The sequence below is a fragment of the Pseudoalteromonas aliena SW19 genome, from assembly GCF_014905615.1.
Classification (GTDB): Bacteria; Pseudomonadota; Gammaproteobacteria; order Enterobacterales; family Alteromonadaceae; genus Pseudoalteromonas; species Pseudoalteromonas aliena.
The window spans coordinates 57,672-115,342 of the sequence record NZ_AQGU01000022.1 but is presented as its reverse complement, the minus strand read 5'-3'; the positions used below and the strand labels follow the sequence as shown (position 1 = coordinate 115,342).

56 protein-coding genes, 5 tRNA genes and 1 riboswitch (2 of these 62 cut by a window edge) are annotated in these 57,671 nt (G+C 39.7%); of the genes, 45 read left to right on the top strand and 16 right to left on the bottom strand.

What is annotated here, in order from left to right:
- Positions 1 to 1,487: the 5' portion of a DNA helicase RecQ gene (gene recQ, locus PALI_RS02740; protein WP_193154856.1), read on the bottom strand. It extends 337 nt beyond the left edge of the window; 1,487 of the gene's 1,824 nt are visible here — the first part of the coding sequence; its start codon is at positions 1,485 to 1,487; its stop codon lies beyond the left edge, outside the window.
- A 733-nt stretch (positions 1,488 to 2,220) separates the two neighbouring features.
- On the opposite strand from recQ, the gene PALI_RS02735 reads away from it, so the two are divergent.
- Positions 2,221 to 2,676: a thioesterase family protein gene (locus PALI_RS02735; protein ID WP_193154855.1), complete on the top strand. Its 456-nt coding sequence runs from the start codon at positions 2,221 to 2,223 to the stop codon at positions 2,674 to 2,676.
- A 51-nt stretch (positions 2,677 to 2,727) separates the two neighbouring features.
- A complete protein-coding gene (gene rarD, locus PALI_RS02730; protein WP_193154853.1) occupies positions 2,728 to 3,648 on the top strand; it encodes an EamA family transporter RarD in 921 nt (306 codons plus the stop codon).
- Here rarD and PALI_RS02725 read toward each other — a convergent pair.
- Both PALI_RS02725 and PALI_RS02720 read right to left on the bottom strand, forming a co-directional pair.
- Positions 3,645 to 4,880 carry a response regulator gene (locus PALI_RS02725; RefSeq protein ID WP_193154851.1) on the bottom strand — a complete coding sequence of 412 codons (1,236 nt, stop codon included), beginning with the start codon at positions 4,878 to 4,880 and terminating at the stop codon, positions 3,645 to 3,647. The two genes, rarD and PALI_RS02725, sit on opposite strands and share 4 nt — an antisense overlap.
- Positions 4,881 to 4,966: 86 nt before the next feature.
- A complete protein-coding gene (locus tag PALI_RS02720) occupies positions 4,967 to 5,341 on the bottom strand; it encodes a DUF413 domain-containing protein (protein ID WP_193154849.1) in 375 nt (124 codons plus the stop codon).
- Positions 5,342 to 5,432: 91 nt separating this feature from the next.
- Between PALI_RS02720 and PALI_RS02715 the strand changes: the two genes are divergently transcribed.
- From PALI_RS02715 to ung, 8 genes are all read left to right on the top strand, one after another.
- Complete coding sequence (locus PALI_RS02715) at positions 5,433 to 6,296, top strand: LysR family transcriptional regulator (RefSeq protein ID WP_193154847.1); 864 nt, start codon at positions 5,433 to 5,435, stop codon at positions 6,294 to 6,296.
- Positions 6,297 to 6,471: 175 nt separating this feature from the next.
- Entirely contained in the window at positions 6,472 to 7,404 is a 933-nt protein-coding gene (locus tag PALI_RS02710) for a porin (RefSeq protein WP_193154845.1), read from the top strand.
- 46 nt (positions 7,405 to 7,450) lie between these two features.
- Positions 7,451 to 7,590, top strand: a riboswitch (cobalamin riboswitch).
- Between the two features lie 247 nt (positions 7,591 to 7,837).
- The gene (locus PALI_RS02705) at positions 7,838 to 8,650 is read left to right on the top strand and encodes an ABC transporter ATP-binding protein (protein ID WP_193154843.1); all 813 of its coding nucleotides are present in this window, start codon (positions 7,838 to 7,840) and stop codon (positions 8,648 to 8,650) included.
- 1 nt (position 8,651) lies between these two features.
- Positions 8,652 to 9,656, top strand: a complete 1,005-nt coding sequence (locus tag PALI_RS02700) for a FecCD family ABC transporter permease (protein ID WP_193154841.1) — start codon at positions 8,652 to 8,654, stop codon at positions 9,654 to 9,656.
- A gap of 4 nt (positions 9,657 to 9,660) precedes the next feature.
- Entirely contained in the window at positions 9,661 to 11,145 is a 1,485-nt protein-coding gene (locus tag PALI_RS02695; protein WP_193154839.1) for a cobyric acid synthase, read from the top strand.
- Entirely contained in the window at positions 11,138 to 11,737 is a 600-nt protein-coding gene (cobO, locus tag PALI_RS02690) for a cob(I)yrinic acid a,c-diamide adenosyltransferase (protein ID WP_193154837.1), read from the top strand. The genes PALI_RS02695 and cobO overlap by 8 nt, the downstream gene beginning before the upstream one ends.
- Positions 11,737 to 12,597, top strand: a complete 861-nt coding sequence (locus PALI_RS02685) for a cobalamin-binding protein (protein ID WP_193154835.1) — start codon at positions 11,737 to 11,739, stop codon at positions 12,595 to 12,597. Before cobO ends, PALI_RS02685 begins: the two co-directional genes overlap by 1 nt.
- Complete coding sequence (gene ung, locus PALI_RS02680; RefSeq protein WP_193154833.1) at positions 12,594 to 13,256, top strand: uracil-DNA glycosylase; 663 nt, start codon at positions 12,594 to 12,596, stop codon at positions 13,254 to 13,256. The genes PALI_RS02685 and ung overlap by 4 nt, the downstream gene beginning before the upstream one ends.
- 88 nt (positions 13,257 to 13,344) lie before the next feature.
- Here the strand turns inward: ung and PALI_RS02675 are convergent, their stop codons facing one another.
- Both PALI_RS02675 and tal read right to left on the bottom strand, forming a co-directional pair.
- Positions 13,345 to 13,533: a DUF3545 family protein gene (locus PALI_RS02675; protein ID WP_002961395.1), complete on the bottom strand. Its 189-nt coding sequence runs from the start codon at positions 13,531 to 13,533 to the stop codon at positions 13,345 to 13,347.
- A gap of 191 nt (positions 13,534 to 13,724) precedes the next feature.
- Positions 13,725 to 14,675 (bottom strand): transaldolase, encoded by a 951-nt coding sequence (gene tal, locus PALI_RS02670; RefSeq protein WP_193154830.1) that lies wholly within the window; start codon positions 14,673 to 14,675, stop codon positions 13,725 to 13,727.
- A 222-nt stretch (positions 14,676 to 14,897) separates the two neighbouring features.
- Between tal and yaaA the strand changes: the two genes are divergently transcribed.
- The 3 genes from yaaA (at position 14,898) to PALI_RS02655 (ending at position 18,876) form a co-directional block, all read left to right on the top strand.
- The gene (gene yaaA, locus PALI_RS02665) at positions 14,898 to 15,677 is read left to right on the top strand and encodes a peroxide stress protein YaaA (protein ID WP_193154828.1); all 780 of its coding nucleotides are present in this window, start codon (positions 14,898 to 14,900) and stop codon (positions 15,675 to 15,677) included.
- 116 nt (positions 15,678 to 15,793) lie between these two features.
- A complete protein-coding gene (locus tag PALI_RS02660) occupies positions 15,794 to 16,750 on the top strand; it encodes a mechanosensitive ion channel family protein (protein ID WP_193154826.1) in 957 nt (318 codons plus the stop codon).
- Positions 16,751 to 16,905: 155 nt separating this feature from the next.
- A complete protein-coding gene (locus PALI_RS02655; RefSeq protein ID WP_193154823.1) occupies positions 16,906 to 18,876 on the top strand; it encodes a methyl-accepting chemotaxis protein in 1,971 nt (656 codons plus the stop codon).
- A 245-nt stretch (positions 18,877 to 19,121) separates the two neighbouring features.
- On the opposite strand, the gene PALI_RS02650 is transcribed toward PALI_RS02655, so the two are convergent.
- Both PALI_RS02650 and srmB read right to left on the bottom strand, forming a co-directional pair.
- A complete protein-coding gene (locus tag PALI_RS02650; RefSeq protein ID WP_193154822.1) occupies positions 19,122 to 19,442 on the bottom strand; it encodes a BON domain-containing protein in 321 nt (106 codons plus the stop codon).
- Between the two features lie 273 nt (positions 19,443 to 19,715).
- Positions 19,716 to 20,942 carry an ATP-dependent RNA helicase SrmB gene (gene srmB, locus PALI_RS02645; RefSeq protein ID WP_077536996.1) on the bottom strand — a complete coding sequence of 409 codons (1,227 nt, stop codon included), beginning with the start codon at positions 20,940 to 20,942 and terminating at the stop codon, positions 19,716 to 19,718.
- A gap of 76 nt (positions 20,943 to 21,018) precedes the next feature.
- On the opposite strand from srmB, the gene PALI_RS02640 reads away from it, so the two are divergent.
- The 3 genes from PALI_RS02640 (at position 21,019) to PALI_RS02630 (ending at position 24,454) form a co-directional block, all read left to right on the top strand.
- Positions 21,019 to 21,717, top strand: a complete 699-nt coding sequence (locus PALI_RS02640; RefSeq protein ID WP_193154820.1) for a tRNA1(Val) (adenine(37)-N6)-methyltransferase — start codon at positions 21,019 to 21,021, stop codon at positions 21,715 to 21,717.
- Positions 21,718 to 21,856: 139 nt separating this feature from the next.
- Positions 21,857 to 23,866 carry an alpha-amylase gene (locus tag PALI_RS02635; protein WP_193154818.1) on the top strand — a complete coding sequence of 670 codons (2,010 nt, stop codon included), beginning with the start codon at positions 21,857 to 21,859 and terminating at the stop codon, positions 23,864 to 23,866.
- Between the two features lie 141 nt (positions 23,867 to 24,007).
- Complete coding sequence (locus PALI_RS02630; protein WP_193154816.1) at positions 24,008 to 24,454, top strand: DUF2147 domain-containing protein; 447 nt, start codon at positions 24,008 to 24,010, stop codon at positions 24,452 to 24,454.
- 39 nt (positions 24,455 to 24,493) lie between these two features.
- Here the strand turns inward: PALI_RS02630 and fldB are convergent, their stop codons facing one another.
- Positions 24,494 to 25,015 (bottom strand): flavodoxin FldB, encoded by a 522-nt coding sequence (fldB, locus tag PALI_RS02625; protein ID WP_193155038.1) that lies wholly within the window; start codon positions 25,013 to 25,015, stop codon positions 24,494 to 24,496.
- Positions 25,016 to 25,109: 94 nt separating this feature from the next.
- Here fldB and xerD point away from each other — a divergent pair, with 94 nt between their 5' ends.
- From xerD to PALI_RS02545, 16 genes are all read left to right on the top strand, one after another.
- Positions 25,110 to 26,036: a site-specific tyrosine recombinase XerD gene (gene xerD / locus PALI_RS02620; protein WP_077537000.1), complete on the top strand. Its 927-nt coding sequence runs from the start codon at positions 25,110 to 25,112 to the stop codon at positions 26,034 to 26,036.
- Positions 26,037 to 26,096: 60 nt separating this feature from the next.
- The gene (gene dsbC, locus PALI_RS02615; protein WP_182703099.1) at positions 26,097 to 26,825 is read left to right on the top strand and encodes a bifunctional protein-disulfide isomerase/oxidoreductase DsbC; all 729 of its coding nucleotides are present in this window, start codon (positions 26,097 to 26,099) and stop codon (positions 26,823 to 26,825) included.
- 78 nt (positions 26,826 to 26,903) lie between these two features.
- Positions 26,904 to 28,625 (top strand): single-stranded-DNA-specific exonuclease RecJ, encoded by a 1,722-nt coding sequence (recJ, locus tag PALI_RS02610; RefSeq protein WP_193154814.1) that lies wholly within the window; start codon positions 26,904 to 26,906, stop codon positions 28,623 to 28,625.
- Between the two features lie 132 nt (positions 28,626 to 28,757).
- Positions 28,758 to 29,856 (top strand): peptide chain release factor 2 gene (prfB, locus tag PALI_RS02605; RefSeq protein WP_182703097.1). Its coding sequence is split into 2 segments (ribosomal slippage): positions 28,758 to 28,832 and positions 28,834 to 29,856, totalling 1,098 coding nucleotides; the frame shifts between segments, so codons are not numbered across the junction.
- Positions 29,857 to 29,882: 26 nt separating this feature from the next.
- Complete coding sequence (lysS, locus tag PALI_RS02600; RefSeq protein ID WP_138584984.1) at positions 29,883 to 31,418, top strand: lysine--tRNA ligase; 1,536 nt, start codon at positions 29,883 to 29,885, stop codon at positions 31,416 to 31,418.
- 272 nt (positions 31,419 to 31,690) lie between these two features.
- Positions 31,691 to 31,882, top strand: coding sequence for a hypothetical protein (locus PALI_RS02595; protein WP_138584985.1), 192 nt, complete (start codon positions 31,691 to 31,693; stop codon positions 31,880 to 31,882).
- Positions 31,883 to 32,001: 119 nt separating this feature from the next.
- Positions 32,002 to 32,094, top strand: a tRNA-Ser gene (locus PALI_RS02590).
- A gap of 38 nt (positions 32,095 to 32,132) precedes the next feature.
- Positions 32,133 to 32,209: transfer RNA gene (locus PALI_RS02585), tRNA-Arg, on the top strand.
- A gap of 179 nt (positions 32,210 to 32,388) precedes the next feature.
- Positions 32,389 to 32,465: transfer RNA gene (locus PALI_RS02580), tRNA-Arg, on the top strand.
- Positions 32,466 to 32,516: 51 nt separating this feature from the next.
- Positions 32,517 to 32,593: transfer RNA gene (locus PALI_RS02575), tRNA-Arg, on the top strand.
- Positions 32,594 to 32,708: 115 nt separating this feature from the next.
- Positions 32,709 to 32,785 (top strand) — tRNA-Arg (locus PALI_RS02570).
- 688 nt (positions 32,786 to 33,473) lie between these two features.
- Entirely contained in the window at positions 33,474 to 34,649 is a 1,176-nt protein-coding gene (locus PALI_RS02565; protein WP_193154812.1) for an exo-beta-N-acetylmuramidase NamZ family protein, read from the top strand.
- A 9-nt stretch (positions 34,650 to 34,658) separates the two neighbouring features.
- Complete coding sequence (gene pbp4b, locus PALI_RS02560) at positions 34,659 to 36,317, top strand: penicillin binding protein PBP4B (protein ID WP_193154810.1); 1,659 nt, start codon at positions 34,659 to 34,661, stop codon at positions 36,315 to 36,317.
- Positions 36,318 to 36,508: 191 nt separating this feature from the next.
- Positions 36,509 to 37,885, top strand: a complete 1,377-nt coding sequence (locus PALI_RS02555; RefSeq protein WP_193154809.1) for a Na+/H+ antiporter NhaC family protein — start codon at positions 36,509 to 36,511, stop codon at positions 37,883 to 37,885.
- Positions 37,886 to 37,995: 110 nt separating this feature from the next.
- A complete protein-coding gene (locus PALI_RS02550; RefSeq protein WP_193154807.1) occupies positions 37,996 to 38,862 on the top strand; it encodes a hypothetical protein in 867 nt (288 codons plus the stop codon).
- A gap of 178 nt (positions 38,863 to 39,040) precedes the next feature.
- Positions 39,041 to 39,748, top strand: coding sequence for a hypothetical protein (locus PALI_RS02545; protein WP_193154805.1), 708 nt, complete (start codon positions 39,041 to 39,043; stop codon positions 39,746 to 39,748).
- A 118-nt stretch (positions 39,749 to 39,866) separates the two neighbouring features.
- Here PALI_RS02545 and PALI_RS02540 read toward each other — a convergent pair whose 3' ends face one another.
- Positions 39,867 to 40,604, bottom strand: coding sequence for a helix-turn-helix domain-containing protein (locus PALI_RS02540; RefSeq protein WP_193154804.1), 738 nt, complete (start codon positions 40,602 to 40,604; stop codon positions 39,867 to 39,869).
- Positions 40,594 to 41,043: a carboxymuconolactone decarboxylase family protein gene (locus PALI_RS02535; protein WP_193154803.1), complete on the bottom strand. Its 450-nt coding sequence runs from the start codon at positions 41,041 to 41,043 to the stop codon at positions 40,594 to 40,596. The genes PALI_RS02540 and PALI_RS02535 overlap by 11 nt, the downstream gene beginning before the upstream one ends.
- A gap of 768 nt (positions 41,044 to 41,811) precedes the next feature.
- Between PALI_RS02535 and PALI_RS02530 the strand changes: the two genes are divergently transcribed.
- The 4 genes from PALI_RS02530 to PALI_RS02515 all read left to right on the top strand — a co-directional run bounded on the left by PALI_RS02530 (position 41,812) and on the right by PALI_RS02515 (position 45,679).
- Positions 41,812 to 42,339, top strand: coding sequence for a TrkA C-terminal domain-containing protein (locus PALI_RS02530; RefSeq protein WP_319025369.1), 528 nt, complete (start codon positions 41,812 to 41,814; stop codon positions 42,337 to 42,339).
- Positions 42,340 to 42,794: 455 nt separating this feature from the next.
- Entirely contained in the window at positions 42,795 to 43,688 is an 894-nt protein-coding gene (locus PALI_RS02525; protein WP_193154802.1) for a sce7726 family protein, read from the top strand.
- Between the two features lie 27 nt (positions 43,689 to 43,715).
- A complete protein-coding gene (locus tag PALI_RS02520) occupies positions 43,716 to 44,648 on the top strand; it encodes a sce7725 family protein (RefSeq protein WP_193154801.1) in 933 nt (310 codons plus the stop codon).
- Between the two features lie 17 nt (positions 44,649 to 44,665).
- Entirely contained in the window at positions 44,666 to 45,679 is a 1,014-nt protein-coding gene (locus PALI_RS02515) for an RES family NAD+ phosphorylase (protein ID WP_193154799.1), read from the top strand.
- A 118-nt stretch (positions 45,680 to 45,797) separates the two neighbouring features.
- On the opposite strand, the gene PALI_RS02510 is transcribed toward PALI_RS02515, so the two are convergent.
- Genes PALI_RS02510 through PALI_RS02500 form a run of 3 tightly spaced genes read right to left on the bottom strand, consistent with a single transcriptional unit; the run spans position 45,798 to position 47,624 of the window.
- The gene (locus tag PALI_RS02510; RefSeq protein ID WP_193154797.1) at positions 45,798 to 46,409 is read right to left on the bottom strand and encodes a hypothetical protein; all 612 of its coding nucleotides are present in this window, start codon (positions 46,407 to 46,409) and stop codon (positions 45,798 to 45,800) included.
- Positions 46,396 to 46,974 carry a sigma-70 family RNA polymerase sigma factor gene (locus tag PALI_RS02505; RefSeq protein WP_226894481.1) on the bottom strand — a complete coding sequence of 193 codons (579 nt, stop codon included), beginning with the start codon at positions 46,972 to 46,974 and terminating at the stop codon, positions 46,396 to 46,398. The genes PALI_RS02510 and PALI_RS02505 overlap by 14 nt, the downstream gene beginning before the upstream one ends.
- Before the next feature lie 14 nt (positions 46,975 to 46,988).
- Positions 46,989 to 47,624: an energy transducer TonB gene (locus PALI_RS02500; RefSeq protein WP_193154795.1), complete on the bottom strand. Its 636-nt coding sequence runs from the start codon at positions 47,622 to 47,624 to the stop codon at positions 46,989 to 46,991.
- A 156-nt stretch (positions 47,625 to 47,780) separates the two neighbouring features.
- Between PALI_RS02500 and PALI_RS02495 the strand changes: the two genes are divergently transcribed.
- From PALI_RS02495 to PALI_RS02485, 3 genes are all read left to right on the top strand, one after another.
- Positions 47,781 to 48,287: a DUF3087 domain-containing protein gene (locus PALI_RS02495; RefSeq protein WP_165727236.1), complete on the top strand. Its 507-nt coding sequence runs from the start codon at positions 47,781 to 47,783 to the stop codon at positions 48,285 to 48,287.
- Positions 48,288 to 48,306: 19 nt separating this feature from the next.
- Positions 48,307 to 48,756: a low molecular weight protein-tyrosine-phosphatase gene (locus PALI_RS02490; RefSeq protein WP_193154794.1), complete on the top strand. Its 450-nt coding sequence runs from the start codon at positions 48,307 to 48,309 to the stop codon at positions 48,754 to 48,756.
- 99 nt (positions 48,757 to 48,855) lie between these two features.
- Positions 48,856 to 49,368, top strand: coding sequence for a hypothetical protein (locus PALI_RS02485; RefSeq protein WP_193154793.1), 513 nt, complete (start codon positions 48,856 to 48,858; stop codon positions 49,366 to 49,368).
- Between the two features lie 56 nt (positions 49,369 to 49,424).
- Here the strand turns inward: PALI_RS02485 and PALI_RS02480 are convergent, their stop codons facing one another.
- Entirely contained in the window at positions 49,425 to 50,522 is a 1,098-nt protein-coding gene (locus PALI_RS02480; RefSeq protein ID WP_077537016.1) for an energy transducer TonB, read from the bottom strand.
- A 249-nt stretch (positions 50,523 to 50,771) separates the two neighbouring features.
- On the opposite strand from PALI_RS02480, the gene PALI_RS02475 reads away from it, so the two are divergent.
- From PALI_RS02475 to csrA, 6 genes are all read left to right on the top strand, one after another.
- Positions 50,772 to 51,395 carry a GTP cyclohydrolase II gene (locus PALI_RS02475; RefSeq protein WP_193154792.1) on the top strand — a complete coding sequence of 208 codons (624 nt, stop codon included), beginning with the start codon at positions 50,772 to 50,774 and terminating at the stop codon, positions 51,393 to 51,395.
- A gap of 81 nt (positions 51,396 to 51,476) precedes the next feature.
- Positions 51,477 to 52,265: a BPSS1780 family membrane protein gene (locus PALI_RS02470; protein WP_193154791.1), complete on the top strand. Its 789-nt coding sequence runs from the start codon at positions 51,477 to 51,479 to the stop codon at positions 52,263 to 52,265.
- Positions 52,265 to 52,717 (top strand): regulatory protein RecX, encoded by a 453-nt coding sequence (locus PALI_RS02465; protein ID WP_077537019.1) that lies wholly within the window; start codon positions 52,265 to 52,267, stop codon positions 52,715 to 52,717. Before PALI_RS02470 ends, PALI_RS02465 begins: the two co-directional genes overlap by 1 nt.
- Before the next feature lie 19 nt (positions 52,718 to 52,736).
- Positions 52,737 to 55,337 (top strand): alanine--tRNA ligase, encoded by a 2,601-nt coding sequence (gene alaS, locus PALI_RS02460; protein WP_193154790.1) that lies wholly within the window; start codon positions 52,737 to 52,739, stop codon positions 55,335 to 55,337.
- A 6-nt stretch (positions 55,338 to 55,343) separates the two neighbouring features.
- Positions 55,344 to 56,561, top strand: coding sequence for an aspartate kinase (locus tag PALI_RS02455; protein WP_138584158.1), 1,218 nt, complete (start codon positions 55,344 to 55,346; stop codon positions 56,559 to 56,561).
- A gap of 91 nt (positions 56,562 to 56,652) precedes the next feature.
- A complete protein-coding gene (csrA, locus tag PALI_RS02450) occupies positions 56,653 to 56,844 on the top strand; it encodes a carbon storage regulator CsrA (RefSeq protein ID WP_004587515.1) in 192 nt (63 codons plus the stop codon).
- Between the two features lie 51 nt (positions 56,845 to 56,895).
- Here the strand turns inward: csrA and PALI_RS02445 are convergent, their stop codons facing one another.
- The gene (locus PALI_RS02445; protein ID WP_077537022.1) at positions 56,896 to 57,363 is read right to left on the bottom strand and encodes a YcxB family protein; all 468 of its coding nucleotides are present in this window, start codon (positions 57,361 to 57,363) and stop codon (positions 56,896 to 56,898) included.
- 133 nt (positions 57,364 to 57,496) lie between these two features.
- Positions 57,497 to 57,671, bottom strand: partial view of a hypothetical protein gene (locus tag PALI_RS02440; protein ID WP_138584160.1) — the 3' portion only. The gene runs 17 nt beyond the window's last position; the window shows 175 of its 192 coding nt (coding positions 18–192); its start codon lies off the right edge, out of view — the gene reads right to left on this strand; it ends in the stop codon at positions 57,497 to 57,499.

Here is a 57,671-nt window from a genome sequence, read left to right as displayed (position 1 = left end):
AAACGAAGTGATGCACCTTGCGTTATATCTTGGCTAAGCAAGCCTTGATGAATTAGCTGACGTAAAATACTGAGCCAAAACTCACTGCTTTTATCCTTACCTATGCCATAGGTACTTAGCTCGTGATGGTTGTTATCGCGTATACGGCTAGTATTTGCGCCGCGCAGTAGTTCAACAATGTAACCAAGACCAAAGCGTTGATCGGCTCTATATACACAGGATAGGGCTTGTTGGGCTACCAAGGTACCATCAAAGCTTTTTGGCGGATTTAAGCAAATATCGCAGTTACCACAAGGTTCGCGTTGGTATTCACTAAAGTAATTGAGCAAAATCTGGCGACGACATGTTTGTGCTTCAGCAAAACTTGCCATTGCATTGAAGCGCTGCTCTTCTACGCGACGACGTTGTTCGTCGTCTATATCTTCAAAAAAACGCCTAACACGGCCAATGTCGGCCGGATCAAAGTACATAATAGCCTCTGCAGCAAGGCCATCTCGCCCAGCACGTCCAGTCTCTTGATAATACGACTCTATACTTTTTGGAATATCGTAATGCAACACAAAACGTACGTTAGGTTTATTAATACCCATACCAAAGGCAACGGTTGCCACCACAATTTGAATATCGTCACGGGCAAAGCCAGTTTGTACAAATTGGCGTTGCTCGTTACTCATACCAGCGTGATAGGCGGCGGCATTTAGCCCTGCATCGGCCAGCTTTTCAGCAATATCATCTACACGTTTTCGGCTAGTGCAATAAATAATTCCGCTTTGGCTTTTTTGTTCTTTTAAGTAGCGCAGCAGTTGCACCATAGGTTTAAATTTTTCTTCTATGGTGTAACGAATATTAGGGCGATCAAAGCTGCCAGTGTGAATATACGGCTGTTGTAACTTTAATTGTGCAACAATATCGAAACGGGTGGCTTTATCTGCTGTGGCAGTGAGCGCCATCATGGGTACATGTGCAAAACGCTGTTTTAGTTCGTTTAAACGAAAGTAGTGTGGTCTGAAATCGTGGCCCCAATGTGATACACAATGGGCTTCATCTATAGCAAACAAACTTACATTTAAATGTGATAAACGCTCTAAAAAATCGCGCTGCAATACTTTTTCAGGTGCTACGTATAAGAGTTTAATTAACCCCTGATGAAGTTGTTGATACACCAACTGCTGCTCTTCACGTGCTAAGCTGTTATTAACGTACGCAGCTTTTACACCAAGTGCTTGTAGTTGAGTGACCTGATCTTGCATTAGTGATATGAGCGGAGATATAACAATGGTTACGCCTTCAAGCACTAAAGCCGGAATTTGATAACATACCGATTTACCACCGCCAGTAGGCAGTAATACAAGCGAATCTTGCCCATTTAGAGCCGCATCGATAACTGCTTTTTGACCGTCACGAAATTCGCTGTAGCCAAACACTTGTTTGAGGACAGTTTCAGGTTTGCGCACTAGTGTGCTTGAAGATAGTGTTGATGTATTCATTGGCGGGTATTTTAGTGGTTTTTTAGTGAGATGTCTTTAGCTGAATTACTTAACCTTACCCCTATTGTAAGTAAATTTAACTCTGCTAGGGTCTGTTGATCTTTGTGGATTGAAATTTGTTCAGACTAGGGGCTATTTAATCGCGGCGCGAGGTTTGTAACCTAGTGGGCTAAGTAAAAACCGAGCAACAAAGAGTAAATAGCCCCTAGGAAGAACCCTTTGGGCAGCGCCTGTTTGTCATTAATGCTACGTTATCGCCCATTTATGGGGAATAACCACACTACATAGGCTCTGCCTTGCCTAAATACCAAACAGACTGCTGTAAATTTAACCTTGAAAGATCAACAGCCCCTAGGGCGTGTTGATCTTTGTGGATTGAAATTTGTTCAATCTAGGGGCGATTAAATCGCGGCGCGAAGTTTGTAACCTAGCGGGCTAAGTAAAAACCGAGCAACAAAGAGTTAATCGTCCCTAGAAAGAACCCAAAGGGCAGCGCATGTTTGGTATTTATGCTGCGTTATCGCCTATTTATGGGGAATACCACACTACATAGGCTCTGCCTTGCCTAAAAACCAAACATACTGCTGCAAATTCACCCACCAAAGATCAACACGCCCTAGTGTTGAAATAGCTTTTTAATATCAGGCTTATTTAAAATGACTTAACGAGAGCCTCGTAGTTTTGCTTAAGTTATGCTTTACTCATCGTACCAGTTTAAGCATAGAGAATAATAATGAATAAAGAAATGTTAATTGAACAAGTAGGGGCATTGTTTGTAAACGCGATGCCGTTCAATCAATTTTTAAAAATCTCGATTGAATCATTAAGCCCAGAGCAGGCCAAAATTACATTTCCTTGGCAGGATGTATTAATCGGCAACCCAGCCCAAAAAATATTACACGGTGGTGTTATCTCTGCTGTGCTCGATAACGTTGGAGGGATGCTCGCTGCCGCCAGTGTAATTGATAAGCTCACTGATTTTGATATACAAAGCGTGCAACAAAAATTAGCAACGCTTGGCACCATCGATATGCGCACCGATTATTTACGCCCAGGTAAGGGGGAGGTATTTACTGCGAGCGCCACACTTATTCGTTCTGGTAACAAGGTGTGTGTATGTCGTATGGAATTACATAATGAACAAGCGATTCAAATCGCTTTTGGTACAGGCACGTATTTAGTTGGATAAAACAGCAATGGCAAGTAGACTAGCGACCTTTTAAATCACTAAGTGTTTATTATGTCGATTGATACTGAACAGCGTAAAGGTGCTATTTTTGCTTGTCTTGCTTTTTTTATGTGGGGTCTTGCGCCAATATATTTTAAGTTGCTTCAGCATGTTTCTGCGTTTGAAATTTTAATGCATCGAGTTGTTTGGTCGGTTGCATTTTTAGTATTAGTAGTGAGCGTTTTAAGATATTGGGATAAAGTTAAGCGCATTGTTGTGCAACCTAAGCTTTTGTTTATGCTTGTTATTACTTCCGCATTACTTGGGTTTAATTGGGGGCTATTTATATGGGCTATAAATAACAACCACATGCTTGATGCAAGTTTAGGCTATTACATTAATCCTCTTTTAAATGTTCTGTTGGGTATGCTTTTTTTAGGTGAGCGCCTGCGTAAATTTCAAGGTGTTGCTGTAGCGCTTGCGTTTACGGGGGTGTTATTGCAATTAATTAGTTTTGGCTCGTTTCCTGTGGTGGCTTTTTCGTTGGCGATATCGTTTGCACTTTATGGTTTGTTACGTAAAAAACTACCGGTTGAAGCCCTACCTGGCATATTGCTAGAAGCAATTATTTTGCTACCAGTCGCCCTCATTTACTGGTGGTTAATGGCACCTTCTGCTACATCAAACTTATCTGCAAACGATTGGTACACTAGTGTATTACTTATTAGTGCAGGTATAGTAACAACACTGCCGCTACTTTGCTTTACCGGCGCAGCAAAACGCTTGCAATATACTACCTTGGGCTTTTTCCAGTATATTGGGCCAAGCCTCATGTTTATTTTAGCTGTAGTGTTTTATGGTGAAGTATTTGACGCTGAAAGATTAATTACATTTGCATGTATTTGGAGCGCGTTAGCTATTTTTAGTTGGGATTCATATCATCAGTCACGCAAACGAAAAAAAGCGGCTATTACAGCCGCAGAAGTGGTTTAGCTAACCACTCTATTTCGTCCAGACTCTTTGGCGTCGTATAGTTTTAAGTCGGCCTGTTTTAATAATTCATCGATTTGATAAACAGGTCCAATTGAAAAGCCAATAGAGAGCGTAAACTTAATTTTAGCTTTGCTAAACTCTTGGCTGTTTGTTTCGATAAAATACCTAAAGCCTTCTAATCTTTTAAGCGCTTCTTGCTTATCGGTATCGGCAAAATAAACAGCAAACTCTTCGCCACCCAAGCGTGCCACTAAATACTTTTTAAAGTATTTGCTAAAACAAATAGATAAACCTTTTAACACTTCGTCGCCAATATCATGGCCATAGGTATCGTTGATTGCTTTAAAGTGATCAATATCCAGCATCGCTAATGCGCCATTGCCTTCATCAAGTTCAATTTTTTTAAGGGACTTTCTTGCCTCTTCAAAAAAGTAACGACGGTTAGGTAATTTAGTAAGGTAGTCAGTATTAGCTTGCTTTTTTATGGTTGCTATAAGCGTTAACATATCGACGTTTTGGCTAAGCCTGCAATAAAACTCTTCACTATTGAAAGGTTTATGTAAGTAATCATTTGCGCCATTTTTTAAAAACAGCGTCGATAAATCAGATGAATCAGCGCCTGAGATACCAATTATTGCTTTCTCATCATTGTTATATAAACGGCGTATTTCGGTACATAACTCATCACCATTCATATTTGGCATTTCATTATCAGTAATAATAACAGAGATATCAGGGGCTGCCTCAAGCATGGCAAGTGCTTCTTTTCCATCTTCAGCTTGTAATGTTTGGTATTTATGACGTGTCAGTAGGCTACAAATATAATGTCGTGTAGGTGCAGAGTCATCAACAACTAGCACTTTTATATCTTCGTTTCGAGGGAGTCTTAATAATTGTTTTTCGAGATACTGATAAGCTTGTTTATTCTCTTTAATGATGTAATCAATTATTGGGTATTTTTCTACTGTTTCACGGGTTTTTTTGTCGATATTACCCGTCATAACAATTGTAGGAATTTCGGCCTGTACAGTACAGGGTACTGCTTCACCTGACGGGGCGTCGGGTAAAATATAATCGACAACAGCACAAAAGTAGTTATTCTTACTTATAAGTTCTTTTGTCTGTGCCAATGATTCTGCTATATCAACCTCATACCCAGCCTTAAGCGCGATGTGCTTTTGCACTCGCGCGATTGTTGGCGTATCTTCAACTATCAGTAATTTTCGCGTCACGTAACAACCTTGTTTATATTTTGCAAAATTATTTGCTTATATAAGTTGTAACTGCTAAAACGCAAAAAAGCAAATAACTTAGGTACTTACAGGCTATCAGATTCAGAGTAATAGTCTTGGCTAATAGGCACTGGGTTTGATATTTTTGAGCGACCAAATAATGTATGGAATTTAGTTTTACAAGTCGTTAGCTTTAAGTATTTAACCCAAGTGCGCTCGACTGGATTGGTTGGTTCTTGTGAGCCAGTTACCACGGCTAAAAACTGTTTTTGGTGTTCATTTTGCGGTTCAATTGTCTTGCTGTATAAACCTTTTAAAATAACGCCGTGTTGCTCTAAGATACTGGCTTCTAATAAGGTGAAGTTTCCGCTGCGGCTAAAGCCTCGTGGAAAATTCTGATCATCATAAAATTGACGTTGGCTAACAAATGCTTGGCGTAGTAATGAAATGTTATTGCTCATAGCTTTATCCTCATACCCTATTAATTAGCTGGAGTATGATGCAAGTTTGGCAATTTATTAAACAAATTATTTTTATCGTGAGGATAAAAAATTGGATATCGATTTATTAAAAACATTTGTTGAAGTCGTGCGCACACGCCACTTCGGTAAAGCGGCCGAAAACCTTTACATTACGCAGTCTGCAGTAAGTTTTAGAATTCGTCAATTAGAGCAAGGGCTTGGTGTTAATTTATTTATACGCCAGCGTAATAATATTCAACTCACAGCACCGGGTGAGCGTTTATTGCCGCATGCGCAAATGATTATTACGGGTATGCAACGTGCTAAAGTTGATGTTGCACTTGCTGATAACATGCACAAACAAATTAGCTTAGCTGGAACGCCTAATATTTGGGATGCATTCTTACAATTCGGTATTACTAACATTGTATCGGCCATGCCGGGCGTGTCGTTGGTCGCTGAAGTTAAAGCACAACAAGAAAGTACTCGTTTATTGCTAGAGCGTACGCTCGATTTAGCTATTTTATTTGATCCCCCTAAAGTAGATGAGCTTGTTGTTGAGCGTATTTGTGAACTGCCAATCATTCCCGTGAGTGGGTACGATACTGCAACTAACGAGAACTTTTTTGACAACCAATATGTGTATGTTGATTGGGGGACTACTTTCTCACTTTGGCATGCTCGTCAATTCACTGGTAAAACACCGCCTTACTTTAGAACTAGCACAGGGCGTATTGCACTTGATTTAATATTGCAATGTGGCGGTAGTGCATTTATACCTAAAGTATTAGTAGAAGGGCATTTAGAAACTGGTGAGTTATTTCATGTAAAAGATGTAGAAAATACGTCAAGGGATGTATTTATTGCCTATCATAGAGATAACGAACAGAAAGAGTTAATAGAAACCTTAGTTAGCTTGTTAACGCAAATGACGCCAAGCCTGTCGTTAAAATAGGTAAGTAGGTGCGGTCGTTTATTTGATTTTCATGTTGTTTTGGTTTCATATTTAATGCATTTTTATTAATTAAAAAAGACATTAATATTTCCATTGTAATATTAGTGTCATTTAGCGGTGACAAAATGCAGCTGTTTTAAAAAATTAGTCTTTTGTGATTATCCAAGGAAATAACATGAAATTTGTAAAATCGAGCTTATGCTTAGCACTATTAAGTGGTTTATCTTTTAATGCAATCGCGGATGTCGACGTGTACGGTAAAGCGAACGTAACGGTACAGTCATCTGATGATGGTGAAGGGTCTTTTACTGAGATTAAAAGTAATGCATCTCGTTTTGGCTTAAAGGGTTCTGAAAAAATAAATGACGGCTTAGAAGCTGTTTATAAGTTTGAATTTCAAGTAGATGTGTCTGATGCTGATTCAAAAGGCGATAATGACGATAACATTTCTGCGCGTAACCAATACGTTGGCTTAAAAGGTGCGTTCGGTCAAGTTGTAATTGGACGTAATGATACTGCACTTAAACAATCTCAAGGTAAGTTAGATTTATTTAATGACCTTGAAGGCGATATTAAAAATGTATTTAAAGGTGAAAATCGTTTAGGTGATTCAGTTAGCTATTCATCAAACTCATACGAAGGTTTTAAAGTACTTGCTACTTTTATTGCCGAAGATGACGTGGATGCAGATAATGGTTATTCAATGGCTGTTACTTACGGTGATGTTGCACTTAAAAAGAGTGCAGTATATGCATCTATTGCGGCTGATAGTGAAGTAAATGGCTACGATGTAGTACGTGCGTCAATTCAAGGTAAAATTGAAGGCTTTAAATTGGGCGCAATGTACCAAACACAAGAAAAAGTAGACGGTAGCGCAGAAGCTGATGGTTATTTAGTAAATGCGGCTTACAGCATGGGTAGCAATACTTTTAAAGTGCAATATCAAGCTATGGATTTTGACGACAGTAATGATAAGTCAGCAATTTCAGTGGGCATTGATCACAAATTAAATAAAAACATTAAAGTATTTGGTTTTTACTCAAGCTTCGATATGGACAACAATGTTGACCAAGATTACCTAGGCTTGGGTATGGAATACAAGTTTTAACGATTAGTTAAAACACTCCCTTTTTAACCGCACTCTTTTAAGTGCGGTTTTTTTTGCTTTAAATTATTTACTTAGCCGCCCATAATAGACATTCATTTGGAATGAGGTGAGAGACCTCGACTGTTCCCGCAACTGTAATTAGCGCAAAGCTTTAAGTCAGATACAAATGGTATAATACCAATTTTATTAAAAACATGATCTTTCTAGCAAATTAAGTAACTTACTCACTGCGTTAAAAATTATTCATATAGAACAAGTATATGTCATAATTTTTACCTTGTTATTGTGCTATTTCTTTGTCGCTATAATAAATCACTAATTTAGTGCAATTGGTACGAATTCTTTTAACGAGCGGGTTTACTCATTTTTTCTTGTAGTGCATTAGTATTTTTATCGCATTTTTAGTGAGTTTAACCCCGTCTAGGACTGACTATTGCACACTCAAACGCCATTAAATACACCATTACTAAACGTTAAAAACGTATCATGGGATATTGGTAATAAAACGATCCTTAAAAAAATAAACCTTAAAATAACCACAGGTAAATTTGTTGGTTTGATTGGTCCCAATGGCGCAGGAAAATCGAGCTTATTGCGTTGTTTATATCGTTTTAATAAACCAACTGAAGGTGTTATAGAATTTAACAACACCGATATTTGGCAGCTAAAAAGTGATGAGTACGCAAAAAAAGTAGCGGTTGTTTTACAAGAAACCCCGTCGCAATTTAACTTAAGCGTATTTGACGTTATTACGCTTGGGCTAACGCCTCATAAATCGCTATTTAGCTCAATAACTAACATTGATAAACAAAAAATCATCCAAGCTATTAACACCGTAGGGTTGGCAGATCATAGTGATCAAAGCTTTGAATCACTTTCAGGTGGTGAAAAGCAAAGGGCGCTTATTGCCCGCGCCATAGTCCAGCAACCTCAATTGTTAATAATGGACGAGCCTACCAGCCATTTGGATGTTAAATATCAAATACAGGTAATGGAGCTGGCTAAATCGTTGGGTGTTACGGTATTTGCATCGTTTCATGATCTCAATTTAGCTTCTGCAATGTGCGATGAACTAGTGGTTATTAAAAACGGTGAAATTACGCATTCAGGCACGCCTACAGAGGTATTAACCGAAAATATGCTCGGTGAGGTTTTTGGTGTCTGCGCTCAAGTAAATAACCACCCACAGCTATCGCAATCTGGAAGTAGCATCCCTCATATCACTTATTTTTACGGTTATGAATAATATGAGCGCTGTTGATACTCGCCACTCATTTGCGCTATTTATAAGTGCTGCAGCTGCTTTATTTAGCTTATTTGCAGCACTTAGTTTTGGCGCAGCAGAGATCTCATTGCAAGATGTACTTAATAGTTTTTTGCTCTCAAATGATGCCTCTTTTAATACGCGTATTATTTACGAGCTAAGAATGCCACGTACATTACTCGCCTTTTTAGCCGGCTCTGGTTTAGCCATTGCGGGGCTTATTTTACAAACGGTAACGCGCAATCCGTTAGCCGATCCTTACTTATTTGGGATATCGTCGGGTGCCTCTTTTGGGGTGGTGTTACTTATGGCGCTATCCGGCATTAGCGCCGGTTTTATGTTATCGGCAGCGGCATTGTTAGGTAGTTTACTCGCTATGAGTTTATTAATACTTATTGCAGGTAGGCAACAAAGTGCACAGGTAGAATCAATGTTATTAGCAGGCGTTGCTCTGTCGTTTTTATTTAGCGCGTTTACCAGCTTATTGCTTTATTGGAGCGATCCTCAGGCGGTAGCCGCTATTTTATTTTGGACGCTGGGCAGCTTTGCGCGTGCGCAGTGGGCTACGCTTTGGTTGCCTTTATTGGTAATCGCATTATGTACATTTTTAATGCTGAGTTTTAGAAGGCAACTCAATGCCATGCTACTTGGCGATGAAAGTGCAATTACATTAGGCGTAAGAGTGCAGCGCTTTAGAATCCTCATGCTGGTTTTAAGTTCGCTAATTACCGCTGTGCTGGTGGCTATGTGCGGCGGCATAGGATTTGTAGGGTTAATGGTGCCACATATTGTGCGCTTTTTTATATCTCAAGGCTCCATAACTGGATTACTGGTAACCAGCTTGGTGGGTGGTACATTTATGGTGTGGGTTGATGTACTTTCGCGTTCATTACTAAAAAACCAAGAGTTACCCGTCGGTGTTATTACTGCTGCTATTGGTAGCGTGTTCTTTTTAAGTTTGTTATTTTTTAGAAAATCAAAGGTGTAACTCCATGAAAACCTTAATGGTGCAAGGCACTACATCAGACGCAGGTAAAAGTACCTTAGTTGCAGCGCTTTGTAGAGTGTTTGCCAAGCGAGGGATAAATGTTGCGCCCTTTAAACCTCAAAATATGGCACTCAATAGCGCCGTAACTAAAGATGGCGGCGAAATTGGCCGCGCCCAAGCACTACAAGCAATAGCTGCAAAGGTGGAGCCCGAAATCGACTTTAACCCTATATTACTTAAGCCTAATAGCGACACTGGCGCACAAGTGATTATTCACGGAAAAGCGATAAGTAATATGGAAGCGGGTGCTTATCATAATTATAAAAAAGTGGCGATGGATGCGGTAATTACTTCACATAACCGCTTAGCGAAACGTTTTGATTTACTACTCGTTGAAGGAGCAGGTAGCCCTGCTGAAATAAACCTGCGTGAAAATGACATTGCTAATATGGGGTACGCCGAAGAGGTAGATTGCCCTGTAATTATCATTGCCGATATTGATAAAGGGGGTGTGTTTGCCCATTTAGTGGGCACGCTTGCGTTGTTAAGCGAGTCAGAAAAAGCGCGTGTAAAAGGCTTTGTTATAAACCGCTTTAGAGGCGATATCAGTTTACTGCAAGGCGGGCTTGATTGGCTTGAAGACTATACAAATAAACCCGTACTTGGTGTATTACCTTATTTGCACGGCTTAGCACTTGACGCAGAAGACGCTGTCGCAATTGATAATAACGTAACTAACGCCACAATTAATATTGCAGTGTTGCTCGTTCCACACATTAGTAATCACACCGATTTTGATGCACTGCGTTTGCACCCACATATTAATATAAATTATGTATGCCACACGCAAACGATCCCAGACGTTGATCTGATCATTCTACCAGGCAGTAAAAACGTGCTAGGTGATCTAACCTTTTTAAAAAATGAAGGTTGGGACACACAAATTAAGCGTCATTTACGCTATGGTGGCAAAGTACTTGGTATTTGTGGTGGCATGCAAATGCTGGGCAATACGCTCAACGATCCCGATGGTATTGAGTCGTCATTAAAACAAGTAAATGGACTTGCCCTATGCGACTTTGAAACCACGCTGGCAACGCAAAAAGTATTAACTAAAATAACCGCTACACTGCTTTTAAATAACCAATCAACCCCCTGTAGTGGTTACGAAATACATGCAGGAATTAGCCAGGGTACAGCGCTTAATAAGCCATTTTTAAGCTTTGATGAAAGTCACCCCCATAGTTTTGCGTTTGATGGTTTTATTAGCGATGATAACGCCATTGCAGGCACTTATTTACATGGCTTGTTTGATGAAGCCGATGCTACATCGCAAATTTTAAAATGGGTAAAACCAAGCGCCTCAATTAATCCAATTAGTATTGTTGATCACCGTGAGCAGCAGTTAGAACGATTAGCAACCATGTGCGAAACGCATTTAAACATACAGCAAATTATCTCGATTTATGAAGGGCACAATAATGACTGAACAAAACAACGATAAGCACAAGCAGCGCCAACAAAAAGTAAAAGAACAAGTGGATGCACGTGTTGCCGCCGCACAAGATGTAAAAGGTATTTTTCAGGTAATTACCGGTAACGGTAAAGGTAAATCAACCTCGGGCTTTGGCGTTGTAGCACGCTGTGTGGGACATGGTAAAAAAGCGGCCGTTTGCCAATATATAAAAGGTACTTGGGAGTGCGGCGAGCGTAATTTATTACAAGGAGCAGGCGTTGAATTTGTTGTAATGAACACCGGTTTTACCTGGGATACGCAAAATAAAGAAGCCGATACTGCAGCCGCGCAGGCAACATGGCAAGAGTCAAAACGTATGCTTGCTGATAGCAGTATTGATTTAGTATTACTTGATGAGCTTACGTATATGGTGACCTATGGCTATGTAGATTTAGATGAAGTAGTAATGGCGCTGAATAACCGCCCGCCAATGCAGTCGGTTATTATTACAGGGCGTGCAGCGCATCGTACTTTAACAGACCTTGCCGATACAGTAAGCGAAGTGCGTAATGTAAAACACGCATTCGACTCAGGTATAAAAGCGCTTGAAGGGTTTGATTACTAATGTTTAGAGCGTTTTTTATTGGGCTACTGTTTTTTAGCGTATCGAGTAATACATTTGCAGAGCAGGTAGAGGATTCTAAAAAGCTGCGAATAATTGCCCTTGCACCGCACATAGTCGAAAACCTATTTGCCATCGGGGCGGGCGATAATATCGTGGGTACAGTTGATTATGCTGATTACCCTGCTGAGGCCCAAAGTATTGAGCGCATTGGGGGTTATTACGGTATCTCCCTTGAAAAAGTATTGGCGCTTAAACCCGACTTAGTTATTGCGTGGAAAAGTGGAAATCAAAGCGAAGATTTAGCCCAAATAGAGCGCCTAGGTATAAAAGTATATTTGAGTAACCCAACCACAATCGACGCTGTTGCCGACGAGTTACTTACTTTTGGTGAATTTACAGGAAATATTGAGCAAAGCCAACAAGCCGCTAACGCATTTAAACAAAAGCTAAACGCGATTGTTAAAAGCCAGCTAGGTAAAAAAAATATAACTGGGTTTTATCAGTTATGGCCAGAACCTATGATGTCAGTAGGCAAAAATACATGGATCAGCCAGCTAATAGAAACATGCCATGTAAGTAATGTATTTGCACAGAGCGTTACAGATTATCCGCAAATTAGTATCGAAAATGTCATTGTTACCAAGCCACAAGTTATCATTATCCCTGATGAAAAATCAAAAACGCCACAACCAGTTGTTAATTGGCAAAAATGGCCAGAAGTACCAGCCGTTAAAAATGGTCAATTTATTAGCGTAAATGCCGACTTATTACATCGTTTTTCGCCGCGTATGCTAGATGGGCTGGCTGATATGTGTGATAAAATAGACGCATCACGTAAACAGATTAAGAGTATACAATGAGCGATTGGGCTAAATTTTTAGAAAGTGAATTGCAGCAACCTTACATGCAACAAACGTTAGAGTATGTGGCTAATCGCCGCAATGAAGGTGTTGCTGTTTATCCGCCTGAACCTCAAGTGTTTAGTGCTTTTGATGCCACAGCGCTTAATAACATCCGCGTTGTCATTTTAGGGCAAGACCCATACCACGGTGAAGGGCAAGCGCATGGTTTGTGTTTTTCGGTATTGCCTGATGTAAAAAAACTGCCGCCGTCGCTTAAAAATATGTATAAAGAGTTAGCTACCGACATTACTGGTTTTACTATTCCAGATCACGGGTTCCTGCAAAGTTGGGCAGATCAGGGCGTATTTTTACTCAATACCGTATTGACCGTTGAGCAAGGGCAAGCGCATTCTCACAAGCATTTAGGATGGGAGCAATTTACCGATAATGTAATTGCACATATTAATAAGTACTGCGAAGGTGTGGTATTTATTTTATGGGGTGCACATGCACAAAAAAAAGGTAAGGGTATAGACAGCGCTCGCCATCATGTTTTAAAAGGGCCGCATCCATCGCCGCTTTCGGCGCATAGAGGCTTTTTTGGCTGTAAGCATTTCTCACAAACGAATGAGTTACTACAAGTTCAAAGTGAAAAGCCAATTAACTGGCAAATCTAATTTCTTTCAAAGAGCTCAAATGGTTTAAAAACATTAAAAAAGGCTTCCATATGCTGGAAGCCTTTTTGTTTAGTTGGTGTGTATTGAATTAAAAATCGAGCTCATCAATTGCAATACTGTCTGTAAAATAGTCTAGTTCTTGTAGTTCTTTACGAAGGCGTTGCTTATCTTTTATTGCTTCTATTTCACGCCATTTTCTTTTTTTATTTTTCTGAGAGGTTTTCCGTGTTGTATCAGGACCTTCTAGTATCTCTAATATATCGTTTAGGCTATCCATGAACTTCTCCTATTGATTTTGTGACCTCAAGAATACCTATACCACAGGCCTAGCTAAAATAGAATAAAAAAGTGACAATAATGTTACATAAGTGTGATGTATTGATGAAGGTTTTACTAGATAGAAGTTATTTCAGGCACAAAAAAAACGCCGCAAATGCGACGTTTTTTAAAGTACGTTTGTATCGCAAGTTACATTGCTTTAAAACGTGCTTCTAGTTGTTCTTGTGCATCAGCAAAAGAGCGAATACCTTCAGCTAGCTTTTCAGTTGCCATAGCATCTTGGTTATGTAACCAACGGAACTGCGCTTCTGTAAGCGGCTCTGGTTTTGGCTCTTGTGGAACATCGCTTTCTAGCAAGTATTCCTGTGCGCCTTCAAGGTTGCCTAAATCTTCTAAAAGATTAGGGCTAATAGTTAGCTTGTCACAACCAGTAAGAGCAATAATCTCGCCCGAGTTACGGAAACTAGCACCCATCACAACTGTTTTGTAGTCATGGCGTTTGTAAAATTCAAAAATGCTACGCACAGACTGAACGCCTGGATCTTGTAGCGGATCGGTCGGTTTTTCCATACCGTTAGCAACATGCCAATCTAAAATACGGCCAACAAATGGCGAAATTAGAAATACGTTTGCATCGGCACATGCGCGAGCTTGGGCATCGCTAAATAATAAAGTAAGGTTACATTTAGTGCCTTCTTTTTCTAGCTGCTCAGCGGCTTTAATACCTTCCCACGTAGACGCAACTTTAATTAAAATCTTGTCTTTGCTTACGCCTTCTTTTTCGTAAAGACTCAGTAGGGTATGTGCTTTATCAATCGTAGCTTGGGTATTAAACGAAAGGCGCGCATCTACTTCAGTAGAAATATAACCAGGTACAATGGCGCTAATTTCTTTACCAAGCAATACGGCAAAGTAATCACATGCTAGTTCAAGTTGTTTAGCAGGTTCTTGCTCGGTTTCTTTTGCATAGCTCCAAGCTTTATCTAGGTAAGACTTATATGCTTCAATCTCGCTCGCTTTTAATAAAAGCGACGGGTTTGTGGTTGCATCTTCTGGTTGATGCTTTTTGATCGCTTCAATATCGCCAGTGTCGGCTACGATAGATGAATGTTGTTTTAGCCTTTGTAGAGCTGAAGTCATTTGCTTTCCTCATTCCAAGCAAGTTAAAAGAAAAATCTACACCTTAATATATCTAATCCATACTGCAACAGTGTGACAATGCTTGATAGGTCTTATGTCCTTATCAATAGAAAAACGGCAATGCATGGGTTATTAAGGGAGGATTTATTTAAACAAAACGTGCTTTTCGTTTCATTTAATGTTGAAATTGACATTAAATAAATTACAAGTCAATAGCTAACTATGATCACTGTTATTTCACCTGCAAAAAATCTTGATTACGAAACGCCACCCGCAACAGACAAGTTCACTCAACCTGAATTACTAGAGCACAGCGAAGCGCTCATGAAAGTATGCCGTGAACTAACACCAGCGCAAATTGGCAGTTTAATGAAAATTAGCGATAAGCTCTCTGGGCTTAACGCAGCACGCTTTAGCGAGTGGGCGCAGCCGTTTACACAAAGTAATGCTAAGCAAGCCGTGCTTGCCTTTAATGGCGATGTATACGGCGGTTTGGATGCAAGCACGCTTAAAGCTAGCGAGCTTGATTACGCACAAAGCCACTTACGTATATTGTCGGGTTTATACGGTTTATTAAAACCACTGGATTTAATGCAAGCTTACCGATTAGAAATGGGCACTAAGCTTGAAAATTCACGCGGTAAAAACCTATACGAATTTTGGGGGGGCGTAATAGCTAATAAGTTAAACGACGTATTAAAGGCGCAAGACGCACAATACTTAGTTAACCTTGCTTCAAACGAATATTTTAAAGCGGTTGATAAAAAAGCGCTTAATGCACAAATTATCACTCCGCACTTTAAAGACTGTAAAAATGGCCAATATAAAGTAATTAGTTTTTACGCTAAAAAAGCACGTGGCATGATGGCGCGCTACATTATCGAAAATAAAGTAACGCAGTTAAGCCAACTTAAAGAGTTTACGGTAGCAGGTTATTACTTTAGCCCTGAGGCAACAGTTAAAGAGCTAGAGCCGGTATTTATGCGCGACGAACAAAATTAAAAGCTTCTTGAATTAAATCGCTTTAGCCATGCCATGCATGGCTTTTTTATGCTGGCGCTAAACTTGCTTACCTAAATGGTATTAATGAGAACACTAATTAAATAGGTGCAAATAAAATGATCAGTATACCGTCAATTGGCGATGCCGAAAAACTAATAGAGGAAAAGCTCGGAGGGTGGTTTGACGTGGTTATCAGTCATATCCCTAATTTTATAGTCGCTGTAGTTATAACCATCGTATTTTCAATGTTGGCGCGTTTTGCTGGCCGTTTAATGAAAAACTTGTTGCGCCGATCTCTTGACTCAAAACAAATTGCCGATTTGATGGCGTCAATATTCAAAGTTATTGTACTGTGTGTTGGTTTATTTATCGCGCTCGATTTTATGGGTTTAAAAGGCACGGTAACCTCGTTATTAGCGGGGGCGGGTATTGTTGGTTTAGCCATTGGTTTTGCATTTCAAGATATGACCGAAAACTTAATCGCCGGTATAGCAATGGGTGTGCGCAAGCCATTCAAAACGGGTGATGTGATCGAAACAGACGATGTGTTTGGTTCAGTGCATTCAATAAACCTGCGTAACACGCTCATAGAGAGCTTTCACGGACAGCTCATACTTGTGCCTAATAAAGTGCTATTTAGAAATGTGCTAAAAAATTACAGTACCCTAGGAGTAAGACGTATAGAAGTGCCCGTGGGTATTTCATATGGTGACGATATAGAAAAAGCATCCCAAGTTATTACCGATAAAATTAATGAATTTGATTTTGTTATTCGCAAAGACGAAACCGCCGTATATGCTGAGGGTTTTGGCGATAGCAGCATTAATTTATTGGTATGGTTTTGGATTAAATATCCTGGCGAGCCTGATTTTATGACGGTACGCCACAAAGGCATAGTTGCTGTTAAGCAAGCACTAGATGAAGCCGACATAAGTATCCCATTTCCAATTCGCACACTCGACTTTGGTATTAAAGGCGGCGAAAAGCTCGATGCCATGATCAGCGACAAAATTAATCAGCAATCATCAAATAAAGATAGTGTTGACGGTGCTGACTCTAGCCAAAGTGAATAAGTTAGTGAAACCCATTCGCTAAAAGTATTGGGAAATAGTTACTTACAAGCAGCGCGTTTTTACATGGTAAAAACGCGCTTTTTTTGGTATTTAATTTGTTTTAATTTTTTAATGCGCTAATTTTAAATTAACTATTATTTATTAAGTGCTCATAAATGCCAAATTCAAAAAATAATTTATTTTTAAAAATTAGTCACTGGAGTTTGAAAACTAAATTAACTTTGATTTTTTTATTCGTTGGAATTTTACCTGCACTAATAACGACCACCATTTCTACATTACAATCTAAGTCGCGCGTTGAGCATAATATATCGCAATCGCTTGAAGCAATTAACCAAATTAAACGCACTCAAATTGAGGATTATTTTAAGCAAAAAACGGCTGATATTGAATTATTGGCTATGATTATTCCGCAAATTAATAAAGACAGTTACGACAGCTTTTTCAGCGAATACATTAAAAAATATGGCTATTACGATCTGTTTTTAATTGATGATGAAGGGTTAATTTATTATACCCAAGCAAAAGAATCAGATTACCAAACGAATATTTTAAATGGAAAATACGCGAGTTCAAATTTAGGGACACTTATTCAGGAAGTTAAACTTTCAAAACGTTTTGGTATTGTTGACTACAAACCTTACGCCCCAAGTAATGACGAGCCCGCAGCGTTTATTGCAATACCAGTAGAGAATAGTGAAATTATAGTTGCGTTGCAGCTCTCCAGTGAAGGTACTAATCAAATAATGGGAGTGCGTGATGGCATGGGTAAAACGGGAGAAAGTTATCTCGTTGGCGAAGATAAGTTAATGCGCTCTGATTCGTACCTTGATCCAGAGGGGCACTCTTTAAAAGCAAGCTTTGCAGGTAACGTGAAAAACAATGGTGTTAATACTGACGCTGTTAATTTTGCTCTGAATGGCCAGCAAGGCACTAACCTAATTAAAGATTATAATGGTAACAATGTATTATCTGCTTATAACAGTATAAAAATTGGTAATTTTAACTGGCTTATATTAAGCGAGATAGATGAATCAGAAGCTTTTGAATCGGTTAATCAAGGTATAATTTTTAGTACGATACTTATTGTGGGGGCTGCAATTATTGTTATTTTCATAGGAGTTTTCTTTTCCCGAAAAATAGCAAATCCAATTATTGTTGCTTCTTTATTTGCTGAGAAAGTCGCAGCAGGTGATCTAAGCAGTAATATTAAAGTACATGCCCACGACGAAGTAGGCATGCTACAAGTAGCGTTACACACTATGCTAGAAAACCTACGTAAAATGATCAGTGAGTTATCTAATGTTGCACTTCAGCAAGGCAGTACTGCTACAGAGCTTGCTTCTGTGACTGAGCAAACTAGCTTGGCAGTGACAGAGCAGCAAGCGCAAACTATACAAGTTGTTGCTGCTACAACCGAAATGAGTGCAACTATAAAAGAAATCGCGAGTACAACGTCAAATGCATCTCTGATTTGTGAAAATATTCAGACTATGGCCCGAGAAGGCTCTGAAAATAACGATAGCACTTATAATGCACTTGTTTCTTTAGGTGAAGCAACGCAAGCCACGGCGCAAGAGGTGACCAACCTACGTCATAATTCGGAGAAAATAGTTAACGTATTAAGCGTGATTAAAAAAATAGCAGATCAAACCAATTTACTCGCCTTAAATGCTGCCATTGAAGCTGCACGAGCAGGTGAACAAGGGCGAGGTTTCGCAGTTGTTGCTGATGAAGTACGTAGCCTTGCGAAGTCGACTCAAGAATCAACTATGGAAATTGAAGTTATCATTGAAGCCGTTGTTAATGCGAGTAATGCAGCAGTAAAAACGATGACGACAAATGTTGATCATACAACCCAAGTTCAGGAAATCGCGAGTAAAGCTAATTTGATTAATAACAAAGTAGCAAAAGAAGTGGATGGGATTTTTGATATGGTTGTTCAAATTGCAGCCGCTTCAGAAGAGCAGACCACCACGATAGATGAAATAGCACGAAATATTGAAGCTATAAATATGGGGATATCTGAAACGGAGCAAGCGGTTAGAGATATTGCAGAATCTAGTAGTGAGCTATCTCGTATGGCGAGTAATTTAAATGATGAAACTCAGAAATTTACTTTATGATAGCAATACATTAGTTATGAAAGTTACAACTAAGCGCTACAAAAAACACAGTAGATGAGTCAATAACAGCCATGCTTGAGGCTATAAACTAGGTGAACGTATTTTTAATATTAGAGAGTGCGTTTATGTATATACATCTTGGAGATAAGCGTAGTAGTTAAAATGTTATATCTCCTTTAAAGGTGTCTGAAATATTTGATAATTTTTGTGTAACGGCTAACCGCTCAAAAATTTTCGCTCTGAAATTATATAACGCTGATTTTGTTACGAATAATTTTTACTCCATCCATATTTTCTAAAAACTTTTGAGCCAACGCACGTTGAAAACCTGTTTGTGCTGTGCCGTATAAATCTACCTCACCATCTTTTACCTGCACACGAATATTGTTAAGTACAAAATTAGGGTTAGTACGTAGCGTGTTAGTAATGGTTTGTTGTAAGTTAGGTACAGTTGCTACACTGCTCACTACCGCTAAACTTGTTGCTGCACTTACTTTCGTAGCGCAAGCTAATAAAAATAAACAACAAAATGATACTAAAGCAATAGTTGATTTAAAGCGGTTCATAACTTAATCCTTACATTACGGTTAGATAGTGTAGCCACAATATGGAAATTCCATCGGCTGAGTTATCGTTGTAAATACAATTTCGATGCCAAGATTAATGTACTGAAATATAAGGGGATTTTATTAAGTGGGAATTCAGGTGGGCAAAAATTACATTTAAATGAGTATGAGTTACATGCTTGGGTTACATATGTAACAGGTACAAATAGCAGAGCCTGTAAGGCTTGCATTAAAAAGCCGACAAAAGCCGGCTTAGTATAAAAATGTTTTAGGTTACTTTTTCTTTTTAACCTTGGCCTTTTTCTTAGCTTTCATTTTTACTGGGTCTTTACGTTTTTTAGCTGGTGGCTTCGCTTCTTTATGCTGTGGTTCAACACCTTTAATTACACGGCGTTTTAATTTTTGCTCAACGTAGCGCTCTACTTTATATAAAATACCAATGTCGTGTGCTTCAACTAACGATATTGCTATCCCTTTTTTACCAGCACGACCGGTACGGCCAATGCGGTGTACGTATACGTCGGCGGTACGTGGCATATCAAAGTTAATAACATGGCTGATGTCAGACACGTCAATACCACGTGCAGCTACGTCGGTAGCAATTAATATACGTGTTTTGCCACTATGAAAGTTTTCCATCGCTTTCATACGTTTGTCTTGAGGCATTTCACCGCGTAACCATGCAGCTTTAACATCATTGTTGGTTAGTTCGCCAATCAGTGTTTCTAGGCGCTCACGGGTTTTTACAAACACAATTGCTTTAGTGACATCAGGGTTTTTAAGTGTGTTTACTAATAATTCAAGTTTATGATGATAATCGTCAGCTAAATGAACCCACTGATGAATTTTGGCTTTTTCTTTACGTGATGATTCAGCTTCAAGTAATGCAGGGTCGTTAAGTGTTGTTTCTGCAAATCTTTCTACACTGTCACCTTCAAGAGTTGCAGAGAATAAAAAGCACTGACGACGATTTCTAGCTTCGTCACATATACGCTTCATTTCTTTTTTAAAGCCCATGTCTAACATGCGATCAGCTTCGTCAATAATGAGCATTTCTACGTGTTCAGCATGAAAGTTTTCAGTTTCTAAATATTCCATTAAACGCCCCGGTGTGGCGATTAATATATCATTGTTTTTTTCAAATATTTCTTTATGCGTGCCGTAATTTATACCGCCAGTTACGACACCTATCTTTAGGTTAGTTCGTTTTGCAAGTAGTTCACATTGCTCATGAATTTGATAAGCAAGTTCACGCGTTGGAGTCATAACGAGCACGCGTGCAAACCCTGGATCACGGCGCGGGAAATCCAATAAATATTGAATAGCTGGAATTAAAAATGCTGCGGTTTTACCTGTGCCTGTAGGCGCTGACGCTAAAACATCACGCCCTTTAAGCGCTTCAGGAATCGCTTGTTGTTGAATACTTGTTGGGGTTTCGTAACCCATTTTATTAATAGCGTCGAGTAACTTGTTATCAAGATCAAAGTCAGAAAATTGCATAGAGTGTCTAAAATAAGGGACAATTACTTGCAATTATACGCGCTATCCACCAGTTGGTGAATGAAAAGGTGAAAAAATGTCTGGTTTTGCATTTAAACAATTTAAGGTTGCACATGAGCAGTGCGCAATGAAGGTTTCTACTGATGGAATTTTACTTGGTGCATGGGCCAATTTAAGTGGAGCTAATTCATTGTTGGATATAGGTACAGGTACGGGGCTACTGGCATTAATGTGCAAACAACGTAATCTAGAACTTACCATAACGGCTGTAGAAGTTGATGAGCACGCGTATGTTCAAGCATTACAAAATGTAGCTAATAGCCCGTGGTCAGCAATAAGTATTGAGCACCGAACTATTCAAAGCTTTAGTAGTGACGTTAAGTTTGATGTGGTTATTTCTAATCCACCATATTTTAATCGCAGTTTAAAAGGCGATAATGCAGCGCGTAATACGGCTCGTCATACAGATGGCCTAAGTTTTGATGAGTTAATTAGTGCATTTAAGCGCTTGAGCCACAGTGGCTCTCGCTTTAGCTTAATACTGCCGAACGTTGAAGGCGCATTATTTATTGAGCTTGCTACTCAAAATGGGCTTCACTTAAATACTCACTGCCAAATAAAAGCCACACCCAATAAAGAGGTAAGCCGCAGCTTAATGACATTTAGTTATGTAAAAAGCGATATAGAATCATCAATTCTGTGTATTCGAAATTTAGATAATACCTACACTGCTGATTATATAGCTCTGTGCAAAACATTTTATTTAAAAATGTAAATTATTTAGTAATAAAGGATAGTTCACCCGCTATGCATACGTATTCAGTTTCTATTTAGACAATATCTAGACTAGTGTTAACAACTTGTAAATAACGCGAGTGCGCTGTTTCACTCGCTCAACAATTGGATCACACACTATGACACTCAATAAAATCATCACCACCGCAGGTTTAAGTTTAGGCTTGACCTTACCCAATATTGTTAGTGCTGCTCCCACTACATTTGTGCATTTATTTGAATGGAATTGGCAAGATGTAGCGCAAGAATGTGAACAGTATTTAGGGCCGAAAGGCTATGCTGCGGTACAAGTTTCTCCCCCAAATGAACACATCACAGGGAGTCAATGGTGGACACGCTACCAACCTGTTAGCTATGAGCTGAAAAGTCGTGGCGGTAACCGCGCACAGTTTATTGACATGGTTAATCGCTGCAGTGCAGCAGGGGTTGATATTTACGTCGATACACTTATTAACCACATGGCAGCAGGAAGTGGTACGGGCACGGCGGGTAATAGTTTTGGTAATAAAAGCTATCCTATTTATAGCCCTCAAGATTTTCATCAAAGTTGCACTATTAACAATTCTGATTATGGTAATAATCGTTATCGAGTGCAAAATTGTGAACTTGTCGGCCTTGCTGATTTAGATACGGCTTCAAACTACGTACAAGATACTTTGGCAGCTTATATTAACGACTTACAAGCTATTGGCGTAAAAGGCTTTCGGTTTGATGCTGCAAAGCACGTTGCTGCAAGTGATATTCAAAGTTTAAAGACGAAAATAAACGGCTCACCAGTCATATTTCATGAAGTAATTGATCAAGGTGTGGAGGCTGTGAGTGCTTCTGAATATTTAAGCTCAGGTTTAGTAACTGAATTTAAATACAGTACCCAACTAGGTAATACTTTTAGAAAGGGTTCGCTTGCATGGTTAAGTAACTTTGGTGAAGGATGGGGCTTTATGCCTAGCTCTTCTGCCGTCGTTTTTGTAGATAATCACGACAATCAGCGAGGTCATGGTGGTGCGGGAAATGTAATTACCTTTGAAGATGGACGTTTATACGACTTAGCCAATGTGTTTATGTTGGCTTATCCGTATGGTTATCCAAAAGTAATGTCGAGTTATGATTTTCATGGAAATACTGATGCTGGTGGACCAAAAGTACCTGTCCATAATAACGGTAACTTAGAGTGTTTTGCTAGTAATTGGAAGTGTGAGCATCGCTGGTCATATATTGCAGGCGGGGTCGATTTTAGAAATAACACCGCCGATAACTGGGCGGTAACAAATTGGTGGGATAACACGAATAATCAAATATCATTTGGGCGTGGTAGCTCCGGTCATATGGCCATTAATAAAGAAGATTCTACACTCAATGCGACTGTCCAAACTGATATGGCGTCTGGTCAATATTGTAATGTGCTAAAGGGTGAACTGTCGGCTGATGGCAAGCGTTGTAGTGGTGAGGTTATAGCAGTTAATGCTAACGGTACTATTAATCTAAATGTGGGTGCTTGGGATGCAATGGCGATTCATAAAAACTCTAAATTAAATACAAGCTCTGCGCCAAATACAGGGAGTGACTGGCAACGAACCGTTATTTTTATTAATGCACAAACACAAAGCGGGCAAGATATGTTTTTGCGTGGTGGTGTAGATCATGCTTATGCAAACGCAAATTTAGGTCGAAATTGCCAAACAAGTAACTTTGAATGTGCAATGCCTATTCGTCATAATAATTTAAAAAATGTGACAACAAGCCCTTGGAAAACAAATGATAATTACCTTGATTGGTATGGCATAGAAAATGGACAAAGTGCCGAAGCAGAAGGCTCTGCCACAGACTGGACAACAAAAACATGGCCTGAGGGCTGGGGAGCACAAAAAACGCTAAGCGCTGATGGTTTTGGTGTTACAGCACTAAATATATGGGGCGAACACTATTGGATGCTTGATGTCGATATGGATTGTAGTAAAGCAGTTAATGGCTGGTTTGAGCTAAAGGCATTTATTAAAAATGGCCAAGGGTGGGAGGCTGCAATAACTCAAGCTAACACACCTTATGCGAGTACTAATCATATGGCGCAATGCGGAAAAATTAATAAATTTGAGTTTAATAACTCAAGCGTAGTAACACGTAGTTTTTAAAATTTAGCGTAACATTGTAAGTTTAAACCTAAACAAACGATTCCGATTTGTTTAGGTTTTTTAGGTGCTATTCTTTCATAGTGTGTGTATAAATCACCTGTTATGATTCACTCATTAGTTACATTAAATTAAGACAACACAATGAAAAAATTAAATAAAATAATACTACTAAGCGCATTTTCTGCGATTGTTTTGGCAAGTCAAAGTGCGTTTGCTGCGATAACACCTGCTGGGCTTTGGAAAACGATTGATGAGGATACTAGTGAAGCTAAATCGTATGTGCGTATTACCCAAACTAACGGTGTTTTAAGTGGTAAAGTTGAAACTATCCTAGACCCTACAAAACAAAATGATATATGCAGTAAGTGTGATGGTGAGCTAAAAGATCAACCTATTTTAGGAATGACCATTATTACTGATGTAAAAGCACAAGAGGATGGCGTATGGGGAGATGGTGAAATACTCGACCCAACAAATGGTAAAACCTATACCTTACAACTCACAGTGCAAGATGAAGGTGAAAAGCTTGAAGTTCGCGGCTATATTGGCTTTTTTTTCCGCAACCAATATTGGTTGAAAGTTGAGTAATTACTTTGTTGCGTAGCAATAATAGCTACGCAATTTAAATTAAAGCGTTTCACCGTATTCAGTCATTACTTGTTCAACCCAAGTCGCAATACGGTCGTCACTCAGCTCATATTGGCTGTCTTCGTCCAGCGCGAGTCCTACAAATTGTTTGCCATCGGGCGTGAGTGCTTTTGAGGCTTCAAATTCGTAGCTACTATCGTTTGGCCAAAAACCAAGTTGAGTAAATGTTTGTGTATTTATTTTATCGTGAAGCATGCCTAGCGCATCTTGGAACCACTGCCCGTAACCTTGTTGATCGCCCATGCCAAATAAAGCAATGGTTTTACCATTTAGGTTTACGTCGGCTATGTCATCCCATTTTGACTCCCAGTCTTCTTGTATTTCACCAAAATCCCATGTTGAAATACCAAAGATGATAAAGTCGTACTGCTCTGCATTTTTTAGTGGCTCGTCTTTAATATTGTGCAGGGTAACGATATCGGCACCAATAATGTCGCGAATCTTTTCTGCTGCCATTTCGGTGTAGCACGTAGTAGAACCAAAAAATAAACCAATTTGCATCGTATTTATCACTGTGTAATTGCCTGATATGATAGGCTCAAGTTTACCGTAAGGTATTTTTAATTGATACCTTAGCAAAGCATGAGAGCATAATGTGACAACGCTATCTGACGATTTTCCCGAAAATAATAGCAGTATGAGCAGTAATAGCGACTACCTAGAAACCTTTTTAGATAGCCTGTACTTAGAACAAGGCGTAAGCGAAAACACATTAAGTGCTTATCGCAGTGATTTAGATAAATTTTGCCTGTTTTTAAAAGGTGAAAACTTACTAAGTGTAACGGGACTTGATGTAGAAAGTTACTTGGCCCACCGAGTCGATTTAGGTTTAAAACCACGCAGCACGGCGCGTAGTATTAGTGCTTTAAAACGTTTTTATCAGTACTTTGTACGCGAAAAACTAATTAGCGATTCACCTATGCTAAATATTGCTCAGCCAAAAGCAGGGCAGTCATTGCCTAAAACACTCTCAGAAGCAGAGGTTGAAGCATTATTAAATGCGCCCAACACCGAAGAAGCTATGGGCCTGCGCGATAAAGCCATGTTAGAGGTGCTATACGCAACGGGTTTGCGTGTGAGTGAACTTGTTGGGCTGCGCATGGAGCAAATTAATTTGCGCCAAGCGGTTGTGTTTGTAAAAGGTAAAGGTAATAAGGAGCGTTTAGTGCCGCTTGGCGAAGAAGCCATGTATTGGCTTGAACAATTTTTAAAGAGTGGACGTGCGCAAATGATAAAGCACGCCACCGATTTTGTGTTTCCGTCTAAACGCGGTGTTGGCATGACGCGACAAACTTTTTGGCATAGAATTAAACACTATGCTATTTTGGCTGCTGTGGAGTCTCCAATATCGCCCCATACTATGCGACATGCGTTTGCTACGCATTTGTTAAATCATGGAGCCGATTTACGTGTAGTACAAATGATGTTGGGTCATAGTGATTTATCAACCACACAAATTTATACCCATGTTGCAAATGAACGACTAAAATCGGTACACGCGCAGCATCATCCGCGCGCTTAATTTGAAATTTATTACGACTAAGCCGGTCAATTTATAAGTATTTTTGGAATAGAGAAAATTATGAAAAAATTAATGTTAGCAGGTGCCATGTTGTGCACAAGCATTGGTGCATTTGCAAATGGCGTTACTGTTACTCCAGATGCTACTGATCCGATAGTTACTAAATTTGCGACTTTAGGCGTAACAGTTAAGCAAATTAATCCAAGTCCAGTCGCTGGCTTAAAAGAATTGATCACCAACAAAGGCGTGCTTTATGCAAGTCCAGATGGCCAATTTTTAATGCAAGGTACATTAATCGACCTAAATAATCGAAATAACTTAACAGAGCAAGCGCTAAACGGCGTGCGTGTTGAGGGTATTAAAGATTATGAAGACTCGATGATTGTGTACAAAGCACCAAACGAAAAGCACAGCATTACCGTATTTACTGACATTAGCTGTGGCTACTGTCGTAAATTACATCGCGAATTAGATGATTTACTTGAAGCGGGTATTACCGTTAAGTACCTTGCGTTTCCACGTGGTGGCCTGCAAGGTTCTGGTTATACAGACTTAATGAATGTGTGGTGTGCTAAAGATCAGCAAGAAGCACTTACAGAAGCTAAATCGGGCGCAGATACTAAAGTAATTGCAGGGTGCAGTGCACCTATTGCTGAGCATTACCAACTTGGTCAGAGTTTTGGCATTAGCGGCACACCCGCTATTGTTTTAGAAGATGGTACGATGATCCCAGGTTATCAGCCAGCGGCAGCATTAAAAGCAGCCCTAGATGCTAATAAAGCGTCATAATACGCTTTATAACTAATAAAAAGGCCTTTATGGCCTTTTTTTGTCTTTTTAATACGACTAAATAAGTTAAAAATCTGCATGAAAAAACTGATCATTGCGCGCGAAAACGTTGACGATTCACATCTACCGAGTAATTTACACCCAGTAATAAAACAAATTTATGCGAACCGTCATGTGTTCAGTGCCGATGAGCTAGATAACAGCGTAGCTACGCTTCATGATTTTAAATTGTTCAAAGACATAGATAAAGCCAGCGATTTATTGATTGAAGCATTAAAAGCGCAAAGCCACATTTTAATAGTCGGCGATTTTGATGCCGATGGTGCAACGAGTACGGCCACTTTAATGCAAGGTCTTTCGATGTTTGGCTTTAAGCATTTAGATTACTTAATTCCGGATCGGTTTAGCTTAGGCTACGGTTTAAGCCCAGCCCTTGCAGAGCAAATAGTACAAATAAAGCCTGATTTAGTGATCACCGTAGATAACGGTATATCGTGTATTGTCGGTATTGATATTTTAAAAGCGGTTGGCATAAAAGTACTGGTAACAGATCATCACTTGCAAGGTGAACAACTACCAAATGCCGATGCAATAGTAAACCCAAACAGGCACGAGTGTGATTTCCCGTCTAAATCTATTGCAGGCGTTGGTGTTGCTTTTTACTTATTAATAGCACTGAGAAGTACAATGCGTGATTTAGGCTATTTTGAGCAACAATCGCCACCTAATTTAGCTAATTTACTCGACATTGTAGCGCTTGGCACAGTGGCTGATGTTGTCGCGCTTGATGCAAACAACCGCACCTTAGTACATCAAGGCTTAGCACGAATTCGCAGCGGTAAAACACGCCCTGGTATTACCGCGCTTATTGAAGTGGCTAATCGTAATGCTGCGCGCTTAAGTGCAAGCGACTTTGGTTTTTCACTTGCGCCTCGTTTAAATGCAGCAGGGCGATTAGATGACATGAGTTTGGGTATAGCGTGTTTACTAAGTACCGACATAAACCAAGCGCGTAGTATAGCGAGCGAGCTCGATAGCCTAAACTTTGCAAGACGCGAAATAGAGCAAGGTATGCAAGCCCAGGCGCAGGCCGTGCTTGATAGGCTCGCGTTTAACGACGACAACAGTCCGGATGCTATTTGTTTGTTTCAAGATGATTGGCACCAAGGTGTTATTGGTATTTTGGCAGGTCGCTTAAAAGAAAAATATCACCGCCCAACGGTTATATTTGCTGGTGGCGAAAATGGTGAAATAAAAGGCTCGTGTCGTTCTATTGAAGGGCTGCACATGCGCGATTTACTCGAAGGACTCAATACTGCCGACCCGCATTTAATCAATAAATTTGGTGGTCATGCCATGGCAGCCGGTTTAAGTATTAACGAGCAACATTTTAACGACTTTAAAAAAGCATTTGATGCTGCTGTTAGTGCGCAACTGAGTGAAGAAAGTAAACGTTGCATTGTGTTTACCGATGGCGAGCTACCAAACGACTGCTTTACAATGGAGTTTGCTCAGCTATTAAAACAATCAGGTCCTTGGGGGCAACAATTCCCTGAGCCCGTATTTGAGCATACATTTGAAATAATACAGCAGCGTATAGTCGGCGAAAAGCATTTAAAGCTGGTGTTAAAACATCAATCAGGGCGGTTAGTTGACGCGATTGCCTTTGGTATTGATGTAAAAGAGTGGCCCGACACAGAAGCGAAGTTTGTAAAACTAGCGTACCAGCTCGATATAAATGAGTTTAGAGGTAAATTTACACTGCAATTAATCGTTAGAGAGCTTGAAAAAGTGCATTAAAAAATATGCACAAAGCATGCATAAAAGGCTAATAAAACGCACGTTTTTTTGTTAAAATCGGGCGTTTTTATCATTTGACGATAACTTACGCGGTATAAACGCGCGTAAATCAGCTATTTTGGAGTAATGACCATGTTTGAAGTGAATCCTGTGATTAATCAAATCAAGGAAATTCGCGAACGTACTGAATTGCTTCGGGGGTACCTTTGACTACGCTCTTAAACAAGAACGCTTAGAAGAAGTTAACGCCGAACTGGAAGATTCAGCCGTATGGAATGAGCCAGAGCGCGCACAAGCGCTTGGCCGTGAAAAATCAGCATTAGAGGCAGTTGTTGAAACAATCGACAACCTTGTAGCCGGTACTGATGACGTTGAAGGCCTGCTTGAACTTGCTGTAGAAGCCGAAGATCAAGATACCTTTGATGAAGCACAAAGCGAGCTTGCCGATCTAAACGAGCAGTTAGAAGGCTTAGAGTTTCGTCGTATGTTTTCAGGTCCTCATGACTCAAACGATGCGTACCTTGATTTACAATCGGGTTCTGGCGGTACTGAAGCACAAGACTGGTGTAATATTCTACTGCGTATGTATTTACGTTGGGGCGAGGCTAAAGGCTTTAAAGTTGAGCTAGTTGAAGCAACCGACGGTGATGTTGCCGGTATTAAAGGTGCAACAGTGCGCTTTGTTGGCGAATATGCTTACGGTTGGTTACGTACAGAGACAGGCGTACATCGCTTAGTACGTAAAAGTCCGTTTGACTCAAGTGGTCGTCGTCATACTTCGTTTGCTTCTGCGTTTGTATACCCAGAAATTGACGATAATATTGAAATTGATATGAATCCGTCAGACCTACGTATAGATGTTTACCGTGCATCGGGCGCGGGTGGTCAGCACGTTAACACCACCGAATCGGCGGTTCGTATTACTCACGTACCAACAAATACCGTAGTGCAGTGTCAAAACGAGCGTTCGCAGCATAAAAATAAAGCCCAAGCGATGAAGCAGTTAAAAGCCAAATTATTTGAGCTTGAGCTACAACAGCAAAATGCTGAAAAACAAACGCAAGAAGACGCTAAATCTGATATTGGTTGGGGTAGTCAAATTCGTTCATACGTACTTGATGACGCACGCATTAAAGATTTACGCACCGGCGTTGAAAACCGCAATACCCAATCTGTACTTGACGGTAACTTAGATAAATTTATTGAAGCCAGCCTTAAATCTGGCCTATAACCACCAAGCTAATAAAGAGCTAAAAAATGACTGATAAAATCCAAGACGAAAACAAGTTAATCGCTGAGCGTCGCGGCAAGTTAGACGCGATACGTGAAAATTGCCCAGCCAACGGTCATCCAAACCAATTCCGTCGTGAGCATTACACGGCTGATTTGCAAGCCCAGTTTGGTGATAAGAGCAAAGAAGAATTAGTTGAGCTACAAGAAGTTGTGTCTATTGCTGGCCGTATTTTAGCAAAGCGTGGACCGTTTTTTGTAATTCAAGACATGAAAGGTCGCGTACAAGCGTATGCATCTAAAGATGTCCAAAAAGATCTTAAAGAAAAATATGGTCAGCTAGACACTGGCGATATTATTGGTGTTAAAGGCGCGTTAAATAAATCGGGTAAAGGCGATTTATACGTAGAAATGACAGAGTATCAACTATTAACTAAGTCACTTCGTCCATTGCCTGAAAAATTCCATGGCTTATCGGATCAAGAAACTAAGTACCGCCAACGTTATGTTGATTTAATCACTAACGAAGCAACGCGCGAAACATTCCGTATCCGTTCACAAGTTGTTGAAGGCATTCGTCGCTTTTTAGCAGAGCGTGACTTTATGGAAGTAGAAACACCCATGCTACAGGTTATACCGGGTGGTGCATCTGCGCGTCCGTTTGTAACTCACCATAACGCGCTTGATATCGATATGTATCTACGTATAGCGCCAGAGCTTTACTTAAAGCGCTTAGTGGTAGGTGGTTTTGACCGTGTATTTGAAATTAACCGTAACTTCCGTAACGAAGGGTTATCTACGCGTCACAATCCAGAATTCACAATGATTGAATTTTACCAAGCATACGCTGATTACATCGACCTGATGAACATCACCGAGGACATGCTACGTACAGTTGCAACTAACGTATTGGGTAGTCCAATCGTTATAAATACAACCAAAGACGAAAACGGTGAAGTTACAGACTCGGTTGAGTATGACTTTGGCCAACCGTTTACACGTTTAAGCATGGCGGACGCCATCTTAAAATATAACCCTGAGTTTGATGCTGCGGTATTTAACGACCCAGAAAACCACTTTGACGAATTAAAAGCGTACGCTAAACAAGTGCATGTTAAAATTCCTGAAAACTGTGTTTGGGGCCCTGGTAAGTTCTTATGTGAAATATTTGAAGAAACAGCAGAGCACATGCTTATTCAACCTACGTTTATTACTGGCTACCCGTGGGAAGTATCTCCACTTGCACGCCGTAACGACGAAAACTCATTTGTGACAGATCGCTTTGAGTTTTTTGTTGGCGGTCGTGAACTTGCAAATGGTTTCTCTGAGCTTAATGATGCACAAGACCAAGCTGAGCGCTTTACTCGCCAAGTTGAAGAGAAAGACGCAGGCGATGATGAAGCAATGCATTACGATGAAGACTATATACGCGCACTTGAGTACGGCTTACCGCCAACGGCAGGTGAAGGTATTGGTATTGACCGTTTAGTCATGTTGTTTACTGACTCATCAACAATTAAAGACGTTATTTTGTTCCCGCATATGCGTCCACAAACCGACTAAGCTTTTGGATAAAACAAAGTAAGTTAATAAACGCCGCTTAATAGCGGCGTTTTTGTGTTTAGGGTTGGTTAATACGAAATTCAGCTTTATTAATTTATTGTTATTGCAGTTTTTAGTATCAAAAACGGCAGTGATATAACTTTTTGATATGACTTTTTTTAACCTTATGTTGTATTTATGTAAAATTCTTAGCTACAATGTGGCTAAATTTTAGGCAGTCTGTAATCGATGCTTTAAATACAAATACTTAAATGGACTTATAAAATAATAAAATGAAAAATAAACGAGTTGAAGAGCCACTAGAGCCTTGTACAACTGAGCAAGAACGACAAGCTTACTACAGAGCGTGTATCGCTGAATTTCAGCAATTGGGGTATCAAGAGCAGTATTTAGCAAGCTTAACTGACGATTTAGTACCAGCGCAGGGTATTACGGCTGTTAGCAAAGACTCAAAGTTAGTTTAATAATCAAACTAATTACACTTTAAAACCAATCATATGTGTGATCTATAACCATATAACCACTTTTGGTAGAAAAGTGTTTGACATATTTTCTTAAATCTTTATTATACGCCCCACAAGACGGAGAGGTGTCCGAGTGGCCGAAGGAGCTCCCCTGCTAAGGGAGTATAGAGTTTGTAGCTCTATCGAGGGTTCGAATCCCTCCCTCTCCACCATTTCTTTTAATGGCGTGTTTTGTAAATTTTTAAAGTATGGGTGCATAGCTCAGCTGGATAGAGTACTCGGCTACGAACCGAGCGGTCGGAGGTTCGAATCCTCCTGCGCCCACCATACTTTAATAACTCTGCTTAGAGTTTAAATAAGCAATTAAAGTGTTTGGCTTTATAACCAAGCGGTCGGAGGTTCATTCTTACAAGATACGTCCTGCGCCCACCATGCTTTAATAACTCTGCTTAGAGTCTAAATAAGCAAAAACTCTACTTAGAGTTTAAATAAGTAAACTATAAAGTGGGTGCATAGCTCAGCTGGATAGAGTACTCGGCTACGAACCGAGCGGTCGGAGGTTCGAATCCTCCTGCGCCCACCACTTTATAGACTCTCACTTAGAGTAAAAACAAGTAATAGTAAAAATGAAAGCGGGTGCATAGCTCAGCTGGATAGAGTACTCGGCTACGAACCGAGCGGTCGGAGGTTCGAATCCTCCTGCGCCCACCACTTTCATGTTTTCGTACACTTTTAAGTGTAAGAAAAATAAACCGATGGAAATCGGTTTTTTTATGTCTGAATTTATACGCTCTGCTTAGAGTTTAAATAAGCAATCTATGAAAGTGGGTGCATAGCTCAGCTGGATAGAGTACTCGGCTACGAACCGAGCGGTCGGAGGTTCGAATCCTCCTGCGCCCACCACTTTCATAATAAACCGACATTAAGTCGGTTTTTTTGTGCCTAAAATAAAGTGAAATAACAAAGAGCCACCTGTAGACGCTGAGCTTGCTCGCGTGAGAAGCGTAAGCTTCTAATCACTTACCACTGATACTTTATTTACGAGCTTTGCTCGTCGCGTCAGCAAGCTGCACGCCTACAAGTAAAGACAGCTCTAATCTTTAAATCCAAACTCCGAGTTTATTTATCCGTTGTAGACGCTGAGCTTGCTCGCGTGAGAAGCGGTAGCTTCTAATTACTTACCACCGATATAACTGATACTTTATTTACGAGCTTCGCTCGTCGCGTCAGCAAGCTGCACGCCTACAAGCAAAACCAGCCCAATCTTTTAAACTAAAACTCCGAGCTTATTTATCCGTTGTAGACGCAGAACTTGTTCGCGTGAGAAGCGCTTACCACCGATATAACTGATACTTTATTTACGAGCTTCGCTCGTCGCGTCAGCAAGCTGCACGCCTACAAGCAAAGACAGTTCTAATCTTTAAATTAAAACTCCGAGCTTATTTATCCTCTGTAGACGCAGAGCTTGCTCGCGTGAGAAGCGCCAGCTTCTAATTACTGTATCTAATCAAGCCCGCTTAACCCTTTCTAAAGCTGCTCTTTATTATTACCTATGTTATTTTAAACGCCTTGTTTAAAAGGATATTGCAGTATGTTTAAAACCCTATTTATTACGTTATTTTTTATTTTTAGCGCTACTCTTATTTCCAGCGCACAAGCCAACGAAGCTAATAACTCTCTTGTGGTAGGTGCGCAGCAATATGCTAAATATTTACCGCAGTTAAAAAATAAACGCGTAGGGCTCGTAGTTAATCAAACATCAACGGTAGGGCAAACTCACTTAGTCGATGCTCTGCTGACGAAAAACATAAACATAACTAAAATTTTTGCACCTGAGCATGGCTTTCGCGGCGATCACGATGCGGGCGCCCATGTAAAAAATGCCGTTGATAGCAAAACCGGTATTTCGCTTATTTCTATTTATGGTAAAAATAAAAAACCAAGCCGAACTGCTTTAGCCGATGTTGATGTCATTATTTTTGATATTCAAGATGTAGGCGTACGTTTTTATACCTACATAAGCTCTATGCACTACATGATGGAAGCCGCTGCAGAGCAGGGGATAGAATTTTTAGTACTCGACAGACCCAATCCAAATATTGCCTACGTTGATGGGCCAATATTAGAGCCAGAATTTAAATCGTTTGTAGGTATGCACCCCATTCCTGTGTTACACGGCATGACGGTTGGCGAGCTTGCCAACATGATCAAAGGTGAGGGTTGGATCAATAAAGCACCTGATTTAAAATTAACTGTGATCCCTGTTGATCATTACACTCGCAAAAGTATTTACAGTTTGCCTGTAAAACCCAGCCCTAATTTGCCTAACGATCAAGCCATTGCGCTTTACCCGTCACTTTGTTTTTTTGAAGCAACACCTATCAGCATTGGTAGAGGCACCGACTTTGCGTTTCAAGTAATTGGCTATTCGCCAGTTGCATTAGGTGATTTTAGTTTTACACCGCGCGCAATTAAAGGCGCTGCTTTAAACCCTAAATTTAAAAACAAAACCGTACAAGGGCTCGATTTAAGACAAACAAACATCACAGGTTTAAATTTAACTTACTTAATAAATGCGTACACGGAGCTTTCTAAAAACAACATCTCGTTTTTTGAACGCGCTGACTTTATGGATAAACTAGCGGGTACTAATAAACTACGCTTAGCTATTGAAGCAGGGCAATCAGAAGCGCAAGTAAAACAAAGTTGGCAGGCGGGGCTTGTGCAATTTAAAGCGCAAAGAGCGCCTTACTTGCTATATAAATAAGGGCTAAGCATGTTTACTGCTTTTAAAAATCAAAGGTGTAGTTATATAAAAAAAGCATTTATAGCGGCGTTAAGCTTTATTGTTGTGGGTTGTAGTACACCATCTGAGCCTATTAGCTCGGTGCTACCACTTACAAAAAGCCAACTTGTAGAGCTGCCTAATGCACAAGTGGTTGTAACGTTTCCTGAGGTAAATCCAAGTAGCCGGTTTTATGTAAATAACCGAGGAACGTTTAAAGCTTACAAAGGGCGCGGGCAATTATTAATACAAAACCATAACGCACAAAGCGCCGATATTTACATTAATAATCAAAAGCTCGACGTTAACCAACTGAGCGCCAACACCTTATATAATTACAGTTTGGCAAAAAATACTCACAACGGTGTTAATACCTTTAAAGTTGAAAATATTCTCCCTGCTGGCGCAAGCTTAACACTGCGTTTTGCATTTCCTACTTTAAGCGATGAACCAAAAAAGCTCGTAGATTTTACTGAAGTAGACACATTAATTGAACGCGATGTAAAAGCGGGTTTTCCTGGGGCTGTGTTGGCTGTTGTTAAAAATGGAGAGCTAATAAAGTTAACCGCCTATGGCGATGCAAAACAATATCAGCAAAGTGACTTAATGCTACTTCGCCCAGAGCCAATGCAAACTAATACCTTGTTTGATTTGGCCTCAAACACCAAAATATTTGCCACCAACTTTGCACTTATGAAATTAGTAAGCGAAGGGCTATTAAATATTAATAAACCCGTGCAAAGCTACCTAAGCGAATATAAAGGCGGAGGGCGAGTACAACGTACAGTAAAAGAGTTACTCACTCACAGCGCCGGATACCCGCCAGTATTTGACTTCCATCGCAAAGATGGCAGTTACGGCGATGCGTTTTATTCGCAAAATAGTAAAACGACCAAACAGCTATTACTTACCAGCGTGCCTTTTAGTAGTAAATCATCTGGGCAGCCTATTTATTCAGATATTGATTACATGATTTTAGGTGTACTAATTGAGCGTATTACTGGGCAGCCCCTTGATAAATACCTAGAGCAGCAAGTGTATGCGCCACTAAAATTAACTAACACGTTATTTAATCCTCTTAAAAAAGGCTTTAAGCCGCAGCAATTTGCAGCCACTGAGCTTAGCGGCAACACACGAGACGGGCGCATTAAGTTTGATAATGTTCGCACCAGTGTTTTACAAGGACAAGTGCATGATGAGCGCGCTTACTACTCACTTGATGGCGTAGCAGGGCATGCGGGGCTATTTAGTAACGCCCAAGACTTAGCTGTGCTTTGCCAGCTATTATTAAATAGCGGCGGCTACGGCGATCAGCAATTATTTAGTGCAAGTGCCTTAGCGCAATTTTTAACGCCGCAAGAAAGCGATGAAACCTACGGACTTGGCTTTAGGCTTGCCGGTAATAATCAAGCAAGGCGTTGGCACTTTGGCCCTTATGCAAGCGCACAAGCTTATGGGCACACAGGTTGGACGGGGACGGTAACCGTAATCGACCCCGCTTACGATTTAGCTATTGTTTTACTTACTAATGCTCGTCATAGTGCCATTAAAGGCTCGCAAAAACGTTACGAATTTACAGGCAAACAATTTGAAACCGCACAGTACGGATCGGTGGTGTCGCTTATTTATGAAGCGCTACTAAATCAATAAGCTATCGTATAGGTTAAAACGTACTAACTGTGCCACCTTAAGTGATTTATTTACAGGTGACTTGAGTAAGCCAATCCATTAAGCTAAGCGGTCTATAAAACTAAGCCAGTTTATGTTGTTAGGCTTAACAAATAAGCGTTAAAACGCGTACAAAGCGAGGTTTACTCGCTAATAATAAAGGTTAACTTTTTATGCATTGGTATTCTATTTTACCGCCGCTAATTGCGATTGCTATCGTGTTTTGGCGAAAAGAAGTGATTATGGCGCTACTTGTTGCCGTTGCTTCTTCTGAGTTTCTACTCGCCTTTCAGGGCGAAGGTAATAGCGTGTTTGACACTTTTTTAAATACCATTGAACGTATTATTTCGGTTGCCAGCTCGCCAGGTAATACACGCATATTAATATTTAGTATTTTAATTGGTGCACTGCTTGCCTACATTCGCGAATCTGGCGGCGTTGCAGCAACCGTTAATATGCTAATGAACAAAGGCATTGCAAAAAGTAAGCGCCAAGTGGGCTTTTTAACCATGTTTACCGGCATTGCGGTGTTTATAGAATCGAACCTGAGCGTACTTACCTCGGGTATTTTATCGCGTGGCTTATTCGACAAATTTAAAATGAGCCGAGCGCGTCTAGCGTACATTATTGACAGCACCAGTGCGCCAGTGTGTATTTTAATACTGCTTAACGGCTGGGGTGCATTTGTACTTGGTTTGTTAGGTAACTACGAGCTAGGTGAGTCGGCGGTATCGGTGTTATGGGGCAGCGTAGGGTATAACTTTTACGCCATAATTACCCTTGCCATTGTTTTTTATACCATCGCGTTTGATAAAGTGCATGGCCCAATGAAAGAAGCCGAAGAAAAACTAGAGCTTCAAACAACTGACTTAAAAGAAGAAGTAAAAGGCTCTAAAGCGCGTTACATGTTAATCCCGCTTATTACGCTTATTACCAGCATGGTTGGCTTTATGTACTACACCGGTAATGGTGTACTAGCCGAGGGCAGCGGTTCTAAATCAGTATTATATGCAACGGTTTTAGCCATTGTTGTCGCTTACTTTTTAATGATTGGTTCTCGTAAATTTACGCACCATCAATTAGTTGATACCGGTTTTAAAGGCATGGGCGAATTAATGCCACTGGTCGCCATTGTACTGCTTTCGCTTACACTTGGCGCAAGCTTAAAAGAGCTTGGCACCGGCGTATTTGTAGCGTCACTGGTTGGCGACTACTTACCTATTTACTTAATCGTACCGGTGCTGTTTTTGACCGGCGCGGTAATGTCGTTTACTACGGGTACATCGTGGGGCACGTTTGCCATATTAATCCCAATTGGTGTGCCACTTATTCAAGCGCTAGGTTTACCGCCATCGCTTGTGGTAGGTGCTATTTTGGGTGGTGGTATATTTGGCGATCATTGCTCGCCTATATCCGACACCAGCGCTGTATCGGCTATTGCATCAGGGTGTGACTTACTTACCCACGTTAAAACGCAGCTACCGTATGCCTTATTTGGTGGTGGTCTTACGTTTTTAGCGTACTTAGTCACAAGCATACTTGTGTTATAAAAACGTCTTATAAAAGTGAGTTGTAAGTACTGAGTTTTAATTATTTATAAAATGCCTCAAAGCCTGCAACTATGCAGGCTTTTTTAGGGCATAAAACAAGGATTGTTTAAATGAAAAATAAAGTTTTTGTCCTGTTTAGTTTTTTATTTTTTTTGAACGCATGCTCTTACTCAGAAAGTGAAACAGAACAAGCTAATAGATTAGCAAAAACATACCAGCTCGATATTAAAACTGGTGATACTCGTTTATTTTTCCCAGAACAATTTGCAGTCAGTGATGGAGAGCCCCCAATTCTTGAAATGGAAATGACTACGCTTGCAGATTCTTCTGAGTCACTTGATGGTATTGAGGCCGCATTAACGACATACCCTCAAGGGTTTGTTACTGAAGTAATTGACGCTATTTATCTCTCTGGTCCTATGCTTATGGAAGGAGCTGAAGCGGGTGGAACATACTCAAGCAACTCCATAATATTAGTAAGTATCTCAGATCAAAATGGCACGAACTTTAACTTCGAAAACTCATTGAAAGGGGTTCACCATGAATTAAGCTCATTAATTTATATACGTTCACCTTTCGTTATATTTGCATGGCAAGCTTTGCTGCCAAAAGAGTGGGAGCCTGTATCCTCGAATTATGAGGCTTTAACGCAAAATAAAAATATAGGGCCTGATTATGAAAATGGATTTTTATCTAGATATGGTAAAACTAATGCTGAGAACGACTTTAATATTTATGCTGAATTTACCTTTGTTGAACCTGAAAAATTGCGGGAACTTGCCGCAACCTACCCAATAATAGCTAAAAAGCTGAGTTTGTTTATTACTGCGTATACGCAGGTTTTTCCTGAATACCAGCAGGACTTCGAAGATTATTTTACTAAAACTGGTCTAAGTGATGTTGCGGTAGAACCTGAAAATGTAGAAATGACTATTCAGTTAGACTTGAGTGGCATTAAGCCGCAAATAAGCCAATAACCAGCTTCTAATTGTTTACTAAATCATATGTGCTTCTTAAAATTTCTAAAATGCTTAATTTCGTTTTTACTAGCTTCATGTCGGTTAAGCACACTTTAAATCTATATTTTTTAGATATTCATACGGTTGAATTGCATGATATAATTCTGGCAATTAAATAATAAATAGGGATATTTTTGTGGATATTATTATCGGCCAACATGCGCTAAAGAAAAAAACACAGCTAACGCAACTTTCTGAACGTGCGATTGGTAAAGCCTTCAAGGAGCAAGCTGCTTTAGCAATACAAATGACACAATGTAGTGCAGCTGTTTATCGTCGATTACAACGAACTTATAAATCAACTGTAACGCCACGAGATGAAAAAAGAGTTAAAGCCGGTGGCTTAAGCACACAATCAGTTAAATTTTCAACAAGTAATAGTAGCCAAAAATCCTTTAATAGCTTACTTCCTGCAATGCGAGGAAGAGGTGCACCTACAAATACTTCAAAAACGTCAAATGATGTTGCAGTTGCTTCTAATCAGCCACAAGCAGTTAACTTATTAGCTTTATTACATCCTGTTATAAGCGGCGACATAATGAAAACGGGTAATGCTGTTGAAAAAACAGCGACTATATTAGGGTTAGTAACAACGACTGCTGGTTTTGTAGTTCCAGGCGGTGGAGCTGTGTCATCAATTGTTAGTTGGGTAGGAAGTGGTGCTACGTATTCAGGTTTCTCAATGTCAAGAATTCGTCCTGATGCGCCAGACCGCGCTTATCACCAACTAACAAATTATATTTCATGGTTAGCCGCTTGGAATAAAAGAGCCTGTGAATTAATTGATATAGCAGATCCAAACGGACAATGGACTTTTCGGGATATTGAGCATGGACTTTCATAAAAATTTAGGATTATAAATAATAGTTTTAAATATTTTGTATATCTTGTCATTGCTTATGCTAATCAAAAGCCTGCTTATTGCAGGCTTTTTGTTTGTTATAGCAGCAATAACACAGCACTCACTGATGAATTAACTTTTTATATTTGGCGGGAGTTATTTGCAAAATGACATTGAATTCATTGTTTAGATGGGATTGATCAGCAAAACCGCATTCAAGAGCGAGTTGTGCCAAACTTAGCTGTGGGCTTTCTTTTATCAATTTTTTGGCCTGTCTGACTCTGTAAATACGTGCTAAGTGTTTGGCGGTAATGCCGCAGGTATTTTTTACGTAACGCTCTAATTGCCTTCTGCCTTTTGGGCTATCATCGTAAGCAGTAGTAAGTGGGGTAAGATTGATTATTTTATGGATCAGTGTTTGTGTATGCTCAATAGTATGATGATGTACTTCTGGTACATTGAAGTGTGCTGATAATAAATCAATAAATGAATCTAGACTCGCATGTTGATTAAGCGCTTGTGCAATACCCGTTAAAGTGGTTGGGGCAACAAGGGAATGATTAACCTTTTTTAGGTGAGCAAGCCCTGCGGGCTTAAACCTAATCCCACAAAAAATGGAGCCTGCAGTAAATGTCACTTTTTCTGATTGAGTTGATATGGTTTGCATGAAATAGGGGAGGCTTAATGGTTTGCCAGCTAAGTTAAGCTGCCCAGAAATTAAAAATATCACCCCTTGGGCACCATCGCAGGGTAGCCAGCTCTCACCTGAAAACTGGGCGCGAGCAAACCAAAGTGCTTGTACATAATTTGCGATATTGCCCGTTGGACTATAAAGCTCAAGTAATAGTTTATCGTTCATTAAACTCAACAGTCGGTTTAAACATTTTCACCATGCGATTCCAGCTATTTATAGCATTGATTGCCACAGTGAGGGTAACTAAACTTGGTTGATCAAATAACTCGGCAAGAACAAGATAAAAGTCATCATCAATGTTTTGTGACAAGGTTAACTTTTCGCAAAGCGCTAATGCAGCACGCTCTTTCTCGTTATAAAGAGGCGTGTCTTGCCACGCATTGAGGGCAATAATACGGTTAATACTTTCGCCATACTCCAGCGCTTGTTTGCTATGCATTGCTAAGCAATACGCACATTGGTTTAACTGTGATGCTCTTAGTTTTAGTAGCTCCCAAATTGTTAATCCAAAGCTCGCTTCGACTTTTTGTTTGATCAGTGCTTCTTGATTAATCAAGTAGGTCATTAACTCGGGTTCAACTGTATAGTAATTAGCTCTTTGCATAATCGTTCCTAATAGATAAATAACAACTATCTAGTTTAGTGACGAGTAAATAAAAATAATTGTAAAAAAGCGACTTTCGCTGATAAGTGAATGGTAAAAAGCTCTGGTAATAGCAATGACCAGTGTATTAGGTTTTAAAGCTTACCCTTTGGCTCTATACGGTAAATACCTATGGCGTTGATCCCAAGATACAAATCACCATTTGGGTGGCTGGAGTACAACGATAAAATCGCTAGGGGTCGTCTAAATTGTAGGAGGAGTAAAAGCGAATTTCACCCCTGATGGCACAGAGGCGTTTCGTTGCACAGAGATTAAATATTGGTAGTAGGAGATGGCTTTAGCCACGAAGGATTTAACACCTGTGACAGGTTAACCATTATAGATACTGAGCTTTCTGGCACGTGTTACAAACTGTGTAAAAAACCTTATTCAAGGTTTTTCGCGCTGGCGACAGCAGCCAAAGGGGGCTGTCGCTGGCCCCTATCAGGACTCTCCCAGCGCCACCCGAGCATCACGCTTAATCCTTCAAACCGAAATTGATGTGAATATAAACGGCGAAGATAGACCAACTTACACATCTTTGTACGCTCCCCAGTTCGGCCATCCATGGCCTCTTGTTCAAAGCTACGCTTTTCACCCATGGCCTAGCTTCGCCTCATCGCGCATCCATGCGCGATATTACTCATCAATTACTTATTTTCAGGGCGTGATGACGGGGGAAGGGTGTTAAACGATAGATTAGCTTTTGATCTTAGCAAGATGTAAGGGCTGACCCTTCACATTTTTGATATAGAAATTGTAGAGTACACTTTAAGTGACGTTTCTCGGGTTTCTGGGCGCAGTTTGTCACATGCTGCACTTCCTGAGAGTGTGGTTGTTGCTATGTTCACACGAGGCCCGTCAATCATACCGCCACGAGGATCAACTAAGTTAAAACCAAACGATCATTTATTTGTTGTTTTAAAACCAGATAACAGACCTTTTGTTGATTTAGTTTTTACAGCAACCGATAAAACAAACCATCAAGATAGCCACTTAGCGCACAACGAACTTAAAGTGAAAGGGGTTACCTTGGTAGGTGATATATTTTACTCTTATCACATGCAAATAGACGCCCCAGAAGAGATAAGCTTGGAAGAAGTGATCAACCAAAAGCTTTCAGGAGAAGTCAGTAAAGGCGATATTGTTGTTATTGGTAATGTGCAAATACGCGTTATAACAATGGTGCATACACGCATAGTTACCATTGGCTTAAAGTACTTAAACAATCCAGAAAAGCGACTTTTAAAGCCGTAATCATTAACAATGATTTGTTTAGCGCTAGGCTCACGTTTATAGCGTACGTAGGTTGGGTTGAGTGGCGCGAAACCCAACGGATCGCCTATGCAATGAGCACACCGAAAGCTAGTTATATGTAGTGTTTATTGTAGGCGAACAGCTTGCTGGCGCGTCAGGCGTTAGCCTCTTTTTGGGCTATCTTAATGTGCCTGTGCATCTCGTTACTATCTTCTTTCAGATGCGAACGTAAAGTCCATGTCCCTGGTGTCTCTGGCGAAGTTATTTTTTATTTTTAGATTAGAAGTGAGATTAGAGTTTAAGTTAACTAAGTAGTAGGCAAAAGCTAGTTTTCCTATTTTATTGGGTATCTATACTTTTCTTTTATTTCAGCTATTAGACTGGTTTGTTAGATAAACTGCAAAAATGCAATTTTCTGTTGTAAAATATACCCAGATAACTTTATATTTGCTTTTATGACTTCAAAAGAAAATTTATTTAAAATTACAAAGACAGATAAAAAATCCGGGCCGCTTTTGGCACGCATTTTCTCGTCTTCAGTTTTTAATGAATTAGCAAACAAAGGTTTCTCACCAACGCTTAATTTAATAATTAAAGAACTTGATATTGAAGTTGGGCGTTACAAGAGCTTAAGTGAACTATTTGAATGTACATACAATAAGCTGTCTAAGGTTTATAGAAATGAATATCTTTATAAAAACTCAATAGCAAATAAAATTTTACTTGGGAAGTACTCGTTAAATACGGCGTCTATGATATCTGAGTTTCGAATTGCAAAAAGCAAAGCCGATGCGATGATTTTGAATGGAACATCTCATATATATGAAATCAAAACAGAACTTGATTCTTTAGAACGCCTAGACCAGCAACTGACTGATTACCAATGCTTTTCTGAGTTTGTTAGTGTGGTGACAGATAAAAAACATGTATCCAAACTATTAGATAAAATTCCCCATAAAGTAGGCCTAATTGAGTTCACTTCGAGAGATACTTTTAAAATAATTAAGAAACCATTATCTAATTTAGAAAACCTTTGTAAGAGCGTTCAATTTGATGCATTGAGACAAAGTGAATACATTAACATAATCAATCAATATTATGGTTTTATACCTACGGTGCCCAATACGTTACTCTATAAAGAGTGTAGAAAGTTATTTCAGGATATACCTATTGATGTGGTTCATGGGTACATATTGAAAGAACTGAAAAATAGAAGTTTTTCAAAACAAAAAAAAGAGTTAGTTATTAATGCACCAAAATCTTTAAAGGTTTCGACACTCTGTAGTAAGTTATCTAGTAAACAAATAAATAATTTGTCTTTAGCATTGTCTAGAGGCATACTTCAGTGAGTAAGGTAATAAAAATAAGGAATGTCAATGTATTACCCTTATCTTCGTGGCAAGCAAAATGAATTAATTCTACTAAGAGAGAATGCAGAGTTAATATCTAAATCACAAATCTCACCAATAATTGAACCTGTAAAAAGTAATCTGAACCCTCTGCTCAAATCATTTAGAGTTCTAATCTCAGAGCTCTGTAGCTTCTCTATAATAATTAATCCTATATATGGTGACTTCTCATTTGATAACACTGCATTAATTGATTGTCTAAATGAAGAAGGGATTCTCGATTATGAAAATTTAAATGTTGCACTAATATGTGATGAAGATACTGATATTAATACTTTAGAGAAGTATATAAAGGATTATCCAGATAACAATATTACACTAATCCATTATGGATTTACTGATGGTCGAGAGTTAGAGAAACTTTTATCAAACTTCAAAAATCAGTTCACACATATATTCATTGAGAAGTTTGCGCAAAAGCGATATCGCAGGATTTTTACTAAAGATAAAAGAATCTTAATTAAAGATGGGTTCAATAAACAAAAATCTAATAAAGACTACCCAGCTAAAGAACATTTTTCTGAGCTTCATATCATGTATGAAGATGAAAATATGGATGGATTCGGGGATTTTCTGATTAATGGTGATGAATATTCTGAGTCAGGTGGGCCAGCATACGCTGTAGCTATACACTTAACATATCTTGATGAAGATGACGAAGACGATATGTTCATAAAGCACTACATTTCAGATAGTAATAGTTCTCCAGCAGACCCTGGTGGTAAATTTTTGGAAGCGCTAACAAAACTAGTTAATGATACCGACCCTAAAGTATTTGCGTCTAAAGCACATCAAGAATTTCTTAAACTAGCTCAAAGGCAGCATTACCCAGGATTAGGATATGTTAAAAAGCTGTCTATGCAGCATCATTTAGAGTCAATAGCTGATTTTTTAAAGTAACCAAGGATTAGGTTCATATGGAATATTGTGGCGGTTGTTTAAACTCAGAATTTATTAGTGAAGACATAGCTGTAAAGTCTACTAAAAATGGTGATTGCCAGATTTGCGGAAGCAAGAATGTTGCACTAATAGGAATAGAGCACTTACATAATTTATTTAACTCTTTAATTGAGCTTTATAAACCTCATGAGAGCGGGGAACTATTAATTTCTCTATTAAAAAAGGATTGGTTATTATTTGGGGAGGTGCCAGATGATAGAATAAGTAAACTTTTACATGGAGTTAAATATGGCGATGAAAATTTAGCGTTAAATTATATTTCAGTGGCTCAGCAGACAGAGTTATTTGATTGGATATCCTTTAAAGAAGAGCTTAAACATGTAAATCGTTTCTTCCCTACAACTTTTCCACAGCATGATGCATTGGCTTCTTTAATTAGTTATCTTTCAGCAGAAGTACCTATTGAAAATTCAAACTACTATCGAGCTCGGATTCAAAAAACATCTAAAGAGTCATTTCCACCCAAAGAAATGGGAGCTCCACCTAAGACACTTGCTAGTAATGGGAGAGCAAATCCCTTTGGTATTTCTTACTTATACGTTGCTTCCACCGAAAACACTGCTGTTTCAGAGGTGAGACCACATAATAATGAATATATAACAATCGCAAATTTTATAGCTAAGGAAGAGCTAAAGTTGGTAGATTTAAGATCCCCTAGAAAAACCATCGTGCCATTTAGATATTCTGAGGCTAGCTTAAAAAATATTTACCAAGGGTTAAATTTACTAGAGATGTTAGGTGAAGAACTGACTAAACCAGTTTCACAGTCCAAGGCTCAATTAGAATATCTATCAAGTCAATATTTATGCGAATTCATAAAATCCCAAGGTTATGATGGAGTGACTTATGAAAGTGCTCTTGGTGATGGAGATAACTATGCTATTTTTGATGAGCAAAAACTAGAATGTATAAGCATAGGCCAAGTTAAAGTTACCTCCGTAAAAATATCTCATGATAAAATTATTATTTAACATTAGAAAATAATAAATAGAATTTTAGCAATACAAACGAATTATCTTAACTTCACTTTTCTTTTATTTAGGTAGCGAACTTAATTATATAATTACCACTAGCCTAATTGTATTTATGCTAAGCCCCACATTGCCTAACCCCAGCACCCGCATGTTTAAGCGCAATAATCTGCCCTTTACCGTTATGCGCCATAGCGAGCATATCACCCGTATTTAGACCACTTTCGACCGCGTGCTTACTCTTTAAATCACTCAATAATGACTGCTTAATTTGCACGAGCACCTCGTCATTACAGCTGGCTATGTACCAGTCGTTATTTACCTTTACGAGCGTGCCGTACTCTATATGGCGTTGTTGATGGCGGCGTAAATCGTTAGCGAATTGGCTGTCGAGTGCGTGTTTTTGCTCGTTTATAGAGCTTGCGTAGCTACCTGTTTGATTTATTTCGTGTGTTTTTATAAATGAATAGTTGTGAATGTCTATGGTGTTAAGCACGATTTTAGGCGCGTGGTTAAAGCCATCGTTATTATCAAATACAATAAATGCGAACACACCCAGTGCGCAGGCAAGGCTGGTTAGCTGTAGCGTAAAGCCGAACTTTTTAGGCTCTGTGTGCGTGGCCTTTTTAAGTAACGCTTTTTGCTGAACGCTTGTAAGTGTAGTGCGCGCTTTTCGCTCTTTGTAGTGTTGTGTGAGCTTTTGGTCAAACTGCTCATCAGGCTTGTTCATTGTTTGCTCCTAATAAACGTTTAAGGTTTTGTTTGGCATAGCGCAGCCGCGTTTTTACGCTCTCATGGTTGCTTTGCGTTATAAGCTCTATGTCGGCAAGGCTAAAGCCTTCTTGTTGTAAGGTAATGGCTTCGCGCTGTACAAAGCTAAGTTGTTTTAGCGCAGCGTCGAACGCTTCGTAATTTATGTTTGAGCTGTCTATAGTTAAGTCACTTTCGTTTTTATCCTTTTGTGCTGGTAAGTGCGTGTTTTCGTCAAGTTCTACAAAGCGCTGCTGCTTGCGGTATTCGTCAATGAGTGTGTTGCGGGCAAGTTTAAATAACCACGCTTTGGGTGTGGTTTGTGCTTGGTAAAGGTGGCGTTTTTCGATTACTTTTAGCCATGTTTGTTGGCTTACGTCGTATGCTAAATGCGTATTAGATTGCGTAACAAGGTAGTGGTATAAGTCGTTACTGTAGAGGGCAATAAGCTGCTCTAAGTAACGATTGTCGCCACTTTTTGCGTAACTTGCCATGCAGTCCTTGCTTGGCATTTCAAATAACCATGACTTAATACTTAGTAGCATAGGCGTTTAGTCCGTTAAATAGAGTTATCTAATTTAAAATCGAGCTGTACAGTTTGACCTGTTTGTAATTGTGCCACACCTTCAATTACTTTGGGGCGATATTTCCAGCGTTTAATAGCTCTTATTGCTTCGCGGTCAAAGGTACGTTTTGGCTCGGCGTTAATAACTACTGGGTCGATTACCTCACCCGTTGGCGAAATACTAAAGCTTAGTTGCACCCAACCTTCAATACCATCGCGCGCGGCTGTGGTTGGGTATTTAGGGTTTATGCGCACTATGGGTGTTGCATCCCCTGTTGGGCGATTAATGGTGTTGTTAATGTCGCCACCAAAATCATCAATTGTAATCGGTGTAAAGTCGCTAATCGCCAATACAGGATCAGGCGATGTATCAAGTGGTGGAGCTTTTGGCGGCACTTTAGGCATTGGTGGTGGCGGCTGTATTTTTTGTATGTGCCTTAGCTTTGAATCCTCAGGCGCTTGAAAAATCTCTACTATAATATCGCCCCCCGGTTTAACCGGTGCGCGTTGCTCGCCACTTATTAAATATTGCATAAACGCAAAAGCTGCAAAGGTCATTGCGGCACCGCCAATAACGGCGGTCGATGTTTTAATAAATACTGGGTTGTTAGGTACTTCAAGTGTGTGCATAAGCCGCTCCAAATTTTATTGACCACTACAATTAGGGTGTTTTCAAAGCTATAACGGGTGGCAAATCAAAAAGGGGTGAAATAATTTTATAAAAAATGTGGGGTTTAGTTACAATGGCCATTCGCATTCTTTTACTTATTAACTTTTTAGGCTGTTATGCAACTCATTGAAATAAATAAAGCACGTTACCGTAAACATTTAAACCGTGTTATTGCAGGATGTGGTATTGGTTTGGCTGTAGGCAGCTTGGCTATATCGCAAACGCTGATTGCTTTATTTCCTGATGAAAGTGGTAGCCACTTTCATTGGAACTTAATAGGCGTTGCTATTACAAGCGTTGGGCTTGCGTGGTTACTTAATAAATACCGTACACATAGCTTTATGACTGAAGTTGTTTATGTGTGGGAGCTTAAAAAAGCACTTAATAAAATAACCCGTAAAATGGCTAAGTTAAAAGCCGCTGGCCGTGAAGGTAATGCCGATGCGTTATTAGCGATTCATTATAGCTACGCGGGCTCTCGGTTATTGTGGCAGTTAGACGATAACCTAATCACTATGGACGATTTAGCCATTAAACAAGCTGAGCTTGAATCTGTTGCAGCACAACATAACGTAACGCTTAATGTTGAAGATTACGATGCAAGTATTTTAAAACAGTTTTAAATTAGTTAGAGGAGCCTTAATGAAAAAAGTACTCATAGTGTGTTTAGGTAATATTTGCCGCTCGCCAACCGCAGAGGCGGTGTTAAAAGCCCGCGCTAAAAAGCTCGGCGTTAACATTAAAGTGGATTCGGCAGGCACTATTGGTTATCACGAAGGTAAAACGCCTGATAGCCGCTCAATGGCTGCAGGCGAAAAACGTGGTTACAGCTTTAAAGGTATTTATTCGCGTAAAGTACGTACAAGCGACTTTACTGAGTTTGATTTAATTTTAGCGGCCGATACGCAAAACTTAGCTGATTTAAAAGCCCAGTGCCCTGAACATTTACAGTACAAATTAGCGCTATTTTTAGAATATGGCGAGCAAGCCCAAAGCGCTATTCCCGATCCTTATTACGGCGGCGATGATGGCTTTGAAAATGTGCTCGATTTAATTGAAGCGGCAAGCGACAAAATACTCGCTAAAATTTAATCCCTATTTTATTACTAAAGCTAAATTTAACGAGCTTTTTGTCGTATTGCACAGCGTTCCTAAAGTGAGTACATTTTATACTTACTCAAAGGGAAATTTATGAAAATAAAAATACTACTACTGACTTTATCTATCGCTTCTTGTTCTACTTTTGCTAACGATGTTAGTTTTTCGATTGGGGGAGGCTATCCTTATTTAGTTATTCCTGAAGTATCTTTATCGACTAACGACGACACCCAACGCTGGTATGCAAATTATAAACTAGGCCTTGATGATGGTTTTTCTGCCGGTTTTGAACAAGCAGTAAGCGATAATAAAAAACATGCTTTTGGTGCGCTTGTGGGTGCTATTGGTGCAAGAGATACTGATCAAAAGTGTGAAAGTTCAACAAATGACGATATAGCAAGTGAATTTGGTAATATTATAGGTTGTGTAATTAGCGGTATTTTTGATGAAGAAACCACCAACGGTGTAGGGCTTACTTACAGCTATAACTTTAATGGGTTAAACAATTCCGGTTTTAGACTAAAATTAGATATAGGTTATGGTAAAGCAAGTGATAGTAACGAAAAAAGAGCGGATGGCGGTATTAGTTTAAGCTATGAATTTTAACTGCTTTGAGAATAATAATTAAGGTAAAAAAGCGCCAAACGGCGCCTTTTTTATAATTAAGGATTCACTCTAAAGTCTAGTCGTACTTGAGATGTTGCTGAAACGGGTTGTCCTTTTTCAAACTTTGGTGCATAGCGCCATTGCTCAACAGCTTTTATCGCCGATTTTTCAAAAGAGACACCACCATCAGAGTCTAATATACTAACGTTTTTTACAAATCCTGCCGTGTCTACTTCAAATTCCATAGCAACACTGCCACTTCGACCTTGTTTTGCCTTATGTGAAGGGTAATCGGGATTAACACGGTAGAGCGGTTTTTGCTCTTGCGATTCTTTCCATGGCACCATTTTAGCAATAGCTAGGCAGTGTTTAGTTGCTTCATCACTTTTGCCTTGTTTCTCGTAAAGCCCAATAAGCTTAGAGTGCGCGCTTAGCTCTGCGCTGTGATCAAAATTTAAGTTGTTATCGAATACACTCACTACACGGTTTAGTCTTTCAATCGCTTGATTATACTTTTTACGACCTTCAGCGAATGAGGCCATTAAAAAATCTGCTTTGATACGATCAACTGAATTTTCATGCAGATTGGCTTGATAGTACTTATCAGCTTGTTCTAAATAACCTTTAGCTTTGCGGTATTTTTTGCTCGTAAATTTTTGCGCAAGCAGGGAGGCCGCTTCAAATTGCATATCGGCAACAAGCTTTGGATTGTCTTGTTCAGCTGCTATATCAATCATGTGTTCTAAATGGTTAGCAGCTTCTCTATCTGATTGGGTATTACTTGCCATACCTAGCAGAGCGTCGAGTGTTTCGACTGATTTATTACCGTGATTTTTAACTAAAATGTCGTGCGCTTGCTTATAAAGCGCATAACGCTGTTCTTCGCTATCGCTACTATCTGAATGAAGAGCCTTAGCATAATTAATAGCAAGGTTTGCTGTATTATCTGACTCTTCGCCATAATTAGCTGAGCCTAAGGTATAAGCAAGCTCAGCGGCTTGTTTTACGTTTTTATTTTCTTCAACTGCAGTTAAGTAGGTTTGGTACGCTTGTGAAAAGTTGACTTGTGGGTTTGTTGCTTGGCTTGCAAGTGAATAAGTACTTAGTGTTGATAAACTTAAGCCTATAACTAAGGCGAGTTGTTGGCGTTTCATAATAATCCCTTATATTTGTTTAAATTACAAAGTAGCAAATTAATTAATGCTTGTCATGTTTATAGGTAAATTAATGTTACCAACGTAGTGTTCTATTTGCATCAATTTATTGCTAACTGTCATTGAAAATAACGCTTATCGTCGCCATATATTTGCCATAAACAGTCTTGTACTACGGTGTATTTATTCTATTTTGTGATATTATCACTTTATTGTCGTGTCGTAGTTATTTAAATATTTGGATTTGTCGTGGCGCAAGTAAGAGCAAGAGTCCAGCTTAATGTTGGCAAAAAGAGTGATATCCCTGCAGAAATAATCTCATTTACTGATTTAAAAGATGGTCAAGAGCATATTGCTATGGTGTTTAATAATGCCGATACAGAGCAAGATGTACCGCTTATTCGTATGCATTCAGAGTGTTTAACGGGGGATGTGTTTTATTCATCGCGTTGTGATTGCGGCGAGCAGCTAAATGAATGTATTGAAATGATGCACGAAAAAGGCGGTATTTTATTGTATTTACGCCAAGAAGGCCGTGGCATTGGTTTATACAACAAAATTGATGCTTACGTATTGCAATCGCAGGGTATGAACACCTACGAAGCTAATAACCATTTAGGCTTTGCTGATGATTTACGTGATTTTTCGGATGCGGTATTAATGCTCAATGCGCTTAATTTAAACCACGTTAAATTAATGACCAATAATCCTAAGAAGCTTAATGCATTAAAAGATGCCGGTATTAGTGTTGACTCGGTTGTGGGTACGCATGCGCACATTAAAGCGGGTGTTGCGGGTAATAAGTCGTACCTAGAAACAAAAATTAAGCATGGTGCGCACATGTTAGATATTAAGAAAATTAAAAAACCTTAATCATTTAATTACATTTCGTCTATTAATCCCCCCTCACGCCAAGTTATACTTGGCGTGTTTCGTTATAAATTAAGAGCAAGTATGTCTACACAATTACGAATTTTTAAAGCCGATGCTGGGCTAAAGTGGTTAAAAGCCGGATGGCTTATTTTTAAAACCCAGCCAGCAACCTTTATTTTTATGCATTTATTTATTGGTATTGTAGGGCTACTGTCATTATTTTTACCACTGCTGCAAGTTGTGGCAGCGCTAGCTACGCCATTTTTAACCGCTGGATTTTATCAAGCTGTACTTACAAAACAGCAAGGTGGAAAAATTATGCTAGCCGATATTCTCAAGCCATTTACGGCTAAGGGAAATCGTTTAGGATTATTGCGTTTAGCACTTTATCAAATGGGTGCGGGCATTTTAATGGCGTTACTTGCTAATGGCTTATTTGCCGATGCGGTAGCAATTATGACTCAGCCAAATGTTGATCCCAATGTAGCGCTTGAGCAGATGGTCGAAAGTATATCGATGGCAAACGTTGTGTTGTTTTTGATTGCTTTATCGATTTATTTTACATCGTTTGCATACGCGGTGCCTTTAGTTTACTTCAATAAAGAAGCACGCATATTAAACGCGCTTAAAGATTCGTTTATGGTGTTTTATCATAACATTTTGCCACTTGGCGTTTTTGGCCTTATTTGCGCATTATTTATGGCGCTTTCGATGTTCTTATCGTTCTTACCACTGTTGATTTTAATGCCGATTTGCTACATTAGCTTTTTTGTATCTTATCAAGCCATTTTTATGCCTGTTGTACCACCAAGTGACGACATTAATGTTAAGCCACTTAGCAGTGAAATAAGCGGGCGTTTTGACGCTTAATGGATGATAAATTAAAGCAAAAACTAAAAAACTATGTACTTTGGTTACTAGGGCGTCAAGAATATTCGCGTCGTGAGTTAACGCTCAAATTACAGCAAAAAGAAGCCACAGAAGAGTTTATTGAAACGCTGCTTGATTGGTGCGAAAAGCACAATTTTATTAACGAGCAGCGATACTGTGAAGGCTTTGTAAGAAAACACATATTTAAATGTCACGGGCTTAAGCGAATACAAAGCGAAGCGATGGGCAAAGGGATTGATCGTTCGCTATTAGGAATAGTAGTTGAAGAGCTTGAAGTAGATTGGTTTGAGCTTGCGCAGGATGCGTACAATAAAAAATATTCGAATACACCGGCCGACCTCGATTACAAAGATAAAGCTAAGCGCGTGCGCTACTTAATGTATCGGGGTTTTAGCTACGATGAAATTAATTTTGCAATGCAAGCACAGTAAATACAGGTGAGACTTTCAAATGCAGCACATGACTACCGCACAAATTAGGCAACAATTTTTAGACTTTTTTGCCAGCAAACAACACCAAGTTGTCCCTTCAAGCTCGCTTATTCCGGGTAACGATGCCACGTTGTTATTTAACAATGCCGGTATGGTGCAATTTAAAGATGTATTTTTAGGCGCAGAAAGCCGCCCTTATACACGTGCGACAAGCTCGCAGCGCTGTGTACGTGCAGGCGGTAAGCATAACGATTTAGAAAACGTAGGCTACACAGCACGCCACCATACATTTTTTGAAATGCTAGGTAACTTTAGCTTCGGTGATTACTTTAAGCAAGACGCGATTAAGTTTGCATGGGAGTTTTTAACTGAGGTAGTAAGCCTACCAAAAGAAAAACTTTTAGTAACTATTTATCACGATGACGAAGAAGCGTTTGAGTACTGGTCAAAAGACATTGGCTTAAGTGAAGATCGTATTATTCGTATTGCGACCTCAGACAACTTTTGGTCAATGGGCGATACTGGTCCGTGTGGTCCGTGTTCTGAAATATTTTATGACCATGGCGAGCATATTTGGGGCGGACCTCCGGGCTCACCCGAGGAAGATGGCGATCGTTTCATCGAAATTTGGAACCTTGTATTTATGCAATACAACCGTCAAAGCGACGGTACTATGTTGCCTCTACCTAAGCAGTCTGTTGATACGGGCATGGGCCTTGAGCGTATTGCTGCTATTTTACAGGGCGTGCATTCAAACTACGAAATCGATTTATTCCAAGGCTTAATTGCCGCTGCTGCAAGTGTAACTAACGCACAAGATATGGGCGATAAGTCACTACGCGTAGTGGCGGATCATATTCGCTCGTGTGCGTTTTTAATCTCAGACGGTGTTATGCCATCTAACGAAGGCCGAGGTTATGTACTGCGTCGTATTATTCGTCGTGCTGTACGCCACGGTAATAAGTTAGGCGCACAAGGTTCGTTTTTCTATAAATTAGTTGCGGCATTAATTGAGCAAATGGGTCAAGCGTATCCTGAGCTTGCTAAGCAACAAGAAATTATCGAAAAAGTATTACGCATTGAAGAAGAACAGTTTGGTAAAACACTTGAGCGTGGCTTAGCTATTTTAGAAGAAAGCTTAAGCGAGCTTAAAGGCGATATTATACCGGGCGACTTAGTATTTAAACTTTACGATACGTACGGTTTTCCAGCTGATTTAACGGCCGATGTTGCCCGTGAGCGCCAGATGACGATTGATCATCAAGGCTTTGAAGAGTGCATGGCTGTACAACGCAAAACAGCGCAGCAAGCGGGTAAGTTTGGTGCCGATTATAACGATCAATTAAAATCAGATAAACACACTGACTTTAAAGGTTACGACAGCACACATTATAGCGCGACAGTGGTTGAAATTTTTGCCGATGGTGAAGCTGTTCAGTTACTAGAAGATGGTCAAAAAGGTATTGTAGTACTAAACCGCACACCGTTTTACGCTGAATCAGGCGGCCAAACGGGCGATACGGGTACTATTACAGTGGCTGGTGGCGAATTTAATGTTACTAATACAACTAAGCTTGGTAATGCATTTGCTCACCACGGTACTGTACAAGGTCGTATTGGTGTTAACGATAAAGTTGACGCAACTATTGATGATACGCGCCGTGATAGTATTAAGAAAAACCACACAGCTACGCATATTTTACACGAAGCACTTCGCCAACTATTAGGTGACCATGTAGGCCAAAAAGGCTCACTTGTTCAGCCAGATCGTTTACGTTTTGATTTCTCGCATTTTGAAGCGGTTACAAAAGATGAGCTACGTGAAATTGAGCGTGTAGTTAATGACGAAATTCGTCGTAACTTTGCACTTAATACTGAGCTTATGGCTATTGATGATGCTAAAGCGAAAGGCGCTATGGCGTTGTTTGGCGAAAAGTACGATGACGAAGTACGTGTAGTAACCATTGGTGACTACTCTATTGAGCTTTGTGGTGGTACTCACGTTGAACGCGCAGGCGACATTGGTTTATTCAAAATTGTATCTGAAAGCGGTATTGCCGCAGGCGTACGCCGTATTGAAGCTGTAACCGGTGCAGATGCTGTAGCGTACGTTAGCGAGCAAGAGCAACAACTTAGCGATGTTGCGGCTTTAGTTAAAGGCGATAGTGCATCAGTTCTTGAAAAAGTAACTGCTTTACTTGAGAAGTCAAAAAGCCTTGAAAAGCAAATTGCGCAACTTAACGATAAGTTGGCAAGTGCAGCGGGTGCGTCTTTACTCGATTCGATTGTTGAAATAAACGGTGTTAAGCTACTTGTAGCAAACGTTGAAGGTACTGAGTCTAAAGCGCTTCGCGGTATGGTTGATGACCTTAAAAACAAAATTGGCTCAGGTGTTATTGCACTAGGTGTTGCCAGTGGCGACAAAGTAAGCCTAATTGCCGGTGTAACGAAAGATTTAACAGGCAAAGTAAAAGCCGGTGAGTTAGTTAATCATATGGCAGGCCAAGTAGGTGGTAAAGGTGGCGGTCGTCCAGATATGGCACAAGCCGGTGGTAGTGAGCCACAAAACCTTGCTGCTGCACTGGATAGCGTTACGGCTTGGTTAACTGAGCGTACTTAAGCCTAAGTGGCGCTTATTGTTCAAAAGTTCGGTGGCACTTCGGTCGGCTCAATAGAGCGAATTGAAGCGGTTGCCGACCTTGTTGTAAAAACCAGACAACAAGGACATCAAGTGGTTGTGGTGCTCTCGGCTATGTCGGGAGAAACCAACCGCTTAATTAATCTTGCCAAACAAATAGATACTCGCCCAAGTAGCCGTGAACTCGATGTACTTATTAGCACTGGAGAGCAGGTTTCTGTATCACTGCTTGCTATGGCTATTATAAAACGTGGCCACTCAGCGGTGAGTTTATTAGCCGATCAAGTCAATATATTAACCGATAACATGTTTGGTAAAGCTCGCATTGCAGAGGTTGCTGCTACGCGCTTAAAGCATGAGCTTGAGCATAATCGAATTGCTATTATTGCTGGGTTTCAGGGACGTGATATTGAGGGCAACATTACAACGCTTGGACGCGGTGGCACCGATACATCGGCTGTCGAAATAGCAGCAGCCATAAAAGCCGACGAATGCCAGATCTATACAGACGTTGACGGCGTATATACTACAGATCCTCGTGTCGAGCCTAACGCGCGCAGAATGGGCCAAGTTACCTTTGCTGAAATGCTGGAGCTGGCAAGTTTAGGGGCGAAAGTTTTGCATATACGTTCAGTAGAAGCTGCAGGTAGGCACAATGTGCCACTTAGGGTGCTTTCGAGCTTTAATCCCGATGAAGGCACGTTAATAAGTTTTGAGGAGAGCGATATGCCAAACAAGGTGGTATCGGGAATTGCTTTTAATCGCGATGAGTGCTTAATTAAAGTAGAAGACGTTCCAGCAGGTACGCAAAATCTTTCAAAAATATTGAAACTTTTTGCCGATAATGGCATCGAAATAGATATGATTAATCAAGTTAATCATAACTTTGAAAAAATAGACTATGCTTTTACAGTGCACTCGAATGACTACCTGCAAGCACTTGAATTAATCTCTGAGCAACAAGTTCAACTCGGTGCTCAAAATGTAGGCGGGTTAACCACAGTTGCTAAAGTGTCTGCTGTGGGGATGGGTATGAAATCGCATTCTGGTGTCGCTAGTTTATTTTTTGATGCATTAGCACAGGAAAATATTAATGTTGTTTTAGTGTCTACTTCAGAGATTAAAATTTCAGTTTTAATAGATGAAAAGTACCTAGAGTTGGCTGTTCGTGCATTACATAAAGCATTTTTAACAGAAAATGAATAGATTGGTAGTTTTTACTTACTTTTCAGTCTGATTTTCATTAATATGTTTAAGCGGAATCTTATAATTTATATTGGAACATGGGAGCAATAGAATGCTAATACTAACTCGTAGAGTGGGTGAAACCCTAATGATTGGTGACGAAGTAACAGTTACCGTGCTAGGTGTTAAAGGAAATCAAGTTCGAATCGGTGTTAATGCACCAAAAGACGTATCAGTGCATCGTGAAGAGATTTATATGCGCATACAAGCTGAAAAGTCGAACCCAAATCCGGGCAATGCTTAATCAACACGTATAAATAGCTGAGTACTTTACTGGGCTATATTAAAAAACCACTCACTGAGTGGTTTTTTTGTTTATGAAATCGAGTATTTCAGAGCTGAGAATTTGCTTTGAAATATACTGCATACCGCTTTTATTTTGAAGAAGGATACCTTGCTGCGTATCTATTACTGTATTGATGTCTTGCCATGCTAATTGATAGTTTTTGTAATGATTGGCAGATTTAATACCGTCGTCATCGAAGGTAAGTGTTACTTCTGAGCCCGAAGCTCTACTAAGCATTTGTCTGGTTACCCACCAAGGTCTGCGATAGTAAAAAGCGACGCACTCTAGTACACCAAGCATAATCAAAAACGATCCTAAGTAGTGATCATTTAACCCATAAATACCAAATAAACCAAGTGCAACGAGCAACACAAGTAAAAAATACTTAGGTTTTGCACGTTTACTGTAAGGCAGTGATTCATCAAAGCACTCGTAAAAATAGGGTTTATCGAGTGTGTAGGTCGTTGTAAATGCCATATTATCTTATTTAAAGTATCATTTTTTTCTATTTTAACAAGCTAACCTCTAAATGAGCAGCTTTATAGTCAGTGATTTTATTGTAGACACAAAAAAACGGCTCTTGAGCCGTTTTTTAGCGGTGCTAAAAGTATTAACAGTTAGTTTCTTCAGCGTTTACGCCTTCTTTAACTTCTTCGCATGCATCTTCTACTTTGTTCTGCACGTCAGTTACTGCTTCGTCAATACGTTCGCCTGCGTCTTCCGCATGGTTGTCTTCACAACCCATGATGAAAAAACTTGCGAATAGACCAATTAGTGCTGCTTTT

What these genes read in the sequence shown, in the direction of transcription:
- PALI_RS02655 (WP_193154823.1), top strand. Translation starts at nt 16,906, where the DNA reads ATGCCAAATTCAAAAAATAATTTATTTTTAAAAATTAGTCACTGGAGT.
- PALI_RS02490 (WP_193154794.1), top strand. Translation starts at nt 48,307, where the DNA reads ATGAAAAAAGTACTCATAGTGTGTTTAGGTAATATTTGCCGCTCGCCA.
- csrA (WP_004587515.1), top strand. Translation starts at nt 56,653, where the DNA reads ATGCTAATACTAACTCGTAGAGTGGGTGAAACCCTAATGATTGGTGAC.
- PALI_RS02630 (WP_193154816.1), top strand. Translation starts at nt 24,008, where the DNA reads ATGAAAAAATTAAATAAAATAATACTACTAAGCGCATTTTCTGCGATT.
- tal (WP_193154830.1), bottom strand. Translation starts at nt 14,675, where the DNA reads ATGACTTCAGCTCTACAAAGGCTAAAACAACATTCATCTATCGTAGCC.
- PALI_RS02595 (WP_138584985.1), top strand. Translation starts at nt 31,691, where the DNA reads ATGAAAAATAAACGAGTTGAAGAGCCACTAGAGCCTTGTACAACTGAG.
- PALI_RS02710 (WP_193154845.1), top strand. Translation starts at nt 6,472, where the DNA reads ATGAAATTTGTAAAATCGAGCTTATGCTTAGCACTATTAAGTGGTTTA.
- rarD (WP_193154853.1), top strand. Translation starts at nt 2,728, where the DNA reads ATGTCGATTGATACTGAACAGCGTAAAGGTGCTATTTTTGCTTGTCTT.
- recJ (WP_193154814.1), top strand. Translation starts at nt 26,904, where the DNA reads ATGAAAAAACTGATCATTGCGCGCGAAAACGTTGACGATTCACATCTA.
- PALI_RS02445 (WP_077537022.1), bottom strand. Translation starts at nt 57,363, where the DNA reads ATGGCATTTACAACGACCTACACACTCGATAAACCCTATTTTTACGAG.
- PALI_RS02480 (WP_077537016.1), bottom strand. Translation starts at nt 50,522, where the DNA reads ATGAAACGCCAACAACTCGCCTTAGTTATAGGCTTAAGTTTATCAACA.
- PALI_RS02700 (WP_193154841.1), top strand. Translation starts at nt 8,652, where the DNA reads ATGAGCGCTGTTGATACTCGCCACTCATTTGCGCTATTTATAAGTGCT.
- PALI_RS02685 (WP_193154835.1), top strand. Translation starts at nt 11,737, where the DNA reads ATGTTTAGAGCGTTTTTTATTGGGCTACTGTTTTTTAGCGTATCGAGT.
- PALI_RS02695 (WP_193154839.1), top strand. Translation starts at nt 9,661, where the DNA reads ATGAAAACCTTAATGGTGCAAGGCACTACATCAGACGCAGGTAAAAGT.
- PALI_RS02550 (WP_193154807.1), top strand. Translation starts at nt 37,996, where the DNA reads ATGAAAAATAAAGTTTTTGTCCTGTTTAGTTTTTTATTTTTTTTGAAC.
- PALI_RS02465 (WP_077537019.1), top strand. Translation starts at nt 52,265, where the DNA reads ATGGATGATAAATTAAAGCAAAAACTAAAAAACTATGTACTTTGGTTA.
- PALI_RS02565 (WP_193154812.1), top strand. Translation starts at nt 33,474, where the DNA reads ATGTTTAAAACCCTATTTATTACGTTATTTTTTATTTTTAGCGCTACT.
- yaaA (WP_193154828.1), top strand. Translation starts at nt 14,898, where the DNA reads ATGATCACTGTTATTTCACCTGCAAAAAATCTTGATTACGAAACGCCA.
- PALI_RS02495 (WP_165727236.1), top strand. Translation starts at nt 47,781, where the DNA reads ATGCAACTCATTGAAATAAATAAAGCACGTTACCGTAAACATTTAAAC.
- srmB (WP_077536996.1), bottom strand. Translation starts at nt 20,942, where the DNA reads ATGCAATTTTCTGACTTTGATCTTGATAACAAGTTACTCGACGCTATT.
- PALI_RS02500 (WP_193154795.1), bottom strand. Translation starts at nt 47,624, where the DNA reads ATGCACACACTTGAAGTACCTAACAACCCAGTATTTATTAAAACATCG.
- dsbC (WP_182703099.1), top strand. Translation starts at nt 26,097, where the DNA reads ATGAAAAAATTAATGTTAGCAGGTGCCATGTTGTGCACAAGCATTGGT.
- PALI_RS02535 (WP_193154803.1), bottom strand. Translation starts at nt 41,043, where the DNA reads ATGCAAAGAGCTAATTACTATACAGTTGAACCCGAGTTAATGACCTAC.
- PALI_RS02735 (WP_193154855.1), top strand. Translation starts at nt 2,221, where the DNA reads ATGAATAAAGAAATGTTAATTGAACAAGTAGGGGCATTGTTTGTAAAC.
- ung (WP_193154833.1), top strand. Translation starts at nt 12,594, where the DNA reads ATGAGCGATTGGGCTAAATTTTTAGAAAGTGAATTGCAGCAACCTTAC.
- alaS (WP_193154790.1), top strand. Translation starts at nt 52,737, where the DNA reads ATGCAGCACATGACTACCGCACAAATTAGGCAACAATTTTTAGACTTT.
- PALI_RS02720 (WP_193154849.1), bottom strand. Translation starts at nt 5,341, where the DNA reads ATGAGCAATAACATTTCATTACTACGCCAAGCATTTGTTAGCCAACGT.
- PALI_RS02525 (WP_193154802.1), top strand. Translation starts at nt 42,795, where the DNA reads ATGACTTCAAAAGAAAATTTATTTAAAATTACAAAGACAGATAAAAAA.
- PALI_RS02505 (WP_226894481.1), bottom strand. Translation starts at nt 46,974, where the DNA reads ATGCTACTAAGTATTAAGTCATGGTTATTTGAAATGCCAAGCAAGGAC.
- cobO (WP_193154837.1), top strand. Translation starts at nt 11,138, where the DNA reads ATGACTGAACAAAACAACGATAAGCACAAGCAGCGCCAACAAAAAGTA.
- pbp4b (WP_193154810.1), top strand. Translation starts at nt 34,659, where the DNA reads ATGTTTACTGCTTTTAAAAATCAAAGGTGTAGTTATATAAAAAAAGCA.
- PALI_RS02510 (WP_193154797.1), bottom strand. Translation starts at nt 46,409, where the DNA reads ATGAACAAGCCTGATGAGCAGTTTGACCAAAAGCTCACACAACACTAC.
- PALI_RS02515 (WP_193154799.1), top strand. Translation starts at nt 44,666, where the DNA reads ATGGAATATTGTGGCGGTTGTTTAAACTCAGAATTTATTAGTGAAGAC.
- PALI_RS02470 (WP_193154791.1), top strand. Translation starts at nt 51,477, where the DNA reads ATGTCTACACAATTACGAATTTTTAAAGCCGATGCTGGGCTAAAGTGG.
- lysS (WP_138584984.1), top strand. Translation starts at nt 29,883, where the DNA reads ATGACTGATAAAATCCAAGACGAAAACAAGTTAATCGCTGAGCGTCGC.
- PALI_RS02675 (WP_002961395.1), bottom strand. Translation starts at nt 13,533, where the DNA reads ATGGATAGCCTAAACGATATATTAGAGATACTAGAAGGTCCTGATACA.
- PALI_RS02650 (WP_193154822.1), bottom strand. Translation starts at nt 19,442, where the DNA reads ATGAACCGCTTTAAATCAACTATTGCTTTAGTATCATTTTGTTGTTTA.
- PALI_RS02485 (WP_193154793.1), top strand. Translation starts at nt 48,856, where the DNA reads ATGAAAATAAAAATACTACTACTGACTTTATCTATCGCTTCTTGTTCT.
- PALI_RS02640 (WP_193154820.1), top strand. Translation starts at nt 21,019, where the DNA reads ATGTCTGGTTTTGCATTTAAACAATTTAAGGTTGCACATGAGCAGTGC.
- PALI_RS02540 (WP_193154804.1), bottom strand. Translation starts at nt 40,604, where the DNA reads ATGAACGATAAACTATTACTTGAGCTTTATAGTCCAACGGGCAATATC.
- PALI_RS02555 (WP_193154809.1), top strand. Translation starts at nt 36,509, where the DNA reads ATGCATTGGTATTCTATTTTACCGCCGCTAATTGCGATTGCTATCGTG.
- fldB (WP_193155038.1), bottom strand. Translation starts at nt 25,015, where the DNA reads ATGCAAATTGGTTTATTTTTTGGTTCTACTACGTGCTACACCGAAATG.
- PALI_RS02635 (WP_193154818.1), top strand. Translation starts at nt 21,857, where the DNA reads ATGACACTCAATAAAATCATCACCACCGCAGGTTTAAGTTTAGGCTTG.
- PALI_RS02520 (WP_193154801.1), top strand. Translation starts at nt 43,716, where the DNA reads ATGTATTACCCTTATCTTCGTGGCAAGCAAAATGAATTAATTCTACTA.
- PALI_RS02660 (WP_193154826.1), top strand. Translation starts at nt 15,794, where the DNA reads ATGATCAGTATACCGTCAATTGGCGATGCCGAAAAACTAATAGAGGAA.